59 protein-coding genes, 1 other RNA gene and 4 pseudogenes (2 of these 64 cut by a window edge) are annotated in these 57,200 nt (G+C 31.0%); 37 read left to right on the top strand and 27 right to left on the bottom strand.

Annotated features, from left to right (window positions below; translation table 11 throughout):
• The 3 genes from FBE87_RS00210 to typA all read right to left on the bottom strand — a co-directional run.
• A protein-coding gene (locus FBE87_RS00210; RefSeq protein WP_002859743.1) for a c-type cytochrome crosses the window boundary here: on the bottom strand, positions 1-1,032 show its 5' portion. It extends 12 nt beyond the left edge of the window; 1,032 of the gene's 1,044 nt are visible here — the first part of the coding sequence; its start codon is at positions 1,030-1,032; its stop codon lies beyond the left edge, outside the window.
• 177 nt (positions 1,033-1,209) lie between these two features.
• Complete coding sequence (locus FBE87_RS00215) at positions 1,210-1,857, bottom strand: poly(A) polymerase (RefSeq protein ID WP_100616617.1); 648 nt, start codon at positions 1,855-1,857, stop codon at positions 1,210-1,212.
• Positions 1,857-3,665, bottom strand: coding sequence for a translational GTPase TypA (gene typA / locus FBE87_RS00220; protein WP_100626307.1), 1,809 nt, complete (start codon positions 3,663-3,665; stop codon positions 1,857-1,859). Before typA ends, FBE87_RS00215 begins: the two co-directional genes overlap by 1 nt.
• Positions 3,666-3,799: 134 nt before the next feature.
• Between typA and FBE87_RS00225 the strand changes: the two genes are divergently transcribed.
• Genes FBE87_RS00225 through FBE87_RS00240 form a run of 4 tightly spaced genes read left to right on the top strand, consistent with a single transcriptional unit; the run spans position 3,800 to position 8,511 of the window.
• The gene (locus FBE87_RS00225) at positions 3,800-4,123 is read left to right on the top strand and encodes a hypothetical protein (protein WP_002782892.1); all 324 of its coding nucleotides are present in this window, start codon (positions 3,800-3,802) and stop codon (positions 4,121-4,123) included.
• Between the two features lie 15 nt (positions 4,124-4,138).
• Positions 4,139-5,932, top strand: coding sequence for a flagellar hook-length control protein FliK (locus FBE87_RS00230; RefSeq protein WP_075912916.1), 1,794 nt, complete (start codon positions 4,139-4,141; stop codon positions 5,930-5,932).
• Between the two features lie 53 nt (positions 5,933-5,985).
• On the top strand, positions 5,986-6,870 hold the full coding sequence (locus FBE87_RS00235) for a flagellar basal body rod modification protein (RefSeq protein WP_002805290.1): 885 nt from the start codon (positions 5,986-5,988) through the stop codon (positions 6,868-6,870).
• A 3-nt stretch (positions 6,871-6,873) separates the two neighbouring features.
• The gene (locus tag FBE87_RS00240; RefSeq protein WP_002805291.1) at positions 6,874-8,511 is read left to right on the top strand and encodes a flagellar hook protein FlgE; all 1,638 of its coding nucleotides are present in this window, start codon (positions 6,874-6,876) and stop codon (positions 8,509-8,511) included.
• Positions 8,512-8,514: 3 nt separating this feature from the next.
• Here FBE87_RS00240 and FBE87_RS00245 read toward each other — a convergent pair whose 3' ends face one another.
• Both FBE87_RS00245 and FBE87_RS00250 read right to left on the bottom strand, forming a co-directional pair.
• The gene (locus FBE87_RS00245; RefSeq protein ID WP_168977203.1) at positions 8,515-10,386 is read right to left on the bottom strand and encodes a FapA family protein; all 1,872 of its coding nucleotides are present in this window, start codon (positions 10,384-10,386) and stop codon (positions 8,515-8,517) included.
• A complete protein-coding gene (locus FBE87_RS00250; RefSeq protein ID WP_052773878.1) occupies positions 10,387-11,106 on the bottom strand; it encodes a bacteriohemerythrin in 720 nt (239 codons plus the stop codon).
• Positions 11,107-11,285: 179 nt separating this feature from the next.
• Here FBE87_RS00250 and ffs point away from each other — a divergent pair.
• The 6 genes from ffs (at position 11,286) to FBE87_RS00280 (ending at position 13,016) form a co-directional block, all read left to right on the top strand.
• An RNA gene (gene ffs / locus FBE87_RS00255) (signal recognition particle sRNA small type) lies at positions 11,286-11,383 on the top strand.
• A 237-nt stretch (positions 11,384-11,620) separates the two neighbouring features.
• Positions 11,621-11,770: an anion permease gene (locus tag FBE87_RS00260; protein WP_100620163.1), complete on the top strand. Its 150-nt coding sequence runs from the start codon at positions 11,621-11,623 to the stop codon at positions 11,768-11,770.
• 222 nt (positions 11,771-11,992) lie between these two features.
• Complete coding sequence (locus tag FBE87_RS00265; protein ID WP_100621827.1) at positions 11,993-12,337, top strand: anion permease; 345 nt, start codon at positions 11,993-11,995, stop codon at positions 12,335-12,337.
• Positions 12,280-12,495, top strand: a complete 216-nt coding sequence (locus tag FBE87_RS00270; RefSeq protein WP_052846038.1) for an anion permease — start codon at positions 12,280-12,282, stop codon at positions 12,493-12,495. The genes FBE87_RS00265 and FBE87_RS00270 overlap by 58 nt, the downstream gene beginning before the upstream one ends.
• On the top strand, positions 12,410-12,673 hold the full coding sequence (locus tag FBE87_RS00275) for an anion permease (protein WP_002868357.1): 264 nt from the start codon (positions 12,410-12,412) through the stop codon (positions 12,671-12,673). Before FBE87_RS00270 ends, FBE87_RS00275 begins: the two co-directional genes overlap by 86 nt.
• 121 nt (positions 12,674-12,794) lie before the next feature.
• A complete protein-coding gene (locus tag FBE87_RS00280; protein ID WP_002887116.1) occupies positions 12,795-13,016 on the top strand; it encodes an anion permease in 222 nt (73 codons plus the stop codon).
• Positions 13,017-13,067: 51 nt separating this feature from the next.
• On the opposite strand, the gene mnmA is transcribed toward FBE87_RS00280, so the two are convergent.
• The 4 genes and pseudogenes from mnmA to FBE87_RS00300 all read right to left on the bottom strand — a co-directional run bounded on the left by mnmA (position 13,068) and on the right by FBE87_RS00300 (position 16,259).
• The gene (gene mnmA / locus FBE87_RS00285; RefSeq protein ID WP_168977204.1) at positions 13,068-14,084 is read right to left on the bottom strand and encodes a tRNA 2-thiouridine(34) synthase MnmA; all 1,017 of its coding nucleotides are present in this window, start codon (positions 14,082-14,084) and stop codon (positions 13,068-13,070) included.
• Positions 14,084-14,689, bottom strand: coding sequence for a TIGR00730 family Rossman fold protein (locus tag FBE87_RS00290; RefSeq protein ID WP_002858801.1), 606 nt, complete (start codon positions 14,687-14,689; stop codon positions 14,084-14,086). Before FBE87_RS00290 ends, mnmA begins: the two co-directional genes overlap by 1 nt.
• Before the next feature lie 120 nt (positions 14,690-14,809).
• The gene (locus tag FBE87_RS00295) at positions 14,810-15,598 is read right to left on the bottom strand and encodes a hypothetical protein (protein WP_002864361.1); all 789 of its coding nucleotides are present in this window, start codon (positions 15,596-15,598) and stop codon (positions 14,810-14,812) included.
• Positions 15,599-15,611: 13 nt separating this feature from the next.
• Positions 15,612-16,259 (bottom strand): annotated as a pseudogene (locus FBE87_RS00300) (hypothetical protein).
• A gap of 280 nt (positions 16,260-16,539) precedes the next feature.
• On the opposite strand from FBE87_RS00300, the pseudogene FBE87_RS09145 reads away from it, so the two are divergent.
• Both FBE87_RS09145 and FBE87_RS00315 read left to right on the top strand, forming a co-directional pair.
• Positions 16,540-17,394 (top strand): annotated as a pseudogene (locus FBE87_RS09145) (hypothetical protein).
• On the top strand, positions 17,379-17,978 hold the full coding sequence (locus FBE87_RS00315) for a C39 family peptidase (RefSeq protein WP_002851963.1): 600 nt from the start codon (positions 17,379-17,381) through the stop codon (positions 17,976-17,978). Before FBE87_RS09145 ends, FBE87_RS00315 begins: the two are co-directional and overlap by 16 nt.
• Before the next feature lie 48 nt (positions 17,979-18,026).
• On the opposite strand, the gene fliY is transcribed toward FBE87_RS00315, so the two are convergent.
• Genes fliY through aroQ form a run of 8 tightly spaced genes read right to left on the bottom strand, consistent with a single transcriptional unit; the run spans position 18,027 to position 24,271 of the window.
• The gene (fliY, locus tag FBE87_RS00320; RefSeq protein WP_002851810.1) at positions 18,027-18,869 is read right to left on the bottom strand and encodes a flagellar motor switch protein FliY; all 843 of its coding nucleotides are present in this window, start codon (positions 18,867-18,869) and stop codon (positions 18,027-18,029) included.
• Entirely contained in the window at positions 18,866-19,945 is a 1,080-nt protein-coding gene (gene fliM, locus FBE87_RS00325) for a flagellar motor switch protein FliM (RefSeq protein ID WP_002851710.1), read from the bottom strand. The genes fliY and fliM overlap by 4 nt, the downstream gene beginning before the upstream one ends.
• On the bottom strand, positions 19,945-20,637 hold the full coding sequence (locus FBE87_RS00330; protein WP_002851943.1) for an RNA polymerase sigma factor FliA: 693 nt from the start codon (positions 20,635-20,637) through the stop codon (positions 19,945-19,947). Before FBE87_RS00330 ends, fliM begins: the two co-directional genes overlap by 1 nt.
• Positions 20,618-20,974, bottom strand: a complete 357-nt coding sequence (locus tag FBE87_RS00335) for a membrane protein (RefSeq protein WP_002851727.1) — start codon at positions 20,972-20,974, stop codon at positions 20,618-20,620. Before FBE87_RS00335 ends, FBE87_RS00330 begins: the two co-directional genes overlap by 20 nt.
• 18 nt (positions 20,975-20,992) lie before the next feature.
• Positions 20,993-21,859, bottom strand: coding sequence for a flagella biosynthesis ATPase FlhG (flhG, locus tag FBE87_RS00340; RefSeq protein WP_002851985.1), 867 nt, complete (start codon positions 21,857-21,859; stop codon positions 20,993-20,995).
• The gene (gene flhF / locus FBE87_RS00345) at positions 21,852-23,306 is read right to left on the bottom strand and encodes a flagellar biosynthesis protein FlhF (RefSeq protein WP_002868362.1); all 1,455 of its coding nucleotides are present in this window, start codon (positions 23,304-23,306) and stop codon (positions 21,852-21,854) included. The genes flhG and flhF overlap by 8 nt, the downstream gene beginning before the upstream one ends.
• 9 nt (positions 23,307-23,315) lie before the next feature.
• Positions 23,316-23,789, bottom strand: coding sequence for a 2-amino-4-hydroxy-6-hydroxymethyldihydropteridine diphosphokinase (gene folK, locus FBE87_RS00350; protein ID WP_002859755.1), 474 nt, complete (start codon positions 23,787-23,789; stop codon positions 23,316-23,318).
• 2 nt (positions 23,790-23,791) lie between these two features.
• Positions 23,792-24,271, bottom strand: coding sequence for a type II 3-dehydroquinate dehydratase (gene aroQ / locus FBE87_RS00355; RefSeq protein WP_002852001.1), 480 nt, complete (start codon positions 24,269-24,271; stop codon positions 23,792-23,794).
• 90 nt (positions 24,272-24,361) lie between these two features.
• On the opposite strand from aroQ, the gene FBE87_RS00360 reads away from it, so the two are divergent.
• The 3 genes from FBE87_RS00360 (at position 24,362) to FBE87_RS00370 (ending at position 27,585) form a co-directional block, all read left to right on the top strand.
• Positions 24,362-25,591 (top strand): metal-dependent hydrolase, encoded by a 1,230-nt coding sequence (locus FBE87_RS00360; RefSeq protein ID WP_002851913.1) that lies wholly within the window; start codon positions 24,362-24,364, stop codon positions 25,589-25,591.
• Entirely contained in the window at positions 25,579-26,475 is an 897-nt protein-coding gene (gene sppA, locus FBE87_RS00365) for a signal peptide peptidase SppA (protein ID WP_002868363.1), read from the top strand. Before FBE87_RS00360 ends, sppA begins: the two co-directional genes overlap by 13 nt.
• A gap of 78 nt (positions 26,476-26,553) precedes the next feature.
• The gene (locus tag FBE87_RS00370) at positions 26,554-27,585 is read left to right on the top strand and encodes a Cj0069 family protein (RefSeq protein WP_002860570.1); all 1,032 of its coding nucleotides are present in this window, start codon (positions 26,554-26,556) and stop codon (positions 27,583-27,585) included.
• A gap of 240 nt (positions 27,586-27,825) precedes the next feature.
• Here FBE87_RS00370 and FBE87_RS09150 read toward each other — a convergent pair.
• From FBE87_RS09150 to cdtA, 8 genes and pseudogenes are all read right to left on the bottom strand, one after another.
• Positions 27,826-28,447: pseudogene (locus FBE87_RS09150) on the bottom strand (bacteriohemerythrin).
• A gap of 173 nt (positions 28,448-28,620) precedes the next feature.
• Entirely contained in the window at positions 28,621-29,277 is a 657-nt protein-coding gene (locus tag FBE87_RS00380) for a lactate utilization protein C (RefSeq protein ID WP_002857772.1), read from the bottom strand.
• Entirely contained in the window at positions 29,270-30,709 is a 1,440-nt protein-coding gene (locus tag FBE87_RS00385; protein WP_002851925.1) for a LutB/LldF family L-lactate oxidation iron-sulfur protein, read from the bottom strand. The genes FBE87_RS00380 and FBE87_RS00385 overlap by 8 nt, the downstream gene beginning before the upstream one ends.
• Positions 30,706-31,446 (bottom strand): (Fe-S)-binding protein, encoded by a 741-nt coding sequence (locus tag FBE87_RS00390; protein WP_002851599.1) that lies wholly within the window; start codon positions 31,444-31,446, stop codon positions 30,706-30,708. The genes FBE87_RS00385 and FBE87_RS00390 overlap by 4 nt, the downstream gene beginning before the upstream one ends.
• 123 nt (positions 31,447-31,569) lie before the next feature.
• The gene (locus tag FBE87_RS00395; protein WP_002851907.1) at positions 31,570-33,252 is read right to left on the bottom strand and encodes an L-lactate permease; all 1,683 of its coding nucleotides are present in this window, start codon (positions 33,250-33,252) and stop codon (positions 31,570-31,572) included.
• 171 nt (positions 33,253-33,423) lie between these two features.
• Positions 33,424-33,993 carry a cytolethal distending toxin subunit Cj-CdtC gene (gene cdtC, locus FBE87_RS00400; protein ID WP_002851967.1) on the bottom strand — a complete coding sequence of 190 codons (570 nt, stop codon included), beginning with the start codon at positions 33,991-33,993 and terminating at the stop codon, positions 33,424-33,426.
• A gap of 10 nt (positions 33,994-34,003) precedes the next feature.
• Positions 34,004-34,801 (bottom strand): cytolethal distending toxin nuclease subunit Cj-CdtB, encoded by a 798-nt coding sequence (cdtB, locus tag FBE87_RS00405; protein ID WP_002851847.1) that lies wholly within the window; start codon positions 34,799-34,801, stop codon positions 34,004-34,006.
• A complete protein-coding gene (gene cdtA, locus FBE87_RS00410) occupies positions 34,798-35,604 on the bottom strand; it encodes a cytolethal distending toxin subunit Cj-CdtA (RefSeq protein ID WP_002852021.1) in 807 nt (268 codons plus the stop codon). Before cdtA ends, cdtB begins: the two co-directional genes overlap by 4 nt.
• 112 nt (positions 35,605-35,716) lie before the next feature.
• Here cdtA and FBE87_RS00415 point away from each other — a divergent pair, with 112 nt between their 5' ends.
• Genes FBE87_RS00415 through cydB form a run of 3 tightly spaced genes read left to right on the top strand, consistent with a single transcriptional unit; the run spans position 35,717 to position 38,637 of the window.
• Complete coding sequence (locus FBE87_RS00415) at positions 35,717-35,950, top strand: DUF4492 domain-containing protein (protein ID WP_002851632.1); 234 nt, start codon at positions 35,717-35,719, stop codon at positions 35,948-35,950.
• The gene (locus tag FBE87_RS00420) at positions 35,951-37,513 is read left to right on the top strand and encodes a cytochrome ubiquinol oxidase subunit I (RefSeq protein WP_002859765.1); all 1,563 of its coding nucleotides are present in this window, start codon (positions 35,951-35,953) and stop codon (positions 37,511-37,513) included.
• Positions 37,513-38,637, top strand: coding sequence for a cytochrome d ubiquinol oxidase subunit II (cydB, locus tag FBE87_RS00425; RefSeq protein ID WP_002871942.1), 1,125 nt, complete (start codon positions 37,513-37,515; stop codon positions 38,635-38,637). Before FBE87_RS00420 ends, cydB begins: the two co-directional genes overlap by 1 nt.
• 193 nt (positions 38,638-38,830) lie before the next feature.
• Here the strand turns inward: cydB and FBE87_RS00430 are convergent, their stop codons facing one another.
• Entirely contained in the window at positions 38,831-39,526 is a 696-nt protein-coding gene (locus FBE87_RS00430) for an aspartate/glutamate racemase family protein (RefSeq protein WP_002851706.1), read from the bottom strand.
• A 119-nt stretch (positions 39,527-39,645) separates the two neighbouring features.
• Positions 39,646-40,341, bottom strand: coding sequence for a uracil-DNA glycosylase (gene ung, locus FBE87_RS00435; protein ID WP_002859767.1), 696 nt, complete (start codon positions 40,339-40,341; stop codon positions 39,646-39,648).
• A gap of 270 nt (positions 40,342-40,611) precedes the next feature.
• On the opposite strand from ung, the gene aspA reads away from it, so the two are divergent.
• From aspA to atpA, 19 genes and pseudogenes are all read left to right on the top strand, one after another.
• Positions 40,612-42,018 carry an aspartate ammonia-lyase gene (gene aspA / locus FBE87_RS00440; RefSeq protein WP_002851742.1) on the top strand — a complete coding sequence of 469 codons (1,407 nt, stop codon included), beginning with the start codon at positions 40,612-40,614 and terminating at the stop codon, positions 42,016-42,018.
• A gap of 15 nt (positions 42,019-42,033) precedes the next feature.
• Entirely contained in the window at positions 42,034-43,371 is a 1,338-nt protein-coding gene (locus FBE87_RS00445) for an anaerobic C4-dicarboxylate transporter (protein WP_002852014.1), read from the top strand.
• A gap of 107 nt (positions 43,372-43,478) precedes the next feature.
• Positions 43,479-44,840 carry a COG3014 family protein gene (locus FBE87_RS00450; RefSeq protein ID WP_002851858.1) on the top strand — a complete coding sequence of 454 codons (1,362 nt, stop codon included), beginning with the start codon at positions 43,479-43,481 and terminating at the stop codon, positions 44,838-44,840.
• 9 nt (positions 44,841-44,849) lie between these two features.
• Positions 44,850-45,218 (top strand): YcfL family protein, encoded by a 369-nt coding sequence (locus tag FBE87_RS00455; RefSeq protein WP_002851817.1) that lies wholly within the window; start codon positions 44,850-44,852, stop codon positions 45,216-45,218.
• Positions 45,219-45,241: 23 nt separating this feature from the next.
• Entirely contained in the window at positions 45,242-45,865 is a 624-nt protein-coding gene (gene lpoB / locus FBE87_RS00460; protein ID WP_002851945.1) for a penicillin-binding protein activator LpoB, read from the top strand.
• A gap of 113 nt (positions 45,866-45,978) precedes the next feature.
• Positions 45,979-47,283, top strand: a pseudogene (locus FBE87_RS00465) (DUF6844 domain-containing protein).
• Between the two features lie 9 nt (positions 47,284-47,292).
• Positions 47,293-48,495 (top strand): CsgG/HfaB family protein, encoded by a 1,203-nt coding sequence (locus tag FBE87_RS00470; protein WP_002871914.1) that lies wholly within the window; start codon positions 47,293-47,295, stop codon positions 48,493-48,495.
• Positions 48,496-48,653: 158 nt separating this feature from the next.
• On the top strand, positions 48,654-48,962 hold the full coding sequence (gene rplU, locus FBE87_RS00475; protein ID WP_002778820.1) for a 50S ribosomal protein L21: 309 nt from the start codon (positions 48,654-48,656) through the stop codon (positions 48,960-48,962).
• Between the two features lie 10 nt (positions 48,963-48,972).
• Positions 48,973-49,227: a 50S ribosomal protein L27 gene (gene rpmA, locus FBE87_RS00480; RefSeq protein ID WP_002800974.1), complete on the top strand. Its 255-nt coding sequence runs from the start codon at positions 48,973-48,975 to the stop codon at positions 49,225-49,227.
• A 106-nt stretch (positions 49,228-49,333) separates the two neighbouring features.
• On the top strand, positions 49,334-50,404 hold the full coding sequence (gene obgE / locus FBE87_RS00485; RefSeq protein WP_002874277.1) for a GTPase ObgE: 1,071 nt from the start codon (positions 49,334-49,336) through the stop codon (positions 50,402-50,404).
• Positions 50,405-50,491: 87 nt separating this feature from the next.
• On the top strand, positions 50,492-51,247 hold the full coding sequence (proB, locus tag FBE87_RS00490; RefSeq protein WP_002851769.1) for a glutamate 5-kinase: 756 nt from the start codon (positions 50,492-50,494) through the stop codon (positions 51,245-51,247).
• 73 nt (positions 51,248-51,320) lie between these two features.
• Positions 51,321-52,238, top strand: a complete 918-nt coding sequence (fmt, locus tag FBE87_RS00495) for a methionyl-tRNA formyltransferase (RefSeq protein WP_002851657.1) — start codon at positions 51,321-51,323, stop codon at positions 52,236-52,238.
• A complete protein-coding gene (locus tag FBE87_RS00500) occupies positions 52,201-52,854 on the top strand; it encodes a biotin--[acetyl-CoA-carboxylase] ligase (protein ID WP_002858812.1) in 654 nt (217 codons plus the stop codon). Before fmt ends, FBE87_RS00500 begins: the two co-directional genes overlap by 38 nt.
• On the top strand, positions 52,851-53,636 hold the full coding sequence (locus tag FBE87_RS00505) for an AAA family ATPase (RefSeq protein ID WP_002851697.1): 786 nt from the start codon (positions 52,851-52,853) through the stop codon (positions 53,634-53,636). Before FBE87_RS00500 ends, FBE87_RS00505 begins: the two co-directional genes overlap by 4 nt.
• Positions 53,637-53,641: 5 nt before the next feature.
• Positions 53,642-54,478, top strand: coding sequence for a ParB/RepB/Spo0J family partition protein (locus FBE87_RS00510; RefSeq protein WP_002851919.1), 837 nt, complete (start codon positions 53,642-53,644; stop codon positions 54,476-54,478).
• A 60-nt stretch (positions 54,479-54,538) separates the two neighbouring features.
• The gene (locus tag FBE87_RS00515; RefSeq protein WP_002851812.1) at positions 54,539-54,964 is read left to right on the top strand and encodes a FoF1 ATP synthase subunit B'; all 426 of its coding nucleotides are present in this window, start codon (positions 54,539-54,541) and stop codon (positions 54,962-54,964) included.
• A gap of 10 nt (positions 54,965-54,974) precedes the next feature.
• Positions 54,975-55,487: a F0F1 ATP synthase subunit B gene (locus FBE87_RS00520; protein WP_002851681.1), complete on the top strand. Its 513-nt coding sequence runs from the start codon at positions 54,975-54,977 to the stop codon at positions 55,485-55,487.
• 2 nt (positions 55,488-55,489) lie between these two features.
• Positions 55,490-56,011, top strand: a complete 522-nt coding sequence (locus FBE87_RS00525; protein ID WP_002851861.1) for a F0F1 ATP synthase subunit delta — start codon at positions 55,490-55,492, stop codon at positions 56,009-56,011.
• A 13-nt stretch (positions 56,012-56,024) separates the two neighbouring features.
• On the top strand, positions 56,025-57,200 hold the 5' portion of the coding sequence (gene atpA, locus FBE87_RS00530) for a F0F1 ATP synthase subunit alpha (RefSeq protein ID WP_002851836.1). Its footprint extends 330 nt past the window's final position; only the first 1,176 of its 1,506 coding nucleotides appear in the window; the start codon lies at positions 56,025-56,027; its stop codon lies off the right edge, out of view.

Consider the following 57,200-nt stretch of genomic DNA (forward strand, 5'->3'; position numbering starts at 1 on the left):
GAAGTGATTTGGATTTTTCCAAGGTCCGTATTTTACTTTTATGTATTCTTTAGGGTCTAAATTTTGTTGTGGTGAAGCAAAATACTCAGGTTTTAATGATGGGGATTTGCTATAAGCTGTATCAAGTCCTGCACGATTTTCTGTAGTGGTTATAGGCATTCTTACAAAACCTGTATTGACATAAGCTGCTATATCCAGTGCATCTTCATCGCTTAATATAGGATTATCTGCACTCGCACCAAAAGGCATGGCTGATTTTAAAAATCTTGCTAAAAATGGTATCATAGCCATGTGTCCACCATCAGGATAGATAAGTAAAGATGGATATAAATGTCCGCTACCTTGTTCGTAATTATCATTTTTTACCCCAAGTCCTCTTTCGCCATGGCAAGCAACGCAATTTTCTTCAAAGAGTTTTTTTCCACGCACAGGGTCAGCTGGGCGATTTGGAAAATTCATCTTAGCGAAAAAATCTCCTTCAAGCTTTACGCCGTCTTTGATGCCATAAGCTTCTTTTAGCCATTTAAAATAAGCTAAAATTGCTTTCATTTCTTTAGAATCATTAGGAAATCTATGAGAGTCAGTTCCACCCATTCCGCGAATTCTATCTTCAACAGAGATGATTTTCATCGTTTCTATATCAAGTTTTGGATAATTGTTTAGGACATTTAAAAATGGAATAACATATTTTTTTGTCCCTGGTAAACCATTGCCGTCATTGTCCATGTGACAGGAAATACAGTTTACTTCGTTGCTTGTCTTTTTTAGCTTGCTATAGGGTCCTAGAGTACTTTCTGTCTTGCTTAAAAGCTCTATGCCATAACGGATTAAATCCCCTTGCTTACCTTTTGGAACATCATTGATGCTTAAATTTTTATTTGGCCATTCTTGCACAGGTCTTTTGGAAAGTTCCTTAAAATACTCTACTCCTTCCTTGTCGCTTAATTCTTCTCCTACTTTGTAATCACTCACGCTTTTAGCACTAAGACTCAAACTAAGACATAAACCAAGCAATAAAATGTGTTTTTTCATGATTTTCCTCCTTTTTATTTGCAGTTCAAATTGATTTTAGTGTATTTTTTCTTAAATATTAAGCATAATAAGAATAATTTAAATAAAATTAAATTTTAAAGTGTTACTAAAAGTAATATATATTTAAAGTATATAATTAATATTTATTAAAATTTTATGATATTAACTTTATGTTAATTATTTAAATAGTTTGTTTTTTATAGAATTTAGATTTTCTTCTAAATCTTTGAAATTGCTTTCTAAATCTTTTTTTACATCTATAAAGAAAGGATTGCTTAAAGTAGCAATAAGATAATGATTTTCTTTAGAAAAAACATGATTTAAAGTGAAATTTTTATCTTGAAGTTTGATATAAATTTGTTCTTCGTTTTCAAAGCTAGGATTTTTGTTTGCATTTAAAATTTCGAGCAAAATTCCGCAAAAAAAGCGTTTATTTTCGTCCAAAAACTGAATATCATAAATTTTAAAATCCTTAAATTCAAAGCAGTTTTGACTTTTAAATTCTTTCAAATCCTTTGTAAGTCCTAATTTTAAAAAGTCTTTTTGGCTTAAACTTTGCTTTTTAAATTTTGCCTCAAAACGACGCAAAAATAAATTTAAAGCATTAATTTGCAATTCTTTTTGTGCGAGTTTTAGTTTTTTAGCTGTAAAACGAAAGAAAAAAACACCTACAAAAACAGCTAAAATTACTGCGATTAAGGCATCTCTTATAAAAACAAAGGCTAAAAAACCTACAAGTAAGGCTTCGATAATGCTTAGGAATTTTAAGATTCCTAAGCGTTTAAGTATATAAAGTCTATTATTTTCTAAGCTTTTTAAATCCATTAAGATTTTGCTTTTTCCATTCTTTTTCTTTGAGTTGGGTCAAGATAGCGTTTGCGAACACGCACATTTATAGGTGTAACTTCTACAAGTTCATCTTCTTCTATCCACTCTAAAGCTCTTTCAAGACTTAATTTTCTAGGTGGCACAAGTTTGATTGCATCATCGCTTCCACTTGCTCTTACATTGGTAAGATTCTTTCCTTTGATAGGATTAACATCTAAATCATTTGGACGAGAGTGCTCACCTATAATCATACCGGTATAAACTTTAGTTTGAGGCTCTATGAAAAGTACTCCACGCTCTTGAAGGTTAAACAAAGAATACCCTAAAGCCACGCCATTTTCCATAGAAATTAACGCTCCATTATTACGCTTTTCAACCGCACCGCTAAAAGGACGGAATTCTAAAAAGCTATGATTCATCACGCCTTCGCCTTTGGTATCGGTTAAAAACTGACTTCTAAAACCTATAAGTCCGCGTGCTGGAATTTCAAACTCAAGTCTTGTTTGTCCATCGCCCGTTGGTGCCATGGTTTTCATTTCAGCTTTTCTTTTGCCAAGTTTTTCTATTACCGCACCGCTAAATTCTTCAGGCACATCGATAACTAAATGTTCAAAAGGTTCTGTTTTAACTCCATCTTCAACTTTTACGATAACTTCAGGTCTTCCCATGCAAAACTCAAAACCTTCACGACGCATATTTTCAGCTAAAATAGTGATTTGAAGTTCGCCCCTACCGCTTACTTTAAATTTACCTTCGCCTGTGCTTTCGTATTTCATAGCAATATTAGTTTTCATTTCAGCTTCTAAACGTTCAGCGATTTTATTTGAAGTTACATGTTTTCCTTCAGTTCCTGCTAATGGTCCATCATTTACAGAAAATACTATACTTAAAGTCGGCTCTTCAATGTGCAAAGGATCAAGTGGCATAGGATTGTTTGGATCTACAACGCTATCACCCACATCTAAAGCTTCAAAACCTGCTATAGCTAAGATATCTCCACTTCCTGCTTCTTCGATGTCCATTTTTTCTAAGCCCATAAAGCCAATGAGTTTTGAAATTCTACCATTTACCTTGGTACCATCAGCTTTTGCAAGCATTACGCTTTGGTTTTTCTTCACAACCCCATTGAAAATTCTAGCAATGCCTATTTTACCTACGAAATTATCATACCCCAAAGTGAAAACTTGAAGCTGCAAAGGATTTTCATCACTACCACTTGGAGCTGGAACGCGTTCAAGTATGGTTTTAAAAAGTGGCTCCATATTATCACTTTCATCGTTTAGATCAAGCTTAGCATAACCATTTTTTGCTGCAGCATAAACTATAGCAAAGTCAAGTTGCTCATCGTTTGCATCTAGGGCTACAAAAAGATCAAAAATTTCATTGATCACTCTTTCAGGATCGGCAGCTGGTTTGTCTATTTTGTTGATTACAACTATAGGTTTAAGCCCTAAAGATAAAGCTTTTTTAACCACGAATTTAGTTTGTGGCATAACGCCTTCTTGAGCATCTACTAAAAGCAAAACTCCATCAATCATTTTTAAAACACGTTCTACTTCTCCGCCAAAATCAGCATGCCCTGGAGTATCTATGATGTTGATTTTTGTACCTTTGTAATTGATCGCTGTGTTTTTTGAAAGTATGGTAATACCGCGTTCTTTTTCTATATCGTTGCTATCCATAACGCGTTCCGAAATTTGTTCTCTTTCGCTAAAGGTGCCTGATTGTTTTAACAATTCATCTACCATAGTGGTTTTACCATGGTCAACGTGAGCTATAACTGCTATATTTCTAATGTTTTCCAAATTTTCTTCTCCAAAGCTAAATTTTTAAAAGCTTAAATTATACAAAAATTTAACTTAAACTACAAAGTATCAAAACTTGGAACACTTCTTGCTTTAAAAACTTATGAAATTAAAATTTTAAAAAGGAAGTTAAAATGTCAAAACCATTAAATGAAGAGATTTTTGTTGAATTTAAAAGTGATTTAGCTGAAAGAAAAAATGAAGTTTTGCTTCAAGTTTTAGAGCTTTTAGAAACTTTTAGATCAGATGAAAACGAAAAAATGGCAAGAATTTCAAGTGAGCTTACAGAAATTTTAGAAAATGAAGAAAATTTAGAGAAAATTTTAAATGCTAAAAATTTAGAAGAGCTTTTAAATATCTTAACTGCTTTAAATGAAGATAAGATGATTAAAGTATATGAAGATTCTTATTTGAAAGAAAAATTTCCTAATGTAATGGTAGATAAATTTTTAAAATAATTTTTTGAAGGAAAAGTGATGTCAAATTTAGCTCCGCAAAATGATGTTTTAAATCTTACGCCGAGTAAAACTTCTACTACTAGCAGTTCTTTTAGTAAAACTAGTAAAAATAAAGAACATGAAAGTAGTGATAGTAAAAATTCAACTCAAGATGATACGGAAAGTTTTTTAAATTCTTTGCTTAATTCTATCAATGAAACCAATGAATTTTTACCTGATCATATGAAGATCAGTCAAAAAGAAGTTGTTAATGAAGCGATGAGCAGACTTCAAAAAGGAGCTTTTGATGAGAGCGATAAGATAAGCATTTTCGAATCTGCTTCTTTTATGCAAATTCTTTCTTTGTTAGATAAGCTAAAAACAGATACAGCAGATGTTAAACTAGCAAATCTTTCTACTCAACTTTCAAGTCTTATTAAAACAGAGGCTAATTTTAATGCTTTAAAAGGTGCATCAAATCTTAGTGAGCTTTTGGACATAGCTAAAGATCTGGGCTTAAATGTAAAAAATATTAAAGTAGATCGTCTTCTTGATCTTAAAGCAACTTTTCCAAATTTAGATAAGGCTGATTTTTTTAAGGGTGCTGTGGATAATGTTTTTAAAGAAATCATCAATAATAAAATTTCCAATGTGAGTAAAAATTTAAATCACAATTTAGAAAATACAACTCATACTACAAGCACTCATTCTATGCAAAAAACAAATTCTAAAGATAGCGGTTCTTTGCTTTCTCAAACTTTAAAAAATTTAGATTCCATACTTTCATCCAAAGAAAGCAAACACGAAAAAAACGATAAAGTTAAATCAAAAATAGAAGAAGATACCACAGATGCTAAAAATACTTTAAAAAATATCAAAAATGATGAGTTTGCAAAAAATTTAACAGAAGAGTTAAATATAAAAGATAAAAAAAACCAAGATAATTTAAATAAAGAAAGCAAAGACTTAAACAAAGATTTTAATAAAGAGTTAAATAAAAATCAAGAAAAAAACAATTTAAATCAAGAAAATATACAAGATCAAAATAAAAATTTAAAGAACAATGATCAAAATTTAAATCTTGATAAAAATTTAAATAAAGAAATTGTTAAAGATACTCAGAAATTAGTTTCAAATTTAACACAAAAAGATTTTAATCTAAATAAAGAGCCTAAAAACAACAACAAAGAAAATAAAGATATAAAACAAAATTTCTTTGATCAAAAATTAAATTTTGAAAATTTAAATAAAACTCAAGTAGTTCAAAACAAAGAGAATAATGCAAATTTTAATAATAATACTACTAATAAAGAAACTTTTACTCAAGAGCAAACAAAAACGCACAGTGAAAATGTAGATAAAAATAGCTTAGATGAGTTAAATTCTTTAGTCAAAGATTTAAATAAAGTAACACAAAACAATGCTCGCAATATCACTCCTAAAGAAACTTTGCAGTATTTTTCACAAGATTTAAAAGAGGCTGTGGATCAATACAAAGCGCCTATTACTAAACTTAGTATCACTCTAAATCCTAATAATCTTGGAGAAGTGGAGGTAACTTTGATACAAAGAGGTAATAACCTTCATATCAATTTCAACTCCAATGCCAATGCAATGAATTTGTTTATCCAAAATCAAGCCGAGTTTAAAAATTCTCTTGTAAATATGGGATTTACTGGACTTGAAATGAATTTTAGTGATCAAGGTAAAAGAGAGCAAAATCAAAATCAAGGAAAAAATCGTAGTGGATATGGTTTTAAAGATGCTTTAGATGGAAAAAATGAAAGTGAAAAAGTCAATCTAGAGCTTGTTTTAGCGAAGTATTTTTAAATTGGAACACTTATTGCTTAAATAATAAAAAACTAAATAAAAAGGAGTTTATAATGATATCATCATCGGATTGGAATTTAAATACCACTGCTACAACTTCAGGTACTACTTCTTCAGGAAGTACTAGTGGAACAACTAGAACAGATTCAAGCAGTAGCTCAGGAATAGTGAGCAATCCAAATGCTACCTTAGATAAGGATGCGTTTTTAAAACTTCTTTTGATAGAGCTTCAACATCAAGATCCAACAGATCCTATGGATAGCGATAAAATGCTTACTCAAACTTCACAGCTTAGTGCACTTGAAATGCAGCAAAATACCAATACAACTATGCAAAAAATGGTTGAAACTATGCAAAAGCTTTCTGATTCTTTTAGTACAAGTATGAGTACTTCAGCTTTAGGGGCTATTGGTAAAATGGCAACTGTTTCAGATAATAAAATCAAACTTACAGGTGCAGATGAGCTTATCGCTCTTAAAATGTATTTGCCTGAAGATTCTGATGAAAACGGTGTTACGCTAGAAATTTATGATAGCAATAATAAACTTGTTTTCAGTGAAAAAAGCGATGCTAAATCTATTTCTCAAGGTTTATTTACTATGGAGTGGCCAGGAAGAAATAACGATGGGGTTTATGCAGGTGATGGTGAGTACACTGTTAAAATGGTTTATAATAATAAAAATGGTGAAAAAATCACTGCAAATTACGGAACTTATCCTATCGAAGGTGTTGTTTTTAAAGATGGTGTTGCCTATGCAAAAATGGCTGGACAAGAAGTTCCTTTTGATGCAATACAAGAAATAACAGATTATAAGCTTGGTTCATCTTCATCTACTGGAGGAAGCGGTTCAAGTGGAGACTCAAGTGGTGGTTCAAGCGATGGAGATTCTTCTGGGTCTGGATCTACAGAAGATGGCGACAAAGAGGAAAAGGCATAAGCCATGATGAATTCATTTTATAATGGGATTTCTGGAGTAAAAAGCAATAGCTTTGGTATTGATATCACTGCTAATAACATAGCAAATGTCAATACCACGGGCTTTAAATACTCTGATGCTCAATTTAAAGATATTTTTTATACTACCATAACAACCCAATCAACCAACCCTGCTCAAGGTGGTTATGGTAGCGGTGCAGCATCTTCTCAAGTTGTTTTCGAACAGGGTTCTCCTGTTGCAAGTGATGGCGAATTTGATGTGGCTTTGCAAGGAAAAGGATTTTTTGGGGTTTTAGGGGCTGATGGCAATGCTTACTATACTAGAAATGGATCATTTAGAAGAGATGCCAATGGATATTTGGTAGATTCTTATGGAAATTTTGTTTTAGGAACAATGAATCCTGCTTTTACTGGTATTAACTATAGCGATAGAGTTGCTGGGCTTATGGGGGATTATCTTAACACAGGAACTCCGGTAAATAATGGTTTTACTGTAAATTCAAATAATTCTTTCAGTATAGGCACAACCGCTTCTCAAGGGGCTATTAAAGTACCTGTGAATATGTATTTACCTCCTCAAGTAACTCAAAATGTAAAATGGAGTGGAAGTTTAAATACTAACACAACAACAGAAGTAGTTAAAGTAGATCTTGATCCTAGTAAATTTAACATTACAAAAACTGAAGATGGAAAATATGTAGTTAGTGGTAGTGTTAGCAAAGAAGATGTGTTTAGTGCTAAAGCGGGTGATAGGATTATTTTAAATTTCACTGATGATAATGGCGTAAAAACAAGCTTTGAAGCGACTTTAGATGAAAATCTAAATTTTAAAAGTAACGAGCTTGATTTAAAAGGATTGGATGAAAATAGCATCAAGCTTGATACAGCTCAAATTTCAACAGAGCAACAAAAAGCCAATAAAGATATTTTAGAATCCCCTATTTATAATGCAGATGGAAGTAAAAGCACTTTAAGGGTTACACTTGAAAGAGTTTTACCGCAAGAAGGCGATAATATACAATATAAAGCTATTGCACAAATTTATGATTCTAATGGCAATGCCGTAGGCAATCCGACTGAAGGAAATATGGTTTTTGATAAAAATGGTGCTTTGCTTCAAAACAATATTACAAGCATTGCAAATCCAAATGGTGGAACAATTAATATTGATTTAGGTTCTCCTTATGATGCTAACAAGCCTGGTTCGGGTTATAGTGGGATTTATATTAAACAAGGCGTCGAAAAAAATGTAGTTACACAACAAGATGGTGTAGCTGAAGGGTTTTTTGAACAATATAATATATCCGATGATGGAAGTATTGTTGCGCAATTTAGCAATGGTAAAAATGCCATAGTTGGAAAGCTTGCTTTATATAATTTTATCAATGAGCAAGGATTAGTTGCTATGGGAGATAATATTTTTGCAGCAACGGCAAATAGCGGTGATGCAAGTTTTATTATGAAAGATGGTCAAGTTGTTAATACAGCTAAATTTAAAGGCGGATTCTTAGAACAATCAAATGTTGATTTAAGCGCAGAGCTTTCAAACCTTATCGTAACTCAAAAAGCCTTTGATGCAAGCTCAAAAAGTATCACTACAAGTGATCAGATGATACAAAAAGCCATTAATATGAAAAGATAATTCTTAGGAATTATCTTTTTCTAATTTTTCAAAAATAATTTTAATTTCTTCTATGTCGCTTTCGCTATAATTATGGCTTGATTTAATATAACTTACTTGCTGTCCTTTTTCAAGATATAAAACCTTTTCATAGTCTTTTAAATTTATATGATGTTTTAGTTCAAGGTTGGTGTTTGTGTTAGGATAAAATTTTAAAAAATTATCCTCTCCGATATTTTCGGCTTTTATGTATATTTTTACATTGTAAACCATTTCATTTAAGAAATTTAATTTCGCATCAATTTGATATTTTAATTTTATAAATTTTTTATACGAAATGCTAAGATGATTGTATTTTTTTATGATATCGTGATAAAGATTTGAAAATTTCATTTCTATGGCGTTAGGATTTTTAGTCTTTTGAAGTTTGATGATTTTGATTTGATTTTTGATTAGATAATCATAGTAATTTTGCATTTTGCTTATGGTGTCATCAAGCTTACTTTTTATTTTAAGGCTTAGATTTTTAAGATTTCCGCATTCTGTATCTGAGTTGTTTTCAATAGAAACTAGTGGTGAAACTACGATATTGTTTTTAAATTTTATATTGTTTGTTATGATTAGATTTTTTCTTGGATATAAAGTATTATCCGTTAGTAAATTGCAAATATAAATATTTTCTGCTTCTATTTTTCCACCCATGCAGTTTTCAACAAATACATTTTTAGCTATAATTGTCCCATTTTCTAAATTTTTTATATATACAGTGTCAGCTTGCAAAGTTCCTTTGTGTGTTGTAATAAAAATATCTTGTGCAAAAATTTCGCTTTTTGCATGAGTTAAGCCTTTGATACTGATATTTTTTCCATAAAGTTTTGTTGCTCCAACATTCCCATTTACTTTTATATTTGAAGCTTGAACATTTACAATACCTGATTTAATAGCATCATCACTTATATCAAAATTAGTGATTTCTAAGTTTATATTTTCATCGATATTTGTTTTGATTGAACCGGTTGTTTTAAGCCCTATTTGTGATAATTTTAAATTGTTTATAACGCTATATCCTGAGTGGTCTTTATTTAAAAATCCATAATTGGCGCTAAAATATTTAATTCTATCTTCTAATTCTTCTGTGTAAATGCTTTCATCTTTTATGATAAAAGGATTATCAAGAAAGGCTATTGGATTTAAATGAAGGATTTCTCCTCTTAAATTTCGTCCTTCTTTTCCAAGAATTCTATAAATGTATTCAAAAAGTAGCTCATTTTTTTCAATAGGTTTACAGTAGTTTCCTTCATCATAGTTAATATTTTCGTCAAAACATTCTTCGTTAACATCTCTATGATAAATAATTTCATCACTTTTATGTTCAATCTTATCTACACCTTTGGCAATTTCAAGCTCTATTTCTTTAATAGATGGACTTTTTTGTATTGATAAGATAAAATCATCAATCTTGTCAAATAAATTTTTATCAAGTCTTAAGATTAAAAATTTTTGTTTGATCATTATTTTGTAGATATTTTGCAAAATATCAAATTTTAAATTAGGGTAATATTTAAAATTTTCTGTAAGGTTGATACTGGCTTTTAGATGGGTTAGGTTGGAGTTGGATCTAAGTTTGACTGTAAAAGGAAAACTTTGTTTTTTTGGATAAATTTCTATAAGAAATTTTTGCACTATGGTATTGTAGTTTTTTACAAAAAAATCATCTGCATAAAATAAGTCAAAATCCTTTCTTTCATAAGTTTTTGTTTTCGCTGGTTTTACACTAGAACACAGAAGTTTAAAATCTATAACTCTAAAATCAAGAATTTGTTCTGTGTTTGCTTGTTCGTGATTTAAACTTTCAAAAGGATTGAAAGTTTCTAAGGTTTTTACTTGAAAATTCATCTATCCCCCCCCCATATCATTTTTTTGAGTCGTGAAATGGTGATTTTGTAGTGCATCTTCAAAAATAGCATTGAATTTTTCGAAATTTTGATTCAAATCAAAATAATCCAAATGAACTAAAATTTGCCCACATTTTTCGCACTTTAAGGTATTTTCTTTGCTAACAAGCTCTTGATGTATAGTCTGTGGAACTGCATGGATACGCAAAGAACAATTGCAAATATAATCATAGGTTTTTTCAGCTCTTAGGTCTTGTTTGATTGATTTTAGTTTTATGTATTGTTCTAAGGTATAATGGATTTCTTGAAGGTGTAGGGCTTTTTTTGTAAAATTAGCTATCCATAAATCTTCATTAGCAAAATGATCTAAAATCCAATCTTTGGTTAATATGGAAAGTTCTTGAGACATTTTTACAATATTATCTGAATGCTCTAAAAGCTCTTTAGTTTTTTCTACTAATATTTGATGAGATTTTTTATGTTCTTCAATCAAAGGAAAATCAATGCTTTCCATAAATTTTTCTTCATCTTTAAAATGAATTTTGATGTATTGAAATAGCTTTACAAGAATTTGTTTTAAATCATTTTTGTGTTGTGTATTATTATCTTGAATGTTTAGAGCTAAATCATTTGCAAGATTAGTAATTTCAAAAATTAGTTCGTGTTGTTTGTCTAATTGCATATTTTTAATGCTAAAATCTCTACTCCATTTAACTTCCATATTTTTCCTTTTTGGATGTAATAATTATTTTTATATCGTATTTTTTGAAAATAAAATAATAATTTGACAAATGAATTTTTAAAATTCTTATAAAAACAATGGATTGATTGCAAATTTATATATTGAATCTTAACAACTCAAGGCTTTTTAAGTATATTATGATATAATTTTTAAGCCTTTTCTTAGACCTGTGCAATGCTATTTTTAAGCACCGCTTCAGGGTGGGAACACAGCAGAGCACTTGATTTTAGTGTGTGCCGCAGTTATCTGGGGAAGGGTTTTATTCATTTTAAAATTCCCATTTTTCAATTAGGCTAGCTTTTTTATAAATTAAAAATTTATTTAAAAATTATAATTTTAAGATTTATTAAAATATTAGTTAACTAGAATTTAAGCATTGTAAATTACATTACCAATATCAAAGGATAAACAATGGATAGAAAGAAAATTCCCTTGTTGGTGCTGTGTATTTTAATTGCAACTGTGTTTTGGCCTATACCTACTCCTTGTAGGTTTGGAAGATAATTCTTGGTATTTTCTTGGGCTTTTTATTGCTGTGATTATGGCAGTGATTTTACAAGTAATGCCTTTGGGGGCTGTTTGTATGATAGCTATTGCCATAGTAGCTCTTAGTGGCATTACCACTACCCAATTGAAAATCTAAGTAAAATTTACACCAAAGCTACTTCGAAAACTTCTACGCAACAACTTATTGATGAGACTAAAATTTCCTTTAAATACTTCAGTACTTGATTTTTTATATCAAAAGAGTATAAGATGAAAAGGTAAATACTGCTATATCAAATTTAAAATCTAAAACGGGTATAAAAGACGCTTTAAGTGGTTTTTCAAATTCTCTTATTTAGCTTATAGTTATTCTATTATTGTGGCTCGTGGAGTTATTAAAACAGGACTTGGAGAGCATTTGGCTTATCATTTTATCAGTATTCTTGGTAAAAAAACCTTAGGTATTGCTTATTCTATAGCTTTTTGTGAAACTATTTTAGCTCCAGTTACTCCTTCAAATACTGCAAGAGCAGGGGTTATCATAAATCCTATAGTTCAAGTTATTGCAAGAAGTTTTAAATCCACTCCTGAAGATGGAACACAAAATAAAATAGGCACTTATCTTTCTTTGGTAAATTATCAAGAGCCAATCCTATTTCATCAGCTATGTTTATTACAGCTACAGCTCCAAATCCTTTGGTGCTTTATTTTCTCTCTCCACTAGAAATTAAATCCACGCCTAATGCTTCTACTTTTGCTAAAGATAAATTAAAAGAACTTGTAAAAATGAAAAATAGTGAAAAAATCATGCTCAGTGTTTTTGTCTCGCTTTTACTTTTATGGGCTAGAGCTTTGGGCTTGTTTTTTTGGAATTTCTCTTGATGCGACTAGTGTGGCTTTGCTTGGGTTGTCTTTGGTGTTGATTAGTGGAGTTTTAACTTTTGGGGAAGTTTTGGCCGAAAAAGCTGCTTGGAATACTTTAGTATGGTTTTCAGCTCTTGTAATGATGGCAACTTTACTTGGCAAACTTGGCGTTACACAGTTTTTAGCTGAAGCTTAAGGTGAATTTGCTTCTGCTATGGGACTTGGGGAAATTTCTATTATGATATTTTTAAGCCTTGCTTTTTTATATACACACTATTTCTTTGCTTCCATTACAGCTCATATATCAGCAATGTTTTTTGTTTTTTATAGTGCAGCTTGCCTTAGGAGCACCACCACTTTTTTATGCTTTTATTATGATAGCTTCAGGTAATGTTATGATGGCATTAACTCACTATGCAATAGGAACAGCTCCTGTTATTTTTGGAACAGGCTGTGTAACTCTTAAAAAATGGTGGAGTACAGGTTTTGTGATTTCCATAGTTGATATAGTAGTGATGATAGCTGTTGGGCTTGTTTAGTGGAAAATTTTAGGATTTTATTAATAATTTCTAGGAAGTAATTCCTAGAAATTATTCTATAAAACCACTTGCTATGACTTTATCATGATCATAAAAGACTGCCATTTGTCCGCTAGCAAGCCCATAAACAGGATCTTTTAGGATGATTTTTGCACTTTTATCTTCATAAATTTCTACCTTGCAAGGTGTGGATTTTGAACGATAGCGGATTTTTACTTCGCAATCAAGCTCTTTAGCGTCTATAAAAAGATTGATATTTTTTAGGTTAAATTCACTGATTTTAAGTTCTTCTTTGGTTCCTACGATGATTTGGTTTTGCTTAGGATTGATTTTTAAAACAAAATGCGGCTCATGCGCTCCACGCACTTCAAAGCCTCTTCTTTTGCCTATGGTATAGTGCATATAGCCCTCATGTTTGCCTACTACTTTTCCGCTACTATCTAATACTTCTCCAGAAATTTTTGTATCCATAAACTGATCTAAAACTTGCACATAAGTATCTTCAACAAAGCAAATTTCAGAACTTTCCTTTTGGGTGGCAAAAGATTTTAAAACCTCTATAGTGGAAGCAAATTTTTTCACATCTTCTTTTTTCATTTCGCCTAGCGGAAAAATAAGATATTTTAAAGCTTCTTTATCTGCACTGGCCAAAAAATAGCTTTGATCCTTGCTTTCATCTACTGCGGTTTTTATTAAGTTGTTTTCAAGTCTTGCATAATGCCCTGTGGCAAGTTTTTCACAACCTAAACTTTTAGCAAATTCTAAAAGTTTTCCAAGTTTGATAAAACGGTTACATAAAGCGCAAGGATTTGGTGTTTTACCCTCTTTATAAGTATCCACAAAAGGCATGTAAACTTTGTTTTTAAAATCTTCTTGTAAGTCTAAAATATGATAAGGAATTTGCAAAAAGTTTGCAACTTTTTCTACTTTTTTGATATTTTCTTCGTGATAATTTGGTTTGCCATGAAGTTTCATATAACAACCTATAACTTCATGACCTAAATTTTTAAGTTTATAAGCAGTGACTGTACTATCAACTCCACCGCTCATAGCGACTAGAATTTTCATTAAATTTCCTTTAAAGTATTAATTATAAAATCCAAGTCGTCAGTGATTTTATACTTTAACTCATCTCCTTTAGAAATCACTTCAAGTTTGAGTAAAGAATTTCTGACGAACTCATCAAAACCTCGCCAAAATTCACTCCCAAACAAAATAATAGGAACATCTTTTTTAAATTCTAATTGTTTTAATGTAAGAATTTCACACAATTCATCAAGTGTTCCAAAGCCGCCTGGGAAGATCACAAAAGCTAGACTCTTTTCAATAAGAGCCATTTTGCGTATGGCTAAGCTCTCAAAAGTAATATTATATTCTACAAAATCATTAAGTTTTTGCTCGTGAGGTAAAAATATATTAAACCCTACAGAACTCATTGAATTTGTATTATTTTTTTGTGAAAAAGCACCTTCGTTGGCTGCACGCATAATACCACCACCTCCACCACTTATCACACAAAAACCATTTTGAGCACATTTTTGTGCCAAAATTTTAGCCTGCTGATAATAAAAATTATCTTCTTTAAGTCTTGCTGAACCAAAAAAAGTTACGGCATTTTTTAGGTTTGGTATGTTAGCAAATTTTTCTAAATCTTGGCTTATTTTTTCATTCATTTTTCAACCTTTAGTTAAAATAAATTCCATTCTAGCTAAAAATTTATAATAAGTTCTTTATTATATAAGTTTTAATAGGTTTATTTTATTAAGATTAGGAATTTAAAGACTTTTAAATCCTTAAGCTTTAATATCTATACTTTTTGGTGTAGAATTTAAAGAAAGGATTTTATTAAATTCTCCTGCATCATCATCACTAAATTTCATACCAAAAAGAAGTTCTAATTCTTTACTAGTGCTAAATTTACCTTCTAATAGTTTTTTTACAAGTTCGTTTCTTGTGCTATCATCTTTGTAAGTTTCTTTGTTTTTACTTTCGCCTTGAATGGCTTTGAAGGGTTTTTCACTTTGTTGAGTGATAATTTCATCATCACTAGAAAGCAACATTTTATCACCCATAGCCATTTCGTATTCTTTCACAAATTCATCGTATCTTTGCTTAAAATCTATGTATTTAGTTTTAAACTCATTTAAGCTTAAATCTTTACTTATAAGTGCGTCAAATTCTTTATAAAATTCATCGGCTTTTTTGATGATGTCGTAGCCCAAATGAAACATCTTAGAATAAGAAACAAAAAAACCTAACATCATTTTCTCCGTAGTTGGGTCCCATTTTGTATAAGCAGGATTAAAATCTTTTAAAGGGGATTTTTCTATTTTATTGGGGTCTTTTAAAGCATTTGACTTCATAAAGTTGTTAAATTCTTGCATATCTTTTTTGCTAATACTTTCATCAAGTCCGAATATTTTAGGATTATACTCAAATTTTTTTCCACGATAAGGCAAAGCACCTTCTCCTGTTATAACGGCTACTCCGTGTTTGTTGATTTTAAAATCAATATTTTTATCTTGTTTAAAATTTGAAGTGTTATAATCATAGTTTAAATTTGAGTTTAGACTATTTATCATTAGTTTTTCCTCTTTACTTGATAGAATACCCACCAAGATATCTTTCTAAAAAGTCTTTATAGTTTGAACTGATTTCCTTAACTACTCTGTAATTATTCAAAGACAGGACTTGATTTTACTCTATACCAAGAACCTGATTGTTCGTTGATTACAGCCACTCCATAAGAAAAATACACAAATCTTTTCCCTAAATTAGAAATACCAATATTTCTTTTCACAGTATATCCAAGAAAGTTACGATAAGGGTCATCGCCCACTATACTCATAGTTTCCCAAAGTCTTTTTTGATTGATATAGGAATGCTTACCATTAACCAAACAATTTGTAGTTTCTATACCGCACATTCCACCAAATCGAACAAGTCCTTCTCTATTCCAATAATATTGATCTCCGTTACTATCTTGAAATAAAGTTAATTCCAAATTCCAATCAGGTTTGGCAAAGGCTATAACTTCATTATCACTAAGTCGTTTTAAATAGGTTATATACCCACCCTTCACTTCTTTCATCTCTTCAAGGCTGAGTTCTTTGACACCCGGGCTTGTATCGCTTAAGGCACCTTTTGTGAGTTTAGCTAAAAAATCCTCAGCAAAACAGAACTAGTCAGTAAAGAAGTTAAAGCTAATAAAGCAAAAATCTTTTTCATTGAAAATCCTTTCATAAATTCTTTTTGTAAGTTCTTTAAAACTACTATCGACTTATTCTAGCAAAAGTTTAATCTTGCTTTGAAAGTTAAGTGAATTTTCTTTAAATACTTAAAATTTTATTCTCGGTTTGTTTGCTTTTGTAACAAATTTTCATTTTTATCTTAAATTATATTAAGCAAGTAAAAATATTTAAAGATTTTAAAATATTTTATCTTAGAATAATAAACTTTTCAATATCAAGGATTAAATTTTAAAATTAACTTGAGCTGATTATTTAAAATGTAAGGATTGACAATGAAAAAAATTTTCTTAACATTTATGGTTTTAGTTAATTGTGTTTTTGCTAGTGATGAGCTAAATATAGACAGTTTATTTAAAAAGCAAATAGGCTTAAGAAGCATTACAAGCTTTTCTTTACTTAGCACAGGAAATGCAAACTCGTATTCTCTTTATCCTAATATAACAATAGGCGGAGATCCTACAATTTGGAATGATACAAAGTAGGTGTTTTTAACTCAAACTTTCATTTATACCCTAACACCTAAGTTTGACATACTTATTTCAGGGGGCGGAAGTTATGCAAGACAAGAATATACAAATTTTTTCACAAATGCATATTCCCATAAAGATCGCATAGGATTTGATAATCTATGGCTAGGTTTTATTTATACAGGCGATAGTATTGCAGATTTAATTCCACAAATTACCTTTCAAACTGCAGTTGTTCAAAGAGAAAAAGCAATCAATCAAACCAAAAACTTTTATCTAAAATCACAAAGCTTACAAGCTAGTTTAAGGGGATATAGCGATCCTGTAGTTTATAGTATTTATACAGGGTTTGGTTATAATCAATCAAGAAAATTTAAAACCCTTAAAATAGAGTATGGAAATAGTATTTATGTGGGTGGGGATTTATCTATTATTCTAAGTCCTAAAATTACTTTAGATTTAGGAGCAGAGCAAAGATTTCAAATGAAACAAAAAATCAATGGCTATCAAAATTCTGAAGTGCGTTCTATTCCAACTTTAAGTTTAGGTTCTACTTATAGCATTAATTCAGATACCGCAGTTTCTGTTAATGCTAGTTTTGGAGGAAGCTCTGCTTCTCCTGATAGCATATTTGGGATAAGCTTATGGAAAAAATTCTAAAAATTTTATTATTTTTACCCATTCTTGCTTTGAGTACAAAAGCCGAATGGGTAGTTAAGTCTTATCAAGAAATTAAAAACGAAAGAGTAATAAGACAAACTTATGAGCAATCTTGTGGTGCTTCATCTTTAGCAACTTTACTTAATATACTTGATGATCAAAAAAAGTTTGATGAACTTGAACTTTTAAAGATTATGAGCGGACAAGAACTTTATACGGATATGGTAAGCTTTGCAGATTTAAACGATGCAGTTAAAAAACTGGGCTTTCAAAGCAATTCATATCAAATCAATAGAGAAAACTTGGATAAACTTGTAAATATTCCAATGCTTGTAAAAATTGAAGATGATCCACGCTTTCCACATTTTGTTATAATTATCAATCATAAAGGTAATTATTTACAAGTGCTTGATCCAAGCCATGGAGAATATATAAGTTCTAAAAGTCAATTTTTTAGTATTTGGGATAGATATAATAAAGGTGGTTATGCTTTAATTGTTGCTCCTAAAAAAGAGCTAAAACCTTTTAAGTTAAACACTCCAAAATCTTTACATTTTGATTTCAGCCCTTTTAGTTTGTTTTAGTTTTAATTCGTTTATATTTATTATTCTTAATTTGTAGGCTAAAACTTTTTATCTTAGTTGTTCTAATCTTTCTTTTTTAGAACCAATTTCTGTAATTTGAACGCCGAAGTTACCATCGACAATTACTACCTCGCCATAAGCAATTCTTTTATCCCCAATTAAAATTTCAAGCGGATCGTTTGCAAGTTGATTAAGCTCCACAACTGAACCTATATCCATAGTTAAAACATCTTTTAAAAGCATTTTTTTATTGCCTATACGCACACGAACAGGCAAACGCACATCCATGATAAGATTGATATTTTTAAGCTCTTCGCTAAGCATTATCGCTTTTTCTTCAGTATTGTGATTAGAATCAGTGCTTGTATTTCCTGTTTCAGCAGGTTTCCCGCTTAGGATGTTATGGAGTGTTTGATCCATGGCTAAAGAAACTTGTTCTTCTAAATCGCCTATTTTTACATCATATAAAAATAATTTTTTAAAATCTTTAAAATCTACGCTTTCAGGCACAAATTCACAAGATTCTATGCTAAAATCCATTTTTGGAATGTCTTTTTGGGCTCCTAAGGTTGTAGAAAATGCTGAAATGATATTTTGGATGGCTTCTTTAGCTGCATCCATTTCATCAGGACCTAGTTTATCGTTTTTGGTGATCTCTTCTTCACCCATCATCCATTCACCAATAGCACTCATTAAAATAGCACCAGCTAAAATTCCTATTTTTCCACCATTTGCTATATTAAATATAGCATACACTAAAGGTGCTTTTAAAGTATCGCTTGTATTGACATCAAATTCTTTATATTCGCTAAATTCAGCACTTTTTCCTGTTAAACCTTCAATGGTGCTGATGCATTCATTTGTAAACATTTTTAAAAAATCATTGATCATATTTCTTCATCCTCCTCTTCAGGCTCATCATAAACACTAGCTTTAGCTTTACGCTCTTCTTCGTATTTTTCCAAAATTTCTTTGATTTCATCTTTATCTGTGCGTATAAGTTCTAAAATTTTAATAGATTTTCTAAAACGATGCAATCCAATTTGTGCTAAGAAAACATCTTTTTTATCGATGCTTACTATAGCTTTATCATCTGCTTCTCTATCAAGTCTTAAGATATCGCCTTGTTTAAGTTCTAAAAATTCATGAACATTAATTAAGGTTTTTCCTAAAATTGCCTCATATACCACTTCAGCACGACCGATTAAAGTTTTAAGTTCTTTGTTGCGTGATTTTTTGGCTGAGGTTTCACCCATCATAATATCACGGTTTGCTAAACGGCTTAATATACTTTCTAAATGTACTACAGGATAGCAGATATTTACCATTCCGCTTGAATTTCCTATGATGATTTCCATTACTACCATGATAACAATCTCATTTTGAGATACGATTTGTACAACATTTGGACTTGATTCTTTAGCTTCTATACTAGGATAAATTTCAGTTACGGTAGCCCAGCTTTCTTTAAGTCTTTGCATAATGATACGCAAAATAGAATCAAGCAAATTAAGCTCAATATCCGTAAGCTCACGCGAAGCTTCATAGCTATCACCTTGTCCGCCCAAAAGTCTATCTATCATAGGAAAAGCTATGCTTGGATTGATTTCTAAAACACAGTTTCCATCTAAAGGTTTGATAGAAAAAACGTTAAAACTTGTTGGGCTTGGCAAAGACATTAAAAACTCCCCATAAGTCATCTGATCGACTGAATGAAGTTTAGTTTCAACAATACTTCTCATCATCGATGAAATTTGAGAGGCTAAATTTCTTGCTAATTTATCATGTATGCCTTTAATCGTCCTAAGTTGTTCTTTTGAAACTCTGTTGGGACGCTTAAAATCATATACAACGATATTTCTTTCATCTTTTTCATCTTTTGAATTTGAGGCTATGGGTGTGTCGGTGTTATCATCGACAACTTCAAGTAGAGCATCAATTTCTTCTTGGGAGAGTATCTCAGCCATTACACTAGCCTTTCTCTAAGTTTTTTAAGAAGTTTTTTGTGAATTTGTGAAATTCTGCTTTCACTGATTTGTAAAATTTCACTGATTTCTTTTAGGCTTAATTCTTCATAATAATAAAGCTGAATAATTAACTGATCGCGCTCTTTAAGATCATCTAGCACTTCGTGAATTTTTTCTAAAAGTTCTTCTTTTTCAATTTTTTCTAAAGTATTGTCTTCATTATAAAGTTCGATTTGCTCATCAATGGGCAGGGTATAGCTAATAGCATGAGCTGTTCTTACTTCTTTGATTTTTTCTACATCTAAATCAAGTTTTTTGGCTAGATACTCATCATCAGGTTCGCATTCATGTTCTAAAAAATATTCATCCATGATTGCATCAATATCTTTAATAATTTTACGATTATTTCGACTCATTACATCAAGACTTCTAAGATAATCAAGCATAGAGCCGTTAACTCTTTTTCTTGCAAAACCCCAGAAGTTATCATTTTGTTCTTTATCGTAACGGCGTGAAAGCTTTATCATTTCTTCAACGCCTATGCTAATAAGATCATTAACATCTATACTTGAAGGCAAGCGTTCTTTTAGTCTAAAAGCCATAGCACGCAGAGCTGGCATGTAAGAAAGCACAAGCTCATCTTGCTCTTTCTTTAGCATTTGTGCATAAGCTTTAGGCGGCTCTTTTAGCATTTCTTCGTCTTTCTTTGAATTCATTTTTCTTTAGCTCTTCTCTTTCTTCATTGAGCTTTTCTAAAATTATATCCATTTTCTTTTCACGAATAACTAAATCGTTGATAATATTATTGCTAGTTTTTTCATAATCGTGTTTATTAAAGATTCTGCCACTAATTTTCTTTACATCTATAAAATTCATAATAGCAATATGAACAAAAACATAAAACATAAAAGTAATAAAACAAGTAAAAATCAGTATATCAAAGGCTTCATCTATACTAATAATGCTAAATGCAAGTCCTATAAAAAATCCACAAACAGTGAAAAATGCTACGTAATTTTCTGGCCTCATAATCTCTTCTCTTTATTGCTAAAATCTTTCAATAATTTTTCTAAAAAAACTTGAAAAACTACGATTTGAAACATTATCAAGCACTTTCCGTTCCAATCTATATAAAAGCTTGGAAGCTAGGGCTTTAATCTCATCACTTGAGGCTGTGTTTTCATCGCTAAATAAAGTTCTTTTTTTAATACTACCACTTACATCTTTAGAAGCGCTTAAATGACCTAAGAATTCTAAATTTAAAGGATTTTTAATGTTTGCATCTGCAACTTTTTTAATATTTTCAAAAACTTTTAAAGCTTCATTTTCATTTTTTACAACATTAAAGAGCATTAGTAAATTTTCTTTTGTCTTAGAAGTTGTTTTTATGGTTGCATACGCATCAGTGATTGCTGCAGGATCAGGAACAGTTACTACTATAACTTCATCAGCCATTTCTAAAAAATTTAAAATATTTCCACCAATACCCGCGCCTGTGTCGATAATAAGAAAATCAAGTTCATCTAAAATACTTGCTTGATTTAAAAATCTCTCGTAAATATTTTTATCATTATATTTTAAAATCTCATCTCCACTTTCGCCTGGGATGAGCCATAAATTTGGCTTAACTTCTATTAAAATGTCTTCCAAGGAGCATTCTCCGCGTAAAACATGCAAGAGATTTTTTTGTATGCGTACATTTAAAATGACATCCAAATTTGCCAAGCCAATATCAGCATCAAAAAGCCCAACTTTATAACCATTATTTGCTAAAACATTGGCTAGATTCGCGCTAATCGTACTTTTTCCAACGCCACCTTTTCCACTTGTAATAGCTATAAAATGAGTGTTTTGGGATTTTTTGGTTCCATTTTGACTCATGAGATTGCGAAGTTTATTTGCTTGGTTATTCATTATTTTTTCCTTTGTTAAACCCTTCTAAAATACAATGAACTAGAAAATCACTATTGGCTACTTCTAAATCATCTGGCACTTCTTGTCCTATAGAGAAAAAGCTTAGAGGAATATTTGTTTCATAAACAAGAGAGAAGATATTTCCAAAAACCTTTGTTTCATCAAATTTAGTAATAATCAAAGTATCAATATTTAAGAATGAAAAATTTTTATAAATTTCCATTAAATCTTCATGTTTGGTGTTTGCAGAAACCACTAAATTTACATCAATTTCTGCATTTGAGTGCATTAAAAATTCTTTAGTTTTAGCAAGTTTGCTTTGATCGTATTGTGAATTTCCTATAGTATCAACTAAAATTACTTCGCAATTATTTAAGCTTTTTATCGCTTCATCTAAATCCTTTGGTTCTATGCTATCAATAATAGGAAGTTTCATCATTTTTGCATACTGAAAAAGTTGCTCAACTGCACCGATTCTATAAGTATCAAGCGTAATAATACCTGTTTTATAACGCTTATCTCCATAAGCATAGCGAAAAGCTAACTTAGCTAAGGTTGTTGTTTTTCCGACTCCTGTTGGGCCTACTAGCATCATGATTTTTTGTTTTTTTATATCGCTTTCAACACGACAAGGCAAGATATTTCTTAAAAGTGAGTGAAAATATCTTTGAACCGCATCTTTGTTGGTTTTCATAGCAGCTGGCATATTTTCTATAGTTGCTTTCATAATCGCTTCTAGATGATTTTCAAGCATTCCACTTTCTTTGGCTTGTTTATAAATACTTGCAAATTCAGGAGGTATCATAAGATTTTTTCTAGCTTCAGCTTTATCGTCCCACATCATATCTGCAAGAAGATCTATTTTATCATTAAGCTTGTTGATTTGTTTTTCAAATTGCTTTTCAAAATTTTCTATTTTTTTATTATAATTTGGATTAGGGGTGTAATTTTCTAAAGGTGTGTTTGTGACTTTAGAAATTTCATTGCTAACTTCACTTAGTTTTTCTTTGAAATCATCAAAGCCTAGAGTCTTATTTTGATGAGGGTTGATTTTGTTTTGCGGAAAATCTTGATAGGTTTTTTTAGTTAAGTCATTGTTTTTTACAGTGTTTAAATTTGTATTTAAGCGAGTGTTTGAGAAATCCAAGACTACATCTTCATCTTCTTGAGGGATTTGAGATCTAATTTTTTCTTCTGCAAGAGAGGTAGAAGATGGTTTTGGCGAGCTTTTTTTTGCAGGTAAAGATTTTCCTTGTTTTTTTAAGTGTTCTTCATAGTCGCTTTCTTCTATGGCTACCATAACCTCATAAAGCGCACTGCGATTTAAGGTTTTAGGACGAATTTGTTTATTTGTTATAATTAAAGCTTTATCTCCGTAATCTTCTTTTACTTTGGGTATAATTTGTTCTGTATCTTCAACAGTAAAAGTATGTATAAGTTGTCCCATTTATATTCCTTATATCATGCCTAAAGGCAAAATTACACTCACTCTTTCTTTAACCCCTTTATGAGGCACCTCACACCACTTATCACGCTTGACTTTTTGTGAAAAGTATAAAAGATCTAAATCAAGCGTTCTAGGAGCGTTTTTGAAAGTTCTCTTGCGTTTAAATTTTACTTCATAATAAAGTAAAACTTTCAAAAGTGCTCGTGCATGCAAATTAGTTTGTATCAACATAACAGCATTGGTAAAATCTTTTTGCTCTTTAAAACCAAAGGCTTCATTTATCAACATAGGAGATGTGGATAAAATTTTAAATCTTTTATCATCCATCATTACTCGAAAAAGCATATCAAATCTTTTTTTTTCGGGCTCTATATTGCTTCCTAAGCCTATAAGAGCTAAATATTTAAAAGATCGTATATTTTGACTAAAAAAAGGAAAAAAACGACTTTTTTCAAAGTGTTTTACTCCTTGAATTTTTAGCATTATTATTTATTCGTTTGTTGTGCTTGTTGCATCGCGCGCAAATTTTTTATTTGTTCACAAATTTGAATTATACCCATTAAAGCCAAGTGATAGCCAAAAGGACCAAAACCAACAATAGTTCCAGAACATACAGGTGCTATAAGACTTTTTTGACGAAATTCTTCTCTACGATAAACATTGCTAATATGTACTTCAATTGTAGGCAAAGCTACTGCTGCAATAGCATCGCGAATAGCTACTGAAGTATGAGTATAACCTGCTGCATTGATAATAATTCCATCAACTGTTCCAAGGCATTCTTGAATTTTATCTACGATTTCACCTTCAAAATTACTTTGGAAAAAGTCAAGTTCTACATTATTTTGCGATGCTGCAAGTTTCATTTGCTCGTGAATTTCTTCCATTTTCATAGCACCATAAATTCCCACTTCTCTTACGCCAAGCATATTAACATTTGGGCCTTGGATAATCATTATTTTCATGGATTTAACCTTAAAAATTTATTTTTAACCTTTTATTATAACATTTTAAAAATAAATTTTTGCTACAATATAATTTTTGAAAGGAAAATCGTGTTTATAGTTGCTGCAAGATATCTTTTTTTATGCGATGAAGATTTTACAATACTAGAAAATCAAGCCTTTGTTTTTGAAGATAAAATTTTAGAATTGGGTGAATTGGATAATTTAAAAAAAAAATATCCTAAGGCTAAAATCATCAAAACACCTAAAAATTCGGTTATTTTACCTGCTTTTATAAATCCTCACACACATTTAGAATTTAGTGCAAATTCAACAACTTTACATTTTGGAGAATTTTTAATTTGGCTTAAAAGTGTTATAAATTCTCGTTCCATATTAAATGCACAGGCCAAAGAAGAATTAATACTTCAAAGCATTAAAAAAATGCAAAAAAGTGGTATAGGCACTATAGGTGAAATTTCAAGTTTTGGGAGTGATTTAGATCCTTGCTTAAAGGCTAGTCACAAGGGTATGCGTATAGTATTTTTTAATGAAATTTTGGGTACAAATGAAAATCAAGTTGAAGATAAAAAACAAGAATTTTTAAAAAGATTTGAAAATTCTTTGAAATTTAAAAATGATTTTTTTATCCCGGCAATTTCGATTCATTCTCCTTATTCAACTCATCCTAGTTTGGCTCATTTTGCTCTTGATTTAGCTAAAAAGCAAAATTTACTAGCTAGTACGCATTTTTTAGAAAGTAAGGCTGAAAATATCTGGCTTAGAGAGTCTAAAGGGGGTTTTAAAAAATGGCTTGAAAATTTCACACTTCATCCTAAGCCTCTTTATACACCAAAGGATTTTGTTAAACTTTTTAAAGGAGTAAGGACTCTTTTTACGCATTGTGTTTATCTAAAAGAATATGAATGGTTAGATAAAAATTTACATTCTATTACACATTGTGCATTTTCAAATCGCCTTTTAAGTCAAAAAAGCTTAGATTTAAAAACGGCTTTAAAAAGTGGATTAAATATCCATTTAGGAACCGATGGACTTAGCTCAAATATTTCATTGTCTTTACTTGATGAAATGCGCGCGAATTTGCTTATACATAAGAATTTTGATTTATTAGAGTTAGCCTCTAAGCTTTTGCAAATGGTAACACTTTATCCTGCAAGGGCTTTAAATTTAAATTTAGGAGAGCTTAAAAAAGGTAAAATTGCTGATTTTAACGTATTTGAGCTAGGAGAATGTGATAAAAAGCAAGCTCCTTTGCAGTTTATTTTAAATGCTAAGGAAGTGGATAAATTATTTATAAAAGGAAAAGAATGCAAATTTTAAAATCATTTTTTAAGGCTTTAGGATGCGGTATAAAATTTATCAATACTTATTTTAAAACCTTTGTTTTATTGTTGATTGTTATATGGATTTTAATACCTAGTGCAAATTCAAGCTCTAATCTTGCAAATTTAGAACGCATTGATTTAAAGGGTGAAATTTTTGACAGCTCTGCGGTTTTGGAAAAAATTATCAATGCTAAAAATGATAGCAATATCAAAGGAGTGCTTTTTGTTATAGACTCTCCTGGTGGAGCTTTTGCTCCTAGCATGGAACTAGCTCTAGCTATAAAGGATTTAAAAATTAAAAAGCCTGTGCTTGTTTATGCAAGCGGAACTATGGCAAGTGGAAGTTATTTAGCAGGAGTTGGAGCAAATAAAATTTTAGCCAATCCGGCAAGTTTTATAGGCTCTATCGGTGTGATTATGCAAGGAGCTGATTTAAGCGGATTGGCTAATAAACTCGGTATTAAAGAACAAACTATTCAAGCGGGTGAATTTAAAAGTGCTGGAACTTTTGCAAGAGCTTGGAATGAGAATGAAAGAAATTTTTTACAGGGTTTAATTGATCAAAGTTATGATCTTTTTACAGGTTTTGTTGCCAAGGAAAGAGCATTAGATCTTAATAAAAAAGATCAATGGGCAAATGCAAGAGTGTTTTTAGCTGCCAAGGCTAAGGAGCTTGGTCTTATAGATGAGCTTGGTAATTATGAAAATGCTAAAAAGGAGCTTGAAAAACTTGCTAATGTTTCAAATCCTGTTTGGAAAGAAGAAGATAAGATTGATAAATTTCTTAACCGCCTAGAAGGACAAACATCAAGCTTGATAAGTAAAAGCTTAATCGAAATCGCTTATAAAACTAATAGCAGTTTTATAAACGCTAGATAAAATATATAAATATTTTTATTTAATTTTTGTAATATTTTTATGCAATAATTATTTATATCTTAGATAAGGAGTAAAATAATGAAAAAAAATATTGTTTTTTTCGAAGTTAAAGGTGGGAGTGATAAAGGTGAAGATGGCTATAGAAAAGATACCATGCCTATGGTAAATGCCTTAAAAGCTAAGGGTTGGAATGCTGAGGTGATTTTTTTTGAAGTGGGTAAAAAAGATGAAATTTACAAATATGTGAAAGAAAATTTTGATGGTTATGTTTCTCGCATCAATCCTGGCAATCTTAAAGAAGAAAATGAGTATTTTGATATGTTAAGAAAACTTTATGCCGATAAGCTTGTAGGCATGCCTCATCCTGATGCTATGATAGGTTATGGCGCTAAAGATGCACTTACAAAATTAGCAGATACTGATCTTGTTCCAAGCGATACTTATGCTTACTATGATATTAAGACTTTTAAAGAAAATTTTCCAAAAAGTTTGGCTAAAGGTGAAAGGGTTTTAAAACAAAATCGTGGCTCTACAGGAGAGGGAATTTGGCGTGTGAGTGTAGAGGGTAATGTTAGTGGAGATAGTTTGCCTTTAAACACAAAAATCAAATGTACAGAAGCTAAGGATAATCATGTAGAACATAGAGAGCTTGGGGAATTTATGGATTTTTGCGAGCAATATATCATAGGTGATAATGGTATGCTTGTGGATATGACTTTTTTACCGCGCATTAAAGAAGGTGAAATCAGACTTTTAATGCTTTATAACACCCCTGTAAATGTAGTGCATAAAAAACCAGCCGAAGATGCTGATGCTTTTTCTGCTACGCTTTTTAGTGGGGCAAAATATCGCTATGATAAGCCAGAAGATTGGAAAACTTTGGTGGATATGTTTTTAGGCGAGCTTCCTAAGGTAAGGGAAAAATTAGGCAATTACGACTTACCATTGATTTGGACGGCTGATTTTATTTTAGATACTGATGAAAAGGGCAATGATAAATATGTTTTAGGCGAGATTAATTGTTCTTGTGTAGGTTTTACTTCTCATTTAGAACTTGCTGATGAAGTAGCTTCAAATATTATTAATATTGTAAGTAAAACTAAGGCTTAGTCTTTAAGCTTAATGTCCATTTTATTATTGCAAAATGGACATTCTTTTTCTATTGTTTTTAAGTTTGAGCTATATTCTATCGAGAAAAAATTTTCACAAAATGAGCATTTTGTATCTTTGGTTAGCATAGGATAGGAATAGTCAAATTTATCCAAAATAAAATATTTTATTTTTTATCCTTAAATTTCCTTCTTTGTCTAACTTATACTTTATTTATTATTTTAACGCATAAATAGTTAATTAGAAATTTTCTGAATATTTTTTATAAAACTGTATGGCTTCTTTGCATTTTTTACATTTAAATTTTACGCCCTTAAGTTGAATTTTTTGATGAATTTCAAATGGTACATCATGCATTTGTTCTACGCATTCGCATGTATAAAGATAAACTGTATTTTCATCATCTTTTTCTTCTTTGACTTCTTCAAAGCTTACTTCCCCATCATCTTCAGAAGTTAAAGAAGATCTTCTGTATTGTTCAACTTTCACATCTTTATAGAGTATATGTTCTAAAAGCCATTTTTTAGAAACTGTGTAAAGCTTCTCTTTTAAATCATTAGTGGTTTTTATGTTTTGTATAAGATAAGACATATCACGAATGATATTTTATGCATGATTTTGTGTTCATTTAAATAAGGATAATGAATTTCTTGCATATAATCTTCTTCATTACTAAAATGTTCTTTCATATAGTTAAAAAGTTCTGTTAAAATTTCTTTGAGTTCTTCTCGTTTTACAAATTTATAAACAGCACTTTCAACCTTGCTTGCAAGTTCACAAAGTTTTTGGTGTTGAATGTCAATCATTGTGTCATGAATACTGTATTTTCATTCCAAGTTGGAATTAGTTTATCTAAAAGCACCTTCTTTAATTTTTGTATTTAAAAATTAATTTAATATATTTGAGTGAAATATTACATAATATTTTATTAAAATATTATTAATTAGAAATTATATATTTTATTTATATTTGTATAATATAAAAAATATATATAATTAATATTAAAAATTAAGACTTACTGATTCTAGTATAGAATCAGTAAATAATAATATGTGCAATTTGTGGCCCATGAACACCAAAAACAGTGATAAGTTCTATATCTGCTGTTCTTGAAGGCCCTGCTATAAATAAGATATTAGTAGGTAAAATTTCATTTTCTTTTTTTACTAAATTTAAAGCTTCGCTAAGACTTTTAACAACATTTTCTTTTTTAAGCAATACTATGCAAAGTTTAGGTGCAAGGCTTAGCATTCTAGGTTGGGTTTTACTTGAAGGTATAAGTGCAACTCCGTGAGAGCTTACCCCTGCTCTTGCGTGAATGATGGAAAAATCACTATGAAAAACTTCAGATCTTAAATTTTCGATTTCTTTATCAAAGCAAATCTTTTTTTCTGCTTTGATTTGTTCTAAATTTAAATTTAAATCCGCTCCATAAATCATACTTTTAAAGCCATATTTTGCGACAATTTCATTGATTTTTTCTTCTAAGGTATCTTTTGTAGCATTTTCAACGATGTATTTGTTATCGCTCATTTTTTGCTTCATTTCTGTAAGCATATCTTGGGTTGTCTGGATATGTTCTACAGGATCTATACTTTCAATGCGTGTGAAAGTTGTTTCTTTGTAAGCTTTTTTAAGATGTTCTAAAATATTTGCTTTGCTTTTGCTTGAAATTTCATCGATTTTACTCATAGCTTACTCCTTCTAGTTTTTGCACTTCTTTATAAAGATCCATTTTAATTTGAGGTAATTCTTTAAAAGCGTACCATTTTTTAATCACAGGCAAAATGCTTGCGAAATTTTGTACCGTCCAGTTGAAATAATGTGCTTTTGAAAGTGAAAAACGCCATTTATCGCCATTGGTTGCGATATTTTTAAATTGTTTAAAAGCAAAGGCTTCTAGGGCATTGTGATGAACATTATTTGCTCCTAAAGGTGGATTTTTACCTTGTCCTATTTTATCACATCTTAATTTGCGAATAAGATCAGCCAAAGGAATTTGGACTGGACAAACTTCAGAACAACGCCCACAAAGTGAACAGAAATTCAAAATATCTCCTGTATGATCTATACCAAAAATATTAGGACTGATTACTTCTCCTATAGGTCCTGGATAAGTGGTTTGATAAGCATGTCCGCCGATTTGATCATAAACAGGGCAAAAATTCATACAAGCCCCGCATCGAATACAACGCAAAGCCTCATAATAATCCTCATGAGCTAACATTTTAGAGCGATTGTGATCAAATAAAATCACATGTACTTCTTTAGGACCATCTAAATCTCCATTTTTTCTAGGACCTGTAATGATATTGTTATAAGTTGGTATAAATTGTCCTGTGGCTGAAGGAGTAAGTAAAGAAACCATAGTAGCCGCATCTTCAAAGCTTTCCATGATTTTTTCTATACCACAAAGTGCGATATGAATATCAGGTGCTGTAGTGCACATTCTACCATTTCCTTCATTTTCTATAAGCCAAAAAGCTCCTTCTCTTGACATGGCAAAATTGACCCCACTAAGTCCAAGTTTTAAGCCTTCAAAATCTTTTCTTAAATGTTCTCTAGCCACCGCATTTAAACTTTCGGGTTCATCGTTTTCTAAATTTGCTCCTAATTTTTCTTTGAAAATTTCTCCGATTTCATGGCGGTTTCTATGTATGGCAGGTACAACTATGTGTAAAGGGGGTTCTTCATTAAGCTGTAAAATAAGCTCTCCAAGATCGGTTTCTATAGCTTTTAAACCTTTTTTTTCTAGGTAGTGATTTAGGCCTATTTCTTCACTTGCCATAGACTTGCCTTTTAAAAGCTTGGTGATATTTTTTTCTTTCATGATTTCATAGACGATTTCACAGGCATCTTCATCACTACTTGCCCAATGCACCTTAATGCCATTTTTTGTAGCATTTTTTTCAAATTCTAAAAGTCTTTCTTCTAAGCTCATTAAGGCATTATTTTTAGCTTGCTTAGCTTTAGCTCTTAAGCCCTGCCAGTCTTTAAATCTAGCATCAATAACATTGAGTCTATTTTTTTGCAAAGTATGCATGGCAGTCATTAAATTTTCTTGCATTTGTTTGTCATTGAGTTTAATTTGAACGATTTGTTCGTGAGGAATTTTTTGACTCATAGTCTCCCTCCTTCTAAGCGTTTAAGTAAAAAGTCATATAAATGTATGCCTTTTATATCCAAACCCATTCTTTTCATTGTGCCATCTATATTTAAAAGACAACCTCCATCACCACTGATGAGATATTTTGCACCGCTATTTTGTATATCTTTGATTTTGCTTCTTACCATAGCATTTGAAATTTCAGGCTCTTTTACTGAAAAGGTTCCTCCAAAACCACAGCATTCTTCTTCGTATTGAAGTTCTACTAATTCTACGTTTTTTAGTTTTTTGATAAGATTTTTACTCGCTTGTATGCTTTTTTGCACTCTTAAAGCATGGCAATTAGAATGCCAAGTTACTTTTATAGGTACACCTTTATCTTCATAATCTACTTTTAAAACTTCATCAAGGTATTGTGAAAGTTCTATCACTCTAGAGCTAAAAGTTTTTATTTTGGAAAATTCAGGTCTGTTTTTAAAAAGCTCTTTATAGTCATGACTCATCATACCCGCACAAGAACCACTGGGTACAACGATGGGATAATCTTTATCAAATAAATCTACATTATATAAAGCGATCTCACGACTTTCATCGAAATAACCTGAGTTAAAAGAAGGTTGGGCGCAACAGGTTTGATTTTTTTTGAAAATCACTTCAATACCCTCACGCCTTAAAAGTTTTATCGCATTTAAAACGCTTTGTTGCATAGCAGTACTTCCTAAGCATGTGGCGTAAAAATACACTTTTTTCATCATTTTTCTCCTTTTAGGATAATTTAGGATAAATATTCTAATCCTGTAAAAATAAAAGCAAAGTAAAATTTCTAACAAATATTCTAAAAACGAATATTTGTTGAAATAAAACTTAAATTTTTTTAATTATTTCACTATAACTTCAGGGATGATTCCTTGTAAGAAAAAAGCTATAATGCAAGTCCAAATTCCTATTAAAATAATAAAAGCTACAGAATATTTTAATGTGAATTTGAAAAGATCAGATTCTTTTCCCACAAGTCCAACCGCTGCACAAGCTATAGCAATGCTTTGTGGACTGATCATCTTCCCAACAACCCCACCTACTGAATTAGCTGCTAAAAATAAAGCTTCGCTAATACCTAGTTTTTGAGCGCTTACTTGTTGCAAGGTTCCAAAAAGTAAATTAGCACTTGTATCAGAGCCTGTTAAAAATACCCCTATCCAGCCAATGATTGGTGAAAAGAAAGAAAAAGCATCACCTGTGTGTGCAAAAGCAAGTCCTAAAGTAGTGCTCATACCACTATTTTTAGAGATAAAAGCAAAGGCCACAACCAAACCTATGGTGATACAAGGTATAGCCATTTCTTTTAAGGTAACCCAAAAGCATTCTGCAGCATCTTCGGCTTTGATTTTTAAAATAGCTATAGTTAAAAAAGCGGCAAGTAAAATCGCTGTTCCTGCTTGAGCTACGGTTTTTCCATTGATTAAATCTACACCCAAGGCCAAAGATAAAGGCTTAGCTTCTCCTATGCCTGTGATAGAAGGGCTTAAAATTCCAGTTGTGATATTGCTAAATTGTAAAGTAATACTTGTATAGCTTAAAATTCCGTCCTTATCAAAGAGAGCTTTAAACCAAGGTTGTGTCCAAATGATAATACAAACAATGAGTAAAATAAAAGGTGACCAAGCTTTTAAAATTTGATTAAAACTTAAGGTGTTATCTTGAGTGAAATTGCTTTCATTGTCAAATCTAAAAATATTTTTTGGTTTCCAAAATTTCAAAAATACAGTCGTAACTGCTAAAGAAACCACAGCTGAAATAATATCAGGTAATTCCGCTCCTAGGTGATTTGAGCTTAAAAATTGAGTAGTTGTAAAACTTAGCGCCGCAACTAAAATAGCTGGAAAAGTTTCTTTAATACCTTTAAATCCATCCATTAAAAAAACTATGAAAAAAGGTATAGTAAGGCTTAAAGGAACTAGCATTCTACCTACCATGGCAGAAACTGAATGCTGTTCTATGCCGACAAGATTTGCCATAGCAATAATAGGAATTCCCACCGCACCAAAAGCAACAGGAGCGGTATTTGCGATAAGACAAAGCCCTGCAGCTTGTAAAGGACGCAAGCCAAGTCCTACTAAAAGTGCAGCGGTTATAGCCACAGGGCCACCAAAACCTATAGCACCCTCTAAAAATGAACCAAAACAAAAACCTATTAAAATCACTTGAATTCTATGATCTGGAGTAATGCTCATCACGCTTTTTTTAATGATTTCAAAAGAACCTGACTTGATAGAAAGTTTGTAAAGAAAGATTGCCGCGATGATAATCCAAGCTATAGGCCACATACCATTTGTAAAGCCTTGAATAAAACTTGCACCCACTAAATTCCAAGGCATTTTATAGGCAAATAAAGCTACTAAAGTAGCAAGTATAACAGTTAAAAAACCTGCTTGATAGCCTTTAAGTTTTAAAACAACCAAACAAACTAAAAAACATAGTATAGGTAAAAATGCCACTAAAGCACTTAGCCAAATGTTTGAAAAAGGGTCATAAATTTGTTGCCATGTTAAAATTTGTTCCAATTTTTCCTCCTTGATAATTATTATGTATAAATTTATTGTAACAAAAAATTACATTAAAATAAAAAAATTATAGAGTAAGGTAAATTACATTGTATTATTATTAATTATTTTGTGTATTTTAGTAATATCATAAATATTAAATAAATATAAAAATAGAACAAGATAAAAATCTTATTCTAAAGGGGTAGCAGCTGTTAAAGGTGGGGTTATAATCATTAGTTCATTTACTTCAGCAAAAAAAATAGGATCTAGGGTGCAAGGGGCTATTCCAAAGCGTTTTTGTATAGGAATATTTGGATTAAAAAAAGTTACTATACATTCATCAGATTCCAAAACTAAAGAACGAATTTGCACAGCTGAAGTTGTTGTTGGCATTATAGAAAATACAGTTTCTAATTTACCATCTTTTAGATCATCTTGACAAGATTTTGCTCCAAAGGTTCCATCTTCTAAGATGGCTAAACAAAGATCGCTTTCTTTTGGATTTGTAAATTGCACATAACCAAAAGGAAGTTCATCAGCTAATTTATCTTTTTGTTTTAACTCATCGCTTAAAACAATTTCTTTAATATTCCAATTTTGATCAATAGGATCTTTTGAGGTATCCCTAAAGGCGCTTAAAAAAATTCCCGTTTCTAAGCTTCTTATAGAAACCATTTCGGTAAAATCTTTCAAATCTCCAGTAGGAGTTGCAAAGGCTAAAGTTATAAACATAAAAAACAAAGTAATAATTTTTTTCATATTAAATGTCCTAAAATTTTCTAAAATTTACTGGAAAATGATCTGAAACTATATGAGATCTTAAACTTGCAAGCATTAAAATCGCAGCTAAAAGCGGTGGAGTATAGGTTTGTTGTCTATTTGAATTTCCTGTAATTGCATAATCAAGAGTCCCTCCGCTTGCTTGAGTTGCGCTAGTTGGAAAAACCACTCTAATTCTATTTGCTAATTCTCTATCCACTGTACTTGTTATAGTAGAAGGATCACGGTTAAAATCCCCTGCTATCATCCAGTTAACTTGAGGCATATTTGCAAAATGTGCATCTACAGCTGTGATAATTGCTCCTACATCTGTTCCTCCATTAGCTAAAGCATGGATATTGAAAAAAGCATCATTTCCATTGCGAATTCCTATAATGGGTCTTGAAACTGTAGTAGGTGGAGGTAAAACAATCACTTCTTCAGCTTGCATTCTTGAAACTATAGCTAAATTTACACGATTAGCTCCTACATCAACGCGAGAATAATAAATAAAAACCCTATCAGGCCTTGAAAGAGTTCCTAAATTCCACTCATATTCATCAATAGGTGTTCCACCTTGTTGCACATGGCGTCCTGTTGGAGTGGCTGTTCTTGGTAAAGTTCCTGCTTCTTGTATCATTAAGATATCTAAGGGGTTTGCTCCACTTACAAGTTGTCTTACACTAACACTCCATTTGCTTTCTGTGGCTGCGGATGAGCCTTGCAAATTCCAAGTGCCAACATTAAAATTTTCTAAATTTGCAAAAGCAAGGTTAAAAGATAAAAATAAACATATAATTTTTTTCATCGTACCTCTCCTTGGCGATATAAAGGTTTTGCGGTAAAAGGCGGAGTAGTTAAAAACCATTGTTGATCAAAATTATCTTTTTTTGCACACTCTACGGTAAAAATTTTAAAAACCTTGTGAAAATCACCATAAAGATTTGTAATAGGTGCTTGTATGCATTTTCCATTTCCTAAATTTTTAATTTGAACCGCTGTATTGCTCATAGGGATAAGTTTCCACATTTGTGCGTGATTGCTTGCATCACAAGGATAATGGACAATTCCATTACCATAAGCATTAAGACAAGTATTGGTTTTGGCATTTTTAATCATTGCAAAATCATTAGGATAAAGCAAAAGTTGCCAAACTCTAGCATCGCCAAATCCTTTGCTATCGATTAAAGTATAGCCCCAAATCCAATTTCCTTGTGCTAAAGCCCAAACCGTTAAAGCTGCTCCGCTAGGGCCTAAAATGGTTAAAAAATCAGAAACCGCAGGGCGATTTTCAAAAATTAAAACATCATTAAAAGCTTCGTCTTTAAAGCGAGGATTGATCCCATTTGCTGCATTATTGTTGGCACTATTGCTTGTTCTAGTTAAAGGTGGGGTAATAGGAGTAATAGGTACTAAATCAGCACCGCTAATTAAACTTGGAATTTCTTGATTGGTAGGAAAAGTAGGTTCAAGTCCTAGTTTTAAAGGATCAGTATCTTCAAATTCTCCAAATGAACGCCCCAAAGGATTTACATTTTCAAATTTAGAAGAACATGCATAAAGAAAAAAAGTCATAAAACAACATAAAATAAAAACTATAATTTTTTGCATTAAAAACCTTGATATGTATTTAAATTTTTAAGAAAATAATAACATAAATTTCATTATAATTTTCCGCTTTTTAAAAATGTTTTATTTTGTTGTTTTTAAAGGTAGAATTTATATGTATCTTAAACACTTATATTTTAGCATCTCTCAAATTTTTAATTTTTACAAAGAAGGTTTTAAAAATTTAACTCTTGGAAAGACCCTTTGGAAAATTATTTTTATCAAACTTTTTGTTATGTTTGTGATTTTAAAACTTTTTGTTTTTGATGTAAATTTTAATTCTATTTTTAAAAGCGACAAAGAAAAAAGCACTTTTGTACTCAAAAATCTTACACTCGAAGGAAAATAAATGAACGAACTTAGTAGCGTTGATTGGTCAAGAGCGCAGTTTGCTTTAACTGCACTTTATCATTTTTTGTTTGTGCCTTTAACCTTAGGCTTGTCTTTTATGATCGCTATCATGGAAACCATCTATGTAAAAACTAAAAATGAAAGATGGAAAAAAATCACCAAATTTTGGCTTTCATTATTTGCTATAAATTTTGCTATCGGTGTAGCTACAGGCATTATAATGGAATTTGAATTTGGAACAAACTGGGCAAATTATAGCTGGTTTGTGGGTGATATTTTTGGTGCACCTTTGGCGGTTGAAGGTATTATGGCATTTTTTTTAGAGGCTACTTTTTTTGCAGTTATGTTTTTTGGCTGGGATAAAGTAAGCAAGGGTTTTCACTTACTTTCAACTTGGTGTGTGGCTATAGGAAGTAATCTTTCTGCTTTTTGGATTTTAGTGGCAAATGGTTGGATGCAATATCCTGTAGGAATGAGCTTTAACCCTGACACAGCAAGAAATGAAATGCAAAGCTTTTTTGAAGTAGCACTTTCTCCTGTAGCTATTTCAAAATTTTTACATACCATAGGCAGTGGTTATGTAATTTCAGCTTTATTTGTAATGGGAATTTCAGCTTGGTTTATGTTAAAAGGACGCCATATTATCGAGGCTAAAAAAAGCTTAGTTGTAGGAGCTAGTTTTGGTTTGGTTTGTTCAATCTTTTTGTTTTTCAGCGGAGATGAAAGCGCTTACCGTGTAACTCAAACTCAACCTATGAAACTTGCAGCTATGGAAGGGGTTTATCAAGGTGAACATCGTGCAGGACTTGTACCTTTTGGAATTTTAAATCCTAAAAAAACCATAGATAATAACGAAAGTGTGTTTTTATTTGACATTACTATACCTTACGCTCTTTCTATATTAGGAAACCGTGATCCAAATTCTTTTGTTCCAGGAATTGAAGATTTGATCTATGGAAATGAAAGCAAAGGTATAGAACCTATGCAAAATCGTATCGATAGAGGAAAAATCGCTATACAAGCTCTAAAAGACTATAAACTTGCTAAAGAAAACAATGATACAATAGCTATGGCAAATCACAAATCCATTTTAGAAACTCATTTTAAAGATTTTGGTTATGGATATTTAGAAAAACCAAGCGATACTATTCCACCTGTGGCTTTAACTTTTTATAGCTTTCATATCATGGTTGCTTTAGGAAGTTTTTTCTTTTTACTTTTCATCGTTACGCTTTATCTTACCATGGCAAATGATATTGAGAAATTTAGAAAAGTACTTTGGGTGTGTTTGTTATCCATTCCATTGGGTTATATTGCCGCTGAAGCAGGTTGGATTGTTGCTGAAGTAGGCAGACAACCTTGGGCAATTCAAGACTTGCTTCCTGTACATATCGCAGCAACACAACTTGGAAAAGTCAATGTTCAAATTTCATTTTGGATTTTTGCAGTACTTTTTACAGCATTATTGATTGCAGAAGTTAAAATCATGCTTACTCAGATTAAAAAAGGTTTTGACGCACATGCAGGACATACTCCACTTATGGGCAAAGGAGAAAAATAATGTTTTTTGGTTTAGAACTTGAAGGTTTGCAAATTTATTGGTGGTTGATTTTAAGTTTACTTGGTGGACTTTTAGTTTTTATGTTTTTTGTTCAAGGTGGACAGACTTTAATCGATGAGCTTAGCAAGGATGAGCTTGAAAAAACTATGCTAGTTAATTCTTTAGGGCGTAAATGGGAGCTTGGTTTTACAACTCTCGTACTTTTTGGCGGAGCAGCTTTTGCAGCTTTTCCACTTTTTTATAGTACAAGTTTTGGCGGAGCTTATTGGGCTTGGCTTTGTATTTTATTTTGTTTTATTTTACAGGCTGTGGCTTATGAATATCGCAAAAAAGAAAATAATGTTTATGGCTCTAAAACCTATGAAATTTTTCTTAAAATTAATGGTTATTTAGGTGTGTTTTTAATCGGAGTTGCAGTAAGTAGTTTTTTTAGCGGTTCTGAATTTATCTTAAATGAGCATAATTTTGTTTCTTGGCAAAATCCTTTGCACGGCTTAGAACTTTTACTTAATCCTTTTAATTATCTCTTAGGCTTAGCTTTAGTATTTTTAGCAAGGCTTTTAGGCGCAGCGTATTTTATGAACAATATCAATGATGAGAATATCAAAATAAGAGCTATGAAAAAACTCATGATCAATAGTATTTTATTTTTACCTTTTTTCTTAGGTTTTTTAGCGTGGATTTTCTTAAAAGATGGTTTTAGTGTAGATACAAATGGAGTTGTAAGCATGAGTGCGAATTTATATTTATATAATTTCTTAAATCAAATGATTTTTGCTGTTTTGCTTGTTATTGGTGTGATTTTAGTGCTTTTAGGTATGGTTCAAGGAACAAAAGGTTGCTCTAAAGCTATTTTTACCCTAGGACTTGGAACGGTTTTAACAGTTTTTGCTTTATTATCAAGCATTGGTTTAGGTCAAAGTGCTTTTTACCCATCTTTAAGTGATTTACAAAGTTCTTTAACTTTAAAAAATGCAAGTTCAAGCTATTATACTCTAAACGTCATGGCTTATGTATCTTTACTTGTACCTTTTGTTTTAGCTTATATTATCTATGTTTGGAATGCAATGGATAAAGTAAAAATCACACGCGAAGAAATCGCAAACGATGATCACGCATATTAAGGAGAAAAAATGTTACATACTTTGTTTTTATTGGCTTGGCCTTTAGTAATTTATCTGAGCTATAAATTTATAATGCTAAATATCAATCAATTAGAAAAAGATAGCAAACTATAAAGCAAGATAAGATTTAAACCGATATAAGTATAAATCTTTTCAAAATATTGCAATTTGCCCATTTTTGGGCATCTTTTAATCATAAATCTTTTAAAGCTTCATTAGCAGCATCAAGGGCGTGAATAAGGCTTGTGTCAAAAATTTTGATATTTGTATCATTTTTGGATATTAATAAACCAATTTCAGTGCAAGCTAAAAGCACTCCTTTTGCCCCTTTTTCTTGTAGTTTTTTTATAATATTTAAATATTTTTCTTTAGAATCTTGCTTGATTTCACCTTTGCAAAGCTCATTAAAAATGATATCATTAACGATTTTTATATCTTCATCACTAGGAGTAATAACGCTAATATTTTCTTCAATCAGCATTTTTTTATAAAAATCCTGCGTCATTGTGTATTTAGTACCCAATAAACCAATTTTTTGTATGTTTTCTTGTTTTAAAGCCTTAGCAGAACTTTTTGCAATATGTAAAATAGGGATATTTATATTTTGTTGAATTTCATCAAAAACCTTATGCATAGTATTAGTTGCAATTATTATAAAATTAGCCCCTGCAAGTTCTAATTTTTTAGCACATTGAGTCAAAATTTGTGCAGCTTCTTGCCATTTATCTTGGCTTTGTAAATTTTCTATTTCTTCAAAATTAACACTGTAAAGTAAAATTTTTGCAGAATTTAAAGATTTTAATTTATCATTTATAGCTTGATTTATTGTTTTATAATAAGTAATAGTGCTTTCAAAACTCATTCCGCCTATAATACCAATGGTTTTCATTTTTCTCCTTAAGAATTAATTTTTGAGTCGTTTTATTACAATATATTTCATAGAAATATGATTTATTTTTAAATAAATAAATATATTTTAATATTTTTATTAAAGTTTAAAATAATTTTTTAAACTATTTTCCAATCTATAGGAATTTTACCAACTTTTTTTAAAAATTCATTAGCCTTTGAAAAATGCTTACAACCTAAAAATCCTGTTCTAGCTAAAGGGCTTGGGTGAGCTGCTTTTAAAATCAAATGCTTAGTATTATCAATCAAAATCTCCTTGTTTTTTGCGTAATTTCCCCAAAGCATAAAAACAAGCCCTGATTTTTCATTACTTAATTTATGTATTATAGCATCACTAAATTCTTGCCAACCCCACGAACTATGGCTAGCTGCTTTATTTGCTTCAACGCTAAGAATAGAATTTAAGAGCAAAACTCCTTGTTTTGCCCAAGAGCTTAAATCTCCGCTTTTTGCTGGAGTGATGTTTAAATCATTTTGCAATTCTTTAAAAATATTATTAAGACTTGGTGGGATTTTTACATTTTTTGGAACCGAAAAACTAAGCCCCATTGCTTGATTTGGTTGATGATAAGGATCTTGTCCTAGGATAATAATTTTAATTTCTTTTAAAGGACATAAATTAAAAGCATTAAAGATTAAATTTGCAGGCGGATAAATAACTATATTTTGATTAATCGCATTTAGGTATTGTTTTTTGATTTCTAGAAAATATTTTTTTTGAAATTCGTCTCTTAAAAATTCTTTCCAGTCATCATTTATTTTAATCTTATCTATGTTTATTGTAATTTCTTCCATATTATCCCTAATTATTTAAATTATTAAAAATTTTATTCTAACAAAAAAGCTTGCAAAAATATATTAATTTTTTTTAAAGTAAATAAAATTTTTTATATTAATAAAAATTAAATATAAAGACATAATAGGATATAAAAATACTTAATTTATTGTATTTGAAAGTAGTTTTCTTATTAACCAATTATTAACTAAAAATGCAATATCATTATTTTATGATTTAAATCAAAAATTTTTGATTTTAAATTAAAATACTTTTATGAAAGGTTCAAAATGGGAACAAGAAAAGAACATGATTTTATTGGGGAATTAGAAATCTCTGATGAGGTTTATTATGGAGTGCAAACTTTTAGAGCTGTTGAAAATTTTGATATTTCTCATGATAGATTAAAAGATTTTCCTCGCTTTGTTAGAGCTTTGGCTAGAGTAAAAAAAGCTGCAGCTATGGCAAATCATGAATTAGGTCTTTTGGATAAAAATATCCAAGATGCGATTATTAAAGCGTGCGATAAAATTTTAGAAGGCGGATATTATGATCAATTTGTAGTAGATATGATCCAAGGAGGTGCTGGAACAAGTACAAATATGAATGCTAATGAAGTTATAGCGAACATAGGACTTGAACTTATGGGTCATAAAAAAGGTGAATACCAATATCTTCATCCAAATGATCATGTTAATTTAAGCCAAAGTACTAATGATGCTTATCCTACAGCTTTACACCTTGCCTTGCATGATTATTTAAGTGATTTGGCAAAAGCTATGGAACATCTAAAAAAAGCTTATGAGAGAAAAGCTGAAGAATTTAAAGATGTTCTTAAAATGGGTAGAACCCAACTGCAAGATGCTGTACCTATGACTTTAGGTCGTGAATTTAAAACTTTTGCCGTAATGATAGGTGAAGATATACAAAGAGTATTAGAAGCTAGAAAATTGATTTTAGAGATCAATTTGGGTGGAACTGCTATTGGAACAGGAATTAATTCTCATCCTGATTATCCGAAGGTTGTAGAAAGAAAAATAAGAGAAGTGACAGGTTTTGAATATACTGTGGCTGAGGATTTAATCGAGGCGACTCAAGATACGGGAGCTTATGTACAAATTTCAGGTGTTTTAAAACGTGTTGCAACAAAACTTTCTAAAGTATGTAATGACTTAAGACTTTTAAGTAGTGGTCCAAAATGTGGTCTTAATGAGATTAATCTTCCAAAAATGCAACCAGGTAGTTCTATCATGCCAGGTAAGGTAAATCCTGTTATTCCTGAAGTAGTTAATCAAGTTTGTTATTTTGTTATTGGAGCAGACGTAACTGTAACTTTTGCTTGTGAGGGTGGACAATTACAACTTAATGTTTTTGAACCAGTTGTAGCATATAGCTTATTTAATTCTGTTGTAATGCTAGAAAAAGCAATGTATACTTTAGCTGATAAATGTATAGATGGTATTACCGCAAATGAAAAAATTTGTTCAGACTTTGTCTATAATTCAGTAGGTATAGTAACAGCTTTAAATCCTTATATTGGTTATGAAAATTCAGCTTCTATAGCCAAAGAGGCAATGAACACTGGAAAAAGAGTGGCTGATATTGCGCTTGAAAGAGGGCTTTTAAGCAAAGAACAAATTGATGAAATTTTAACTCCATCAAATATGCTAAATCCTCACATGGAAGCTAAAAAATAGCACTTAGGATTTAATATGGATATAATGATAATTTTGCAAGTAATCGTCCTTCTTGGGGCGATTTTTATCGGTATTCGCCTAGGTGGTATTGCTATAGGTTATGCTGGAGGATTAGGTGTAGTTATATTAGGGCTTGTTTTAGGTATGAAACCTGGTAATATTCCTTGGGATGTTATTTTAATTATTGCCGCAGCTATTGCAGCAATTTCTGCTATGCAACAAGCAGGTGGACTTGATTACATGGTAAGGGTGACAGAAAAAATTTTAAGATCAAGTCCTAAATTTATAAATTATTTAGCTCCAGCTTGTGGGTGGTTGCTTACAATTTTAGCAGGAACAGGAAATGCGGTATTTTCTTTAATGCCTGTTGTAGTTGATGTTGCAAAATCTCAAAACATAAAACCTAGTGTTCCACTTTCATTAATGGTTGTTTCTTCGCAAATTGGAATCACTGCTTCTCCTGTAAGTGCAGCTGTGGTTTATATGAGCGGAGTTTTAGAGCCACTTGGATGGAATTATCCAACTTTAATTGGAATTTGGATTAGCACAACTTTTGTAGCTTGTATGCTTGCAGCTTTTATAGTGAGTTTAATCACTCCTATGGATTTGAGTAAGGATAGTGTTTATCAAGAACGATTAAAAGCAGGACTTGTAAAGGATGCAGGAGCTGTTTTGCATGGCGAAGATAAACCAGGTGCTAAACTTTCAGTGGTAATTTTCTTGATCACTGTTTTGGCAGTTGTACTTTATGCAACCGCAATTTCAAGTAATATTAAATGGATTGATCCTGTTGTGGTTTCAAGAGATGCAGCTATTATGAGCTTTTTACTTACTGCAGCAACTTTGATCACTTGGCTTTGTAAAGTTGAGCCAGGTAAAATTCTTGACACTAGTGTATTTAAAAGCGGTATGACTGCTTGTGTTTGTGTTTTTGGTGTAGCATGGCTTGGAAATACTTTTGTTGCAGGACACGAAGCTTCTATCAAAGAAGTAGCAGGCGACTGGGTTAAACAAACCCCTGCTATGTTAGCAGTTGCATTTTTCTTTGCAAGTATGCTTTTATATTCTCAAGCAGCAACCGCAAAGGCCATTGTACCTGTAATTATCACTGCTTTAGGAATTTCAGCAGCAAATCCGCATGATTCTTATATGCTTGTAGCTTGTTTTGCAGCAGTTTCAGCACTTTTTGTACTTCCAACTTATCCGACTTTGTTAGGTGCAGTGCAAATGGATGATACAGGAACGACTAGAATTGGTAAATTTATATTTAATCACTCATTCTTTATACCAGGGGTTTTAGCTATTGCAATTGCTGTAGCATTAGGCTTTGTATTAGCTCCTATGCTTATTTAAATCAAACCCTAGGTTTTTCTCTCCTAGGGTTAAAATTTTTTCATTAGTTTTTAAGTATATACTACGCTATAATATTCATTTTTAATTTTCTTTAAGAAAGGAATTTAATGAAGATAAAAGTTGGGTTGATTTTTTCAGGTATTGCTTGCCTTTTTTTAACAGCTTGTGTTAATCAGGTTAAACAAAATACAACATTTGAAAATACTTTAACACAAAAATATTGTGGTGATGATTTTTTCAATCAAAATTTAGAAAAAATTAAAAAAAATGATGATGTCATTTATACAGGATTAAATGCAGGTTTGATTGCTAGAAATTGTGGTGATTTTAATAAAAGTAATGTATTTTTTGATGCTGTAGAAGAATCTTATAAATATGATGTGGATTTAGAAAATGTAAGCCCTAAAGCAGCTAAATTTATTGGTACAACCTTGCTTAATGATAATATAGTAGATTATGATGGTTCTTTATATGAAAGAATTATGGTTAATATATATAAAGCTCTAAACTATATGGAAGAAGATGATTATGAAAATGCAAGAGTTGAGTTTAATCGTGTTTTAATGCGTCAAGATAAGGCAAAAGAATATTTTGCTAAAGAAATTGAAAAAAATCGTGCTGATTTAGATAAGGCAAAAGAAGATAAAAATTATGATAAAAATATGAATGAAAATTCAAAAGTTATAGAAGCGCAATATGACAATTTATTTAAAGAATTTGATACAACAAAAAATTTCATAAATCCTTATGCGACTTATCTTGCTTCAATATTTTTCTTTATGGATAAAGATTATAGAAAAGCTGCAGATTTATTTAGAGAAGTAGCTATTATTTATCCAAAAAACAAAACTATCAAAAAAGAGGCTAAAATTTTTAAAGAATATGCCACAAAAATAAAAGTCAAAAAAGCTAAAAAATATGTTTTTGTAGTTTATGAAAATGGATTTGGTGTAGTTAAGGATGAATTTGCTTTAACCTTACCTTTTATAGTGGATAAAAAAATTATTAGCACAAATATTGCTTTGCAAACCTTGAAAAAAAGGGAAGCTTCTTTTGCAAATTTAAATATAAATGGTCAAAATACAAATGATTTTGTAGATTTAGACAATATTGTCGCTACTGAATTTAAAATAAATATGCCTGCAATGATTGCTAAAGCCTTAGCTCAAACTATAATTAAAACCACTTTAAATGTAGCTGTTGCAAATAATGACTCTACAGGTGGATGGCTAAGTCTTGCAACAGCAGTAGCAACTGCTGCAACCAATAAAGCTGATGTGCGTTCTTGGAGAGGTTTACCAAAAAGTATTGCCATAGCAACAATAGAAAACGACGGAAATTTAGAAATCAAAGATCCACAAGGCAATATTTTGTTTCAAAAATCATTGGATAAAAATAAAAATGCTCTTGTGATAGTGCGTTCTTTTGCTCCGTATTTACCCGCAAGTGTTGCTATCATGGAAAAATAAGGCTAAAAGATGAAAAAAAATATTTTATTTATTTTAATGTTTTTACTTAGTGCTTGTGCACCAAGTTATCAAATAAATTCAAATCAAAATACTGTAATTTTAGGTTCAAATTTACCAAAAAGTTTAGTAAAACAATTTCAAAAGCGTATAAATAGCAATGGTTATTTAGAATTTGAAGTGATTTTGCGCAGTACTTTTGCTAAAGATGTAATTTATAAAGTAGATTGGTTAGATAAAGATGGTTTTGTGCTAAGAGATGTTTTAAATGAGGACTATCAAGCCCTTAGAATTCCAGCAGGACAAGAGGTAATTCTTCGTAAACTTGCATCTGATACAAGAGCGAATGATTTTAGATTAGAAATTAAAGCAAAAAATTAATCTCATTTTAGGAAGGATAAATCATGAAAAAAACAAAAATTTTAGGAACAGCTCTTATTGGAGCTTTGCTTTTTAGTGGTTGTGCGCAAACAGCTTATACAGATGGAAAGGCAAGTCAGGTAAAAAAAGGCGATGCTTTAACCTTGGGTCTTGACAGACAAGATTTTGAAAGTGCAGCTGAAACTATGATAAATAGTATGTTAAGCGATCCTGCTTTTGCAAATATTAAACCAGGTACAAGAAAGGTTATTGCTATTGGTAGGGTTGTGAATGATACCCCGCAAAGAATCGATACTGAAAAACTCACCGCAAAAATCACTTCTGCATTAAGAAAATCAGGTAAATTTGTTCTAACTTCAGCAGTTGCTGCAGGCGGAGCACTTGATAGCATGAGTGAAGATGTAAGAGAATTAAGAGATAATGATGAGTTTAATCAAAAAACCATAGCAAAAAAAGGGACATTGGTATCGCCTGATTTTTCTCTTGCGGGTAAAATTAGACAAGATAATGTAAAACTTAGCAATGGTAAAACTCAAGTAGAATACTTTTTCTTGCTAAGACTTACTGATCTAACATCAGGTTTAGTTTATTGGGAAGATGAGCAAACTATTGATAAAACCGGTTCTAGTAAATCAGTTACTTGGTAAAATAAAAATTAATTTATGAATAAAATTTTTTAGCTCAAGTGTTTAGCTTGGGCTTTTTTTATATTTTTAAAAGGATACGAAATGAAAAAATATTATTTATCGGCTCTTTAGTTATGGCAAGTTTACTTTATGCATAAGGTTCCCAGCCTGTAGAAATTACACAACAAGATATAAATACTCAAAATGAAATGTCTGACGCAAGTACTAAGGATATTACCCCAAAATCAATTGAAGATTTTTTTGAAGAATTTGCCGATAATTTCGGTATAGAATATGGTATAACCAAAGATGGAAAAACTTTTTATACAGGAAAAAGTACTGTTGCTGTAAATGATACTGATCCACAATTTGCACAAGCTTTACAAAATGCTTATCAAAAAGCAATGTTAAATTTACAAAGCGAATTTATAAGAGATGCTTTTGGAAGAATTGCTACAAGCAAGATTCAAAATTATGAAGCAGATAATTCTACTAATGCTAAGGAATTTGATGAATTGCCAAAAGGTGATAAGGTTGATCAAATTTTAAATAAACTTACACAATTAGCTGGTGCTCAGCTTGATAAGGCATTAAAAGATTTAGGTATAGATACAAATTCTTTAAGCGAAGACAGAAAAAAGACTTTATTAAAGCAAGAATTTCTTAATAAAACTATGACAAATGCCATAGGTTCTATGAGTGGACTTGTTCCTGTGTAAACTATAGTTACACAAAGAAGAGGTGAGTATGATGTAGGTGTTATTGCTGTTATTTCCAATAAAACTCGCCAATTAGCAAAAGATATGGCACTAGCAAGAAAGAGTGCTATTAAGGGTAAAGGCAAGGCAATAAGTGAGTATCTGCCAAAAGATACAAAAGGCTTTTTAAATGAATATGGAATTCGCTTAGTTTATGATGAAAATGGTGCGCCTATTATTTTAAGTTATGGAAACTGGGGTTATGTAGCAGATCCTAGTAATGCTAAAAAAACAAATATTTTAGAAGATAGAGCCAAAGAAACAGCACTTACTATGGCTGATGCTGCTATTATAGAGTTTATTAATACAAATTTAAGTCTTAAAGATGAAAGAACAACTGGTGATACTTACGAGGAAATCATCAAACAAAGTATTAATGTTAATGATAGTTCCACTCAAGAACAAACTCAAAACGTAACAAATATTATTGATAAAGTAAATAGTAAAATAAAAGCAAGCGCAAGCGGTAAAATTCGTGGTATTCGTACTCTTAAAAAATGGAGCTATACAAGTGAAAATGGTATTGAACATGTAGGAGCTGTGAGATTTTATTCTTATGAAAATTTAGCTAACACAAATGAGGCTTTAAATTCAAAGTCAAATGCAACAAAAAATGAAGCTAAAAAATCTTCTAGCATACAAAGAAGTTCTAATGTTGTAAATAGCGTGGATGATTTTTAAAGGTAAAAGATGAAAATAATTAAAATTCTTTTTTTAGGCTTATTTTTAAGCCTAAGTCTTAATGCTAAAGTTATAACCACAACTTCAACAAAATCAAGCACAGGTGAAGGCACAGGCTTGACCAGGGAAGATGCGATAAACAATGCCATTATAGAGGCTATAGGAAAAATGAGCAGAGTAAGCATCAATTCTCTTAAGAAATCTAATACTAGCGTTTCAACTGATAATTCAGGTTCAAATATACAAGATAATTACAGCGAGCAAATTTCAAAAGCCACCAAAGGTAGAGCTGATACTTATGAAATCAATAGTGTTGAACAAGATGCAAATGGTAAATATACAGCCAATGTAACGATTTTTAAAACCACAACAACAAAAAAGTATCAAGCTCCAGGTTTAAGTGCAGATAATAGAAGAAGTATTACTGTTTTTGATTCTACTCCAGATGCTGCAAAAAGAGGTATAGGCTCAGCTTTGCAACAAAAAATCATTTCTGATTTATTGCAAAGTCGTAAATTTAATGTTTTAGACCGTGATTCTAGTGGCTATTATGAAATGGAAAAAGCTTTAATCAAAAGTGGCGACGCAGCTAGCGATGAAGTTTATAAACTTAAAAATATGTTAGCAACAGATTATATTTTATTGTTTTCTATTTCAGGACTTGAAGGTAAACAAAAAACAAGCAATTTAACAGGAAAAAGCAAAACTGAAATTGAAGTTATCGTAGATTATCGTGTGCTTTTATTTGCTACAAGACAAATTAAATTTTCTAATACTTTAAGCATGAAAGTCAATCTTAAAGACAATAGTCTTAGTGCCAATGAAACCGCACTCAAACAAATTGCAAATCGTATAGCAGGAGATATTTTAAACGCAATTTATCCTTTGAAAGTTGCAAGTGTTGAAAACAATGAAGTAATATTTTCTCAAAGCTTAAATCAAGGTGATGTTTATGAATGTTTTGCTCTTGGGAAGGTTATAAAAGATACTTATACAAAAGAAAATACAGGAAGAGTAGAAAGCAAAACAGGAAGTATTGAAATCACTCGCACAAGCCCTAAATTTTCTTATGCAAAAATCACAGAAGGTAGTGTAAAAGTGGGCGATATTTGCAGACCTTTAAGTAATACTGGTAGTGGAAATGGCTACACTATAGGTCGTGATGCAAATTATCAAACCCAAGAAGGCGGCGGAGTAAATCTAGGCTTTTAAATTTTTAGAGTTTGATTTTTCTCAAACTCTAAACTCTTTCTTAAATTCATCAAAAATTAAAGAAAAATTTTGTAAAATCGAAATTTTATTAAACCAATAAAGCTTTTAAATCCGTTATTACGGTGCTTTATGGTACTACCAATTTATAAGGAAAAGCAATGTATGCTATTATCAAACACAGCGGAAAGCAATACAAAGTAAGTGTTGGCGATGAGCTAAAACTAGATCACTTTGAAGCTGAAAGCAAAGCAAGTATTGAAGTAAGCGAAGTTCTTGCTATCAATGATAAAGAATTAAAGGTAGGTGCGCCTTTCGTAGCAGGTGCAAAAGTTGTTTTGGAAGTAATCAATCACGGAAAAGATAAAAAAGTTGTGATTTACAAAAAAAGACGCAGAAAAGATTCTAAACTCAAACGCGGTTTTAGAAGACAATTTACTCGCGTTGTAGTAAAAGATATCAAAGCTTAAGGAGTAAAGAATGGCACACAAGAAAGGTCAAGGTTCAACTCAAAATAACCGCGATTCCATAGGTCGTCGTTTAGGTGTTAAAAAATTTGGTGGCGAGTTTGTTAGAGCTGGAAATATCATCATCCGCCAAAGAGGAACTGCAACTCATGCAGGTAACAATGTAGGCATGGGAAAAGATCATACTATCTTTGCTCTAATTGATGGTTTTGTAAAATTCGAAAGAAAAGACAAAGATAGAAAAAAAGTTTCTGTATATCCTGCATAAGTTTTTAGGACGCTTTTTAGCGTCTTGAAAACTTTAAATTTATAAATTTAACTTCTTTTATTTACTCAAATTTAGCTTTATAAATTTAAAGTCAAAGGCAATTTAAATGTTTATTGATAGTGTTAAAATTACTTTAGCTTCAGGCGATGGTGGCAAAGGTGCTGTAAGTTTTCGCCGTGAAAAACATGTTCCACTTGGTGGCCCTGATGGAGGAGATGGTGGAAATGGTGGTGATATTATTTTCGTATGTGATAATAATACCCACACTCTTGTAAATTTCAAAGGCAAAAGAGAATTACGCGCGCAAAATGGTGCTGGTGGAATGGGACGCAATAAAAATGGCAAAAAGGGTGAAAATTTAGAACTTATAGTGCCCGAAGGAACGCAAGTTATCGATGCACAAACCAATGAAATTTTACTTGATCTTACCAAAGAAGGACAAAGAGAGCTTTTTTTAAAAGGTGGAAAAGGTGGACTTGGCAACACCCATTTTAAACACGCCACCAATCAACGCCCCGATTACGCACAACCTGGTATAAAAGGAGAAAGTCGCTTAGTCAGACTTGAACTTAAACTTATTGCCGATGTAGGGCTTGTGGGCTTTCCAAATGTGGGAAAATCTACTCTTATAAGCGTTGTTTCAAATGCAAAACCTGAAATTGCAAATTATGAATTTACCACCCTTACTCCAAAACTTGGACTTGTAGATGTAAATGAGTATAATTCCTTTGTTATGGCTGATATTCCAGGGATTATCGAAGGAGCAAGTGGGGGTAAAGGCTTAGGACTTGCCTTTTTAAAGCACATAGAAAGAACGAGCTTTTTACTTTTCGTGCTAGATCCTATGAGGCAAATGCCTTTAAAAGAACAATTTATAGTACTAAGAAAAGAACTTGAAAAATTTTCCAATGAACTTTTTGGGCGTAAATTTGGCATCATGATTTCAAAAAGTGATAGTGTTCGTTTAGGAGAGGAATTTGCTGAGCAAATTGCTTTAAACATTAATGAGTTAGACAATTATCTCAAAGAAATAAATAATCCACAAAGCTTTTTAATCAAAGTCTCAAGCCTTGAAAAAACAGGACTTAAAGAACTTAAATTCATGCTTTTAGAAGAAATTAAAACTTTAAGAAATAACAAAAAAAATTTTAACAATCTAGGAAGTGTTTTATATTAAAAATTTCAAACACTCCCTATTTTTTCAAAAATAACTAGTTTATATGAAATTTTGGCTAAAATTATAAAAATTTTTCAAGGAATAAGCATGAAAAGAATAGTTGTTAAAGTGGGTTCTCATGTGATTAGCGAAGAAAACACTTTAAGTTTTGAGCGTCTTAAAAATTTAGTCGCATTTTTAGCTAAACTCATGGAAAAATATGAAGTAATTTTAGTAACCTCGGCGGCTATTTCGGCAGGACACACCAAACTAGATATCGATAGAAAAAACCTTATTAATAAACAAGTTTTAGCTGCTATTGGACAACCTTTTTTAATCAGTGTTTATAACGAGCTTTTAGCCAAATTTAACAAACTAGGCGGACAAATTTTACTTACAGGCAAGGATTTTGACTCTAGAAAAGCTACTAAACACGCAAAAAATGCTATCGATATGATGATAAATTTAGGAATTTTGCCTATTATCAATGAAAATGACGCTACAGCTATAGAAGAAATTGTCTTTGGTGATAATGATAGTTTAAGTGCTTATGCTACGCATTTTTTTGATGCGGATTTGCTTGTGATTTTAAGCGATATTGATGGATTTTACGATAAAAATCCTAGTGAATTTAGTGATGCAAAGCGTTTAGAAAAAATCACTCATATTAAAGAAGAATGGCTACAAGCAACCATAAAAACAGGTAGTGAGCACGGAACAGGTGGTATAGTAACCAAACTTAAGGCAGCTAAATTTTTACTTGAACACAATAAAAAAATGTTTTTAGCAAGTGGCTTTGATTTAAGTGTGGCAAAGACATTTTTATTAGAAGATAAACAAATAGGTGGAACTTTGTTTGAGTGATTAATTTATTAAATTCTCTTTTAAAATCAAATAAGCTATAATTAAAACTTTTAATTTCACACAAAGCGAAAAAATGAAAAAAATTATTTTTATGGGCACTCCATCTTACGCAACTTGTATTTTAAAAGCACTAGTAGAAAATGAAAATTTTAAACTCGTAGCACTTTTTACTCAGCCTGATAAAGCCGTAGGTAGAAAGCAAATTTTAACTCCAAGTGATACTAAGGCTTTTTTAAGTCAAAATTATCCTAGTATTCCTATTTTTACTCCAAGTTCTTTAAAAGATAAAAATATTATAAGAGAGATTAAGGATTTAAATCCTGATTTTATCGTGGTTGCTGCCTATGGAAAAATTTTACCTAAAGCCATTTTGGATTTAGCGCCTTGTGTGAATTTGCACGCTTCTTTACTTCCAAAATACCGTGGTGCCAGTCCGATCCAAAGTGCGATTTTAAACAAAGATGAAAAAAGTGGAGTTTGCACCATGCTCATGGAAGAAGGGCTTGACACAGGTGCTATACTTGAAAGCTTAGAATGTGATATAAAAGATAAAAATTCAAGTGAAGTTTTTGAACTTTTAGCAAATTTGGCCGCTAAGATCATCCTCTCTACTCTTTTAAATTTCGATAAAATCACCCCTAAAAAACAAGAGGAAAGTCTAGCAACACTTTGTAGAAAAATCAAAAAAGAAGATGGGCTTATAAATTTGCAAAATGCAAGAGAACTTTATCAAAAATATCTAGCTTTCACCCCTTGGCCTGGAGTTTTCTTGGAAAATGGACTTAAATTCTTAGAACTTGAACTTGTGGATGAATTAAAACAAAATGCTAAGATGGGTGAAATTTTAGAATTAGAAAAAGAAAGTTTTTTGCTTGCTTGCAAACAAGGAGTTTTGCGTATTAAAAAACTTCAAGAAAGTGGAAAAAAAGCTCTTGATGGTAGGACTTATTTAAATGGAAAAAGGCTTAAAAGTGAAGATAGTTTGTGTTGAAAGTATAGACTCAACTCATCTTTTTTTATGCAAGCAAATACGCAATGGAAAGATTGATGAAAATTTTGCTATTTATGCTTTAGAACAAATAAATGGAGTTGGAAGTAGGGAAAATTCTTGGCAGAGCTCTAAAGGAAATTTACATCTTTCTTTCTGTATTAAAGAAGAAGACTTGCCAAAAGATTTACCTTTAGCTTCTGTGAGTATTTATTTTGCTTATTTACTTAAAGAAGTTTTACAAGAAAAAGGTTCTAAAATTTGGCTTAAATGGCCTAACGATCTATATTTAGATGATAAAAAAGCTGGAGGGGTTATAAGTGCTAAAATTTCAAATTTTATCATAGGCGGTATGGGTTTAAATCTGAAATTTGCACCCCAAAATACAGCTTTATGCGATATAGAAATTTCGCTTAAAGATTTAGTGAGTGAGTTTTTGCAAAAAGTAGAAAAAAAAATTTTATGGAAGAATATTTTTAGCAAGTATATGTTAGAATTCGAAAAATCAAGAAAATTTAGCGTCCATCATGAAGGTAAAGTTTTTTCACTTGAAAATTCTTTTTTGTATGAAGATGGTTCAATTTTACTAGGCGATAAAAGGGTGTATAGTTTAAGATGAGCGAAATTATTACAATAGCAAATCAAAAAGGTGGAGTAGGAAAGACTACAACAGCAGTAAATTTAGCCGCTTCTTTGGCTGTGGCTGAAAAAAAAGTACTTTTGATTGATGTTGATCCGCAAGCTAATGCGACTACAGGACTTGGTTTTAATCGTAATAATTATGAGTATAATATTTACCATGTTTTTATAGGAAGAAAAAAGCTTTCAGATATTATTTTAAAAACAGAATTGCCACAACTTCATTTAGCTCCTTCAAATATAGGTCTTGTAGGTATAGAACAAGAGCTTGCTAAAGGTGAAAATAATGAGAAAAAAATGCTGCTTAAAAATCAAATTCAAGAAGTGATTGATGAGTATGATTTTATTATTATTGATTCTCCGCCTGCTCTTGGAAGTATTACTATAAATGCTTTTGCAGCAAGTGATAGTGTAATTATCCCTATACAGTGTGAATTTTATGCGCTCGAGGGTGTAGCTATGGTTTTAAATACAATTAAAATTATCAAAAAAACTATTAATTCTAAACTCAGGGTTCGTGGATTTTTACCGACAATGTATAGCTCTCAAAATAATCTTTCTAAAGATGTTGTAGATGATTTGAAACAAAATTTTAAAAAACAACTTTTTACTATTAATGGAAACGAAGATGACTTTATTGTGATCCCTCGCAATGTAAAACTTGCAGAAAGTCCAAGTTTTGGAAAGCCTATAATTCTTTATGATATTAAATCGCCAGGTTCTGTTGCTTATCAAAATTTGGCGTATTCTATATTAGGATAATTATAATGGGGTTAAATAAAGATAGGGGTTTAAGTAGTTTAATCAGTGATATGGATACTGTTTATAGCAAAGAATTGGGTTTTGATAAAAATCAAAGCACTATGATAGAAATTGATCAAATTTCACCCAATCCATTTCAGCCAAGAAAGAATTTTGATCAAGAAGCTTTAGATGAGCTTGCTAATTCTATCAAAGAATTTGGACTTATTCAGCCTATTATTGTATTTAAAAAAAATAATAAATTTATTTTAATTGCTGGGGAACGTCGCTTAAGAGCAGTGAAAGCATTAGGAAAAAAAGAAATTCTAGCTTTTATTGCTGATATTGATGAGAATAAACTTAGAGAATTGGCTCTTATTGAAAATATACAAAGAGAGAATTTAAACCCTATTGAACTTGCTAATTCTTATAAGGATTTGATGCAAGTTCATAAGATTACTCAAGAGAATTTAGCAGAACTTATTCATAAGTCTCGTACTCAAATAACAAATACTTTAAGACTTCTGAATTTAGATATTAGAACTCAAGAGTTGATTGCTTCTGGAAAAATTTCTCAGGGTCATGCTAAAGTTTTGGTTGGTTTAGATCAAAAAGATGAAAAAATGTTGGTTGATAGCATAATAGGTCAAAAACTTAATGTTAGAGATACTGAAAAAATAGTTAAAAAAATAAAAAATAATGAAAGCTTACCTAATCAAGAATTTGAAGATGAAATAAAAAAATTAAAACAAATACTAAATCGCTTTGGATTTGACTGCAAAAATAAAAATAATGATTTTGTAATTCATTTAGAAAATATTGATAAAATTAAAAAATTAATCAAAATGCTTGAAAAGCTTTAACCAAAATCTTAGCTTTTTTATGGTAAAATAGTCCTTCAAAAATTCTAACCAAGGAGAATTATGTTTGAAGATATGCATCCTTCCATAATGCTTGCTACTATGGCTATTTTTTTAGCTATGATAGTTATTTTAAATAGTATGCTGTATAAGCCGCTTTTAAAATTTATGGATGAAAGAAATGATTCTATAAAAAATGATGAGAATAAAGTAAAAGAAAATTCTCAAGAAGTTTTAGGTGTGAATGATGAATTAGAAGCTATTCATATTAACACTAGAGAAGAAATTCAAAAAATTAAACAAAGTGCTATAGCTGCTGCTAAAGAAGAGGCAGAGCAAATTCTTAGAAGCAAGAAAGAAGAATTAGAAAGAAAAATGGCCAGTTTTTATGCAGATTTAGCCGTTCAAAAAAAAGAGTTGCAAGAACATTTAAACATACATTTATCTGAGCTTAAGCAAGCTTTGCAAAATAACATAAAGAAAATTTAAGAGGAGAGAAATGAGTAAGTTATTCTTTATTATATTTTTGCTACCTTTGTATGCTTTTGGTGCATCAAACGGTAGTGGAGAATATGATATTATTCCAAGGACTATTAATTTTCTAATTTTTGTAGCTATATTGTATTATTTTGTTGCAACTCCATTTAAAAATTTTTACAAAAACCGTATTGTAAAAATTTCTTCTAAACTTGATGAAATTCAAAAAAAACTTTTAGAAAGTAAAGCTAAGAAATTAGACACGATGAAAAAACTTGAAGAAGCTAAGGCAAGTGCTGCTGCCGCTTTAATTACAGCAAAAAAAGAAGCTGAAATTTTAGTTCAAAATATTAAGAAAGAGACTCAAGATGAGTTAGATTTACTTCAAAAACATTTTGAGGAACAAAAAGATTATGAATTTAGAAAAATGGAAAAAGAATTAGTATCAAATACTTTAAATGAAATTTTTTCTGATCCAAATATGACATTAAAACAGAGTGAAATAATAGAACTTATGATGAAGAAGGTATCTTAAATATGGAAAATATAATTGCAAGAAGATATGCAAAAGCGATAGCTTCAAGAGCTGATATAAATGATTTTTATCAGAATTTGTGTATTTTAAATTCTGCTTTTGTTTTGCCAAAATTTAAAAATATTATAGAATCTAATGAGATTAAAAAAGAAAGAAAAATGGAATTTCTTGATTCTTTTTTTGATATTAAAAATTCTAGTTTTCAAAATTTTTTAAGACTTTTGATTGAAAATTCAAGATTAGAATGCATTCCTCAAATAGTTAAAGAACTTGAAAGACAAAAAGCTTTTAAAGAAAATATTTTTGTTGGTATTGTATATTCTAAAGAAAAATTAAGTCAAGAAAATCTTAAAGATCTTGAAGTCAAACTTAACAAAAAATTTGATGCAAATATTAAACTAAATAATAAAATCAGTCAAGATGATAGTGTTAAAATAGAATTAGAAGAATTAGGTTATGAACTTTCTTTTTCTATGAAAGCTCTTCAAAATAAGCTAAACGAATATATATTGAAAATTATCTAAGGAGAAAAAGTAAATGAAATTTAAAGCTGATGAGATCAGTTCAATAATCAAAGAAAGAATTGAAAATTTTGATTTAAATCTTGAAATTGAAGAAACAGGAAAGATTATTTCTGTAGCTGATGGTGTTGCTAAGGTATATGGACTTAAGAATATTATGGCTGGAGAAATGGTAGAATTTGAAAATGGTGATAAAGGAATGGCCTTAAACCTTGAAGAGTCGAGTGTAGGTATTGTTATACTTGGAAAAGGAGAAGGTTTAAAAGAAGGTGCTTCTGTAAAAAGACTTAAGAAATTACTTAAAGTTCCAGTAGGTGAGGCTTTGATTGGCCGTGTTGTAAATGCTTTAGGTGAGCCAATTGATGCTAAAGGTGTGATCAATGCTAATGAATATCGTTTTGTTGAAGAAAAAGCAAAAGGTATTATGGCGAGAAAAAGTGTTCATGAGCCTTTACATACAGGAATTAAAGCTATTGATGCGCTTGTGCCAATTGGTCGTGGTCAAAGAGAGCTTATCATAGGTGATAGACAAACAGGTAAAACTACTGTTGCTGTTGATACTATTATATCTCAAAGAGGTCAAGGAGTTATCTGTATATATGTTGCAATTGGTCAAAAGCAAAGTACAGTGGCACAAGTGGTTAAAAGACTAGAAGAACATGGTGCTATGGAATATACTATTGTTGTAAATGCCGGTGCTTCAGATCCTGCGGCTTTACAGTACTTAGCTCCATATACTGGTGTAACCATGGGTGAATTTTTTAGAGACAACGCAAAACATGCTTTAATTGTTTATGATGATTTGAGCAAGCATGCTGTAGCTTATCGCGAAATGTCTTTGATTTTACGTCGTCCTCCAGGTCGTGAAGCTTATCCAGGTGATGTTTTTTACCTTCATTCAAGATTGCTTGAAAGAGCAAGCAAGCTAAATGATGAATTAGGTGCTGGTTCTTTGACGGCATTGCCGATAATTGAAACACAAGCAGGAGATGTTTCTGCTTATATTCCAACTAATGTTATTTCAATTACAGATGGACAAATTTTCTTAGAAACTGATTTATTTAACTCAGGAATTCGTCCTGCAATTAATGTTGGTTTATCAGTATCTCGTGTAGGTGGGGCTGCTCAAATTAAAGCTACAAAACAAGTTTCAGGCACATTAAGACTTGACCTTGCTCAATATAGAGAGCTT

It is taken from the genome of Campylobacter sp. CFSAN093246 (genome assembly GCF_012889415.1).
In the GTDB taxonomy this organism is placed as follows: Bacteria; Campylobacterota; Campylobacteria; order Campylobacterales; family Campylobacteraceae; genus Campylobacter_D; species Campylobacter_D jejuni.

What these genes read in the sequence shown, in the direction of transcription:
- folK (WP_002859755.1), bottom strand. Translation starts at nt 23,789, where the DNA reads ATGCTAAAAATTCAAGGAGTAAAACACTTTGAAAAAAGTCGTTTTTTT.
- FBE87_RS00235 (WP_002805290.1), top strand. Translation starts at nt 5,986, where the DNA reads ATGATATCATCATCGGATTGGAATTTAAATACCACTGCTACAACTTCA.
- sppA (WP_002868363.1), top strand. Translation starts at nt 25,579, where the DNA reads ATGCAAATTTTAAAATCATTTTTTAAGGCTTTAGGATGCGGTATAAAA.
- FBE87_RS00370 (WP_002860570.1), top strand. Translation starts at nt 26,554, where the DNA reads ATGAAAAAAAATATTGTTTTTTTCGAAGTTAAAGGTGGGAGTGATAAA.
- fmt (WP_002851657.1), top strand. Translation starts at nt 51,321, where the DNA reads ATGAAAAAAATTATTTTTATGGGCACTCCATCTTACGCAACTTGTATT.
- cdtC (WP_002851967.1), bottom strand. Translation starts at nt 33,993, where the DNA reads ATGAAAAAAATTATTACTTTGTTTTTTATGTTTATAACTTTAGCCTTT.
- FBE87_RS00245 (WP_168977203.1), bottom strand. Translation starts at nt 10,386, where the DNA reads ATGAATTTTCAAGTAAAAACCTTAGAAACTTTCAATCCTTTTGAAAGT.
- cydB (WP_002871942.1), top strand. Translation starts at nt 37,513, where the DNA reads ATGTTTTTTGGTTTAGAACTTGAAGGTTTGCAAATTTATTGGTGGTTG.
- FBE87_RS00270 (WP_052846038.1), top strand. Translation starts at nt 12,280, where the DNA reads ATGTTTATTACAGCTACAGCTCCAAATCCTTTGGTGCTTTATTTTCTC.
- FBE87_RS00330 (WP_002851943.1), bottom strand. Translation starts at nt 20,637, where the DNA reads ATGCTAAAAGAGCCGCCTAAAGCTTATGCACAAATGCTAAAGAAAGAG.
- FBE87_RS00415 (WP_002851632.1), top strand. Translation starts at nt 35,717, where the DNA reads ATGTATCTTAAACACTTATATTTTAGCATCTCTCAAATTTTTAATTTT.
- aroQ (WP_002852001.1), bottom strand. Translation starts at nt 24,271, where the DNA reads ATGAAAATAATGATTATCCAAGGCCCAAATGTTAATATGCTTGGCGTA.
- FBE87_RS00525 (WP_002851861.1), top strand. Translation starts at nt 55,490, where the DNA reads ATGGAAAATATAATTGCAAGAAGATATGCAAAAGCGATAGCTTCAAGA.
- mnmA (WP_168977204.1), bottom strand. Translation starts at nt 14,084, where the DNA reads ATGAAAATTCTAGTCGCTATGAGCGGTGGAGTTGATAGTACAGTCACT.
- FBE87_RS00290 (WP_002858801.1), bottom strand. Translation starts at nt 14,689, where the DNA reads ATGAATGAAAAAATAAGCCAAGATTTAGAAAAATTTGCTAACATACCA.
- proB (WP_002851769.1), top strand. Translation starts at nt 50,492, where the DNA reads ATGAAAAGAATAGTTGTTAAAGTGGGTTCTCATGTGATTAGCGAAGAA.
- cdtB (WP_002851847.1), bottom strand. Translation starts at nt 34,801, where the DNA reads ATGAAAAAAATTATATGTTTATTTTTATCTTTTAACCTTGCTTTTGCA.
- rpmA (WP_002800974.1), top strand. Translation starts at nt 48,973, where the DNA reads ATGGCACACAAGAAAGGTCAAGGTTCAACTCAAAATAACCGCGATTCC.
- FBE87_RS00225 (WP_002782892.1), top strand. Translation starts at nt 3,800, where the DNA reads ATGTCAAAACCATTAAATGAAGAGATTTTTGTTGAATTTAAAAGTGAT.
- FBE87_RS00380 (WP_002857772.1), bottom strand. Translation starts at nt 29,277, where the DNA reads ATGAGTAAAATCGATGAAATTTCAAGCAAAAGCAAAGCAAATATTTTA.
- FBE87_RS00240 (WP_002805291.1), top strand. Translation starts at nt 6,874, where the DNA reads ATGATGAATTCATTTTATAATGGGATTTCTGGAGTAAAAAGCAATAGC.
- fliM (WP_002851710.1), bottom strand. Translation starts at nt 19,945, where the DNA reads ATGGCTGAGATACTCTCCCAAGAAGAAATTGATGCTCTACTTGAAGTT.
- FBE87_RS00515 (WP_002851812.1), top strand. Translation starts at nt 54,539, where the DNA reads ATGTTTGAAGATATGCATCCTTCCATAATGCTTGCTACTATGGCTATT.
- obgE (WP_002874277.1), top strand. Translation starts at nt 49,334, where the DNA reads ATGTTTATTGATAGTGTTAAAATTACTTTAGCTTCAGGCGATGGTGGC.
- FBE87_RS00315 (WP_002851963.1), top strand. Translation starts at nt 17,379, where the DNA reads ATGGAAAAAATTCTAAAAATTTTATTATTTTTACCCATTCTTGCTTTG.
- FBE87_RS00505 (WP_002851697.1), top strand. Translation starts at nt 52,851, where the DNA reads ATGAGCGAAATTATTACAATAGCAAATCAAAAAGGTGGAGTAGGAAAG.
- FBE87_RS00455 (WP_002851817.1), top strand. Translation starts at nt 44,850, where the DNA reads ATGAAAAAAAATATTTTATTTATTTTAATGTTTTTACTTAGTGCTTGT.
- FBE87_RS00335 (WP_002851727.1), bottom strand. Translation starts at nt 20,974, where the DNA reads ATGAGGCCAGAAAATTACGTAGCATTTTTCACTGTTTGTGGATTTTTT.
- FBE87_RS00500 (WP_002858812.1), top strand. Translation starts at nt 52,201, where the DNA reads ATGGAAAAAGGCTTAAAAGTGAAGATAGTTTGTGTTGAAAGTATAGAC.
- FBE87_RS00520 (WP_002851681.1), top strand. Translation starts at nt 54,975, where the DNA reads ATGAGTAAGTTATTCTTTATTATATTTTTGCTACCTTTGTATGCTTTT.
- FBE87_RS00390 (WP_002851599.1), bottom strand. Translation starts at nt 31,446, where the DNA reads ATGATGAAAAAAGTGTATTTTTACGCCACATGCTTAGGAAGTACTGCT.
- FBE87_RS00215 (WP_100616617.1), bottom strand. Translation starts at nt 1,857, where the DNA reads ATGGATTTAAAAAGCTTAGAAAATAATAGACTTTATATACTTAAACGC.
- lpoB (WP_002851945.1), top strand. Translation starts at nt 45,242, where the DNA reads ATGAAAAAAACAAAAATTTTAGGAACAGCTCTTATTGGAGCTTTGCTT.
- FBE87_RS00250 (WP_052773878.1), bottom strand. Translation starts at nt 11,106, where the DNA reads ATGGAAGTTAAATGGAGTAGAGATTTTAGCATTAAAAATATGCAATTA.
- flhF (WP_002868362.1), bottom strand. Translation starts at nt 23,306, where the DNA reads ATGGGACAACTTATACATACTTTTACTGTTGAAGATACAGAACAAATT.
- FBE87_RS00450 (WP_002851858.1), top strand. Translation starts at nt 43,479, where the DNA reads ATGAAGATAAAAGTTGGGTTGATTTTTTCAGGTATTGCTTGCCTTTTT.
- rplU (WP_002778820.1), top strand. Translation starts at nt 48,654, where the DNA reads ATGTATGCTATTATCAAACACAGCGGAAAGCAATACAAAGTAAGTGTT.
- flhG (WP_002851985.1), bottom strand. Translation starts at nt 21,859, where the DNA reads ATGAATAACCAAGCAAATAAACTTCGCAATCTCATGAGTCAAAATGGA.
- FBE87_RS00470 (WP_002871914.1), top strand. Translation starts at nt 47,293, where the DNA reads ATGAAAATAATTAAAATTCTTTTTTTAGGCTTATTTTTAAGCCTAAGT.
- fliY (WP_002851810.1), bottom strand. Translation starts at nt 18,869, where the DNA reads ATGATCAATGATTTTTTAAAAATGTTTACAAATGAATGCATCAGCACC.
- FBE87_RS00385 (WP_002851925.1), bottom strand. Translation starts at nt 30,709, where the DNA reads ATGAGTCAAAAAATTCCTCACGAACAAATCGTTCAAATTAAACTCAAT.
- FBE87_RS00295 (WP_002864361.1), bottom strand. Translation starts at nt 15,598, where the DNA reads ATGATAAATAGTCTAAACTCAAATTTAAACTATGATTATAACACTTCA.
- cdtA (WP_002852021.1), bottom strand. Translation starts at nt 35,604, where the DNA reads ATGCAAAAAATTATAGTTTTTATTTTATGTTGTTTTATGACTTTTTTT.
- ung (WP_002859767.1), bottom strand. Translation starts at nt 40,341, where the DNA reads ATGGAAGAAATTACAATAAACATAGATAAGATTAAAATAAATGATGAC.
- FBE87_RS00430 (WP_002851706.1), bottom strand. Translation starts at nt 39,526, where the DNA reads ATGAAAACCATTGGTATTATAGGCGGAATGAGTTTTGAAAGCACTATT.
- aspA (WP_002851742.1), top strand. Translation starts at nt 40,612, where the DNA reads ATGGGAACAAGAAAAGAACATGATTTTATTGGGGAATTAGAAATCTCT.
- FBE87_RS00420 (WP_002859765.1), top strand. Translation starts at nt 35,951, where the DNA reads ATGAACGAACTTAGTAGCGTTGATTGGTCAAGAGCGCAGTTTGCTTTA.
- FBE87_RS00510 (WP_002851919.1), top strand. Translation starts at nt 53,642, where the DNA reads ATGGGGTTAAATAAAGATAGGGGTTTAAGTAGTTTAATCAGTGATATG.
- FBE87_RS00445 (WP_002852014.1), top strand. Translation starts at nt 42,034, where the DNA reads ATGGATATAATGATAATTTTGCAAGTAATCGTCCTTCTTGGGGCGATT.